Below are 53,931 nucleotides of genomic sequence, written 5' to 3'. Positions count from 1 at the left end.
CGCCGGTGGGGAGGATCGGTGCCCCGCCTGCCTGTTGCCGATCACCGACGGCGGTTCCGTCGACGTGACCGCCGAGCTGCGCTCCGCCAAGACCCGCCTGGCCGAGCTCAACCGCTACCTGGAGGAGCTGCAGGACGAGTTGCCGCGGCTGCGGGACGTGGCGGTGCGTGCACAGGAGGCGGAGGCCCGCGCCGCCGCCGAGGTCGACGAGGCGACGGCGCACACGATCACGCCGTTCCTCGCGCAGCGCGACGCCCTCGCCCGGCGGCGCGAGGAGGCGGCCGCGACCCTGCAGCGGGCGCTGAGCGGGCTGCGGCTCGTGCAGAGCCTGGAGCGGCGCGCGGCCGGCATCCTGCACCAGATGGACCAGGTCGCCGCCTACCGCGAGGAACTCGCCGCCGCGGGCCCGCAGGCGCGCCGCGCGGACCGCACCGCCGTGGTGCGCCGCGTCAGCGCACGGTACAGCGAAATCCTGCGGGAGTGGCGATACCCGAAGCTCGCCGACGCCTACCTCGCCGAGGATCTGACCCCGTACATGCGGGGCGAGCCCTACACGGCCGCGTCCTCCGGCGGGCGGACCCTGATCGCGCTCGCGTGGCAGCTCGCCCTGTTCGAGATCGCGTGGGAGTCCCGCTCGTCGCACCCGGGGTTCCTGATGCTGGACAGCCCGCAGAAGAACCTCGGCGTCGCCGGCGATCTCGCGGACAGCCTCACCATCGAACGCATCTACCGGCACCTGGAGCAGTGGCTCGCCGGTCGGGGCGTCGGCGCGCAGATCGTCGTGGCCGACAACGCTCCCCCACCGGCGGCCGCGGACGACGTGGTGGTGCGGTTTTCCCGGCGGCCGGAACAGCCGCCGTACGGCCTCATCGACGACGAGACCAGCTGAGCCGGCCTTTCGCTGGAAAGGCCGGCTCAGCCTTGTTCAGCGCAGGCCGGCCCGGCGGGCGACGGCGATCAGCTTCTCCGGGTCGTCGGAGATGATGCCGTCGACGCCGAGCGCGATGACCCGGTCCATCGTCGCCTCATCGTCCACTGTGTACGGCACGACCTTGAGCCCGTCCCGGCGGTGCAGCACGTCGACGGTCGGGCCGTGGAAGTACGACGGGTCCTGGCGCAGGTACCAGTCGTCGGAGACCACGGTGCCCTGGGCCGGGTCGTGCACCTGCCAGTTCGCCGAGACGGTCGACGCGCCGACCGCCTTGACGAGCTTGCCGAGGTCGCGGAACTTCCACCAGTCCAGCGTGCCGGTCCACGGGCTCTTCACCTTCGGGTCGCCGTAGACCGCCTGCAGCGAGCACTCGTCGGCGAGCGCGGCGCACTCCTTCGGCCCGTACTGCCACACCAGCGCGACGGTCTCGATGCGCGGGTCGATGGCGCGGGACAGCTGGATGGTGCGCCAGTCGAACGACTGGATCGTGACCCGCTTCGCCAGCCCGGCCTTCTCCACGGCGGTGACGAGCCGGATGGTGAACACCCAGTACGGCTCGGTGTCGGCGACCGTCGGGCTGATCTTCGTCTCGATGTTCATGCGGATGTCGGTGCGGCCGCTGGACTTCACGAGCTTGAACAGCTCGTCCAGGGTCGGGATGCGCTCCCCCGGCGCCGAGGCGTTGCCGCAGTCGACGGTCTTCACCTGGGCGAGGGTCAGGTCCTTGATGTTGCGGCCCACGTAGGGGAACAGCGGGTCTCCGGGGCGCACCGGCGCGGTGTCGCGGCAGTGCGCGCCGTTGATCGCCCGGTCGTGGCTGACGACGAGCACGCCGTCCTTCGTCACGCCGGTGTCGAGCTCGAGGGTGGAGATGTCGGCGTTGCCGAGGGAGTTGCGGAACGCGGCGAGGGTGTTCTCCGGCCGGGTCGCCTTCCCGCCGCGGTGCGCCTGCACGTCGAACGGCGACGCGGTGCCGCGCGGCAGCCCGAAGCCCCGCTGCGCGGCGACGGCCCGCAGCCGGTCCGGGTAGTCGGTGATGAGCCCGTCGACGCCGTCGTCGATGAGCTTGTTCATCGTCGCCGGGTCGTCCACGGTCCACGGCACGACCTTGATGCCGTTGGCGTGCGCGTGCTGCACCATGGCCTTGGTGACGTACGGCTGGTAGCCGGCGTCGGTCACCTTGCCGTTCTGCGGGAACCCGTGCACCGGCGAGAACGCGACCACGCCGAGCGTCTTGACCGCCGCGATCGGGTCGCCGCCGAAGTCGTCGATGTCGAGGCCACCCAGCCACGGCGACGCCCCCGGCTGCCCGGTCTGCAGGAAGTCGCGGTTCGTCAGCGCGACCAGCCCGAGCCGCGGCTCGACCTCCCGCATCCGCTTGAGCGCACCCCAGTCGAAGCTCTGGATGGTGACCCTGCGCAGCAGCCCGGCGTCGCGGATCTCCTTCGCGGCGACCTGCACGAACTGCTCACGCGGCGCGGTCTCCTGCGGGGCGCCGGCCTCGACCTTCGTCTCCAGGTTGAACTTCACGTCCTCGTTGCCGTACCGCGCGACGAGGTCGAACACCTCGCGCAGCAGCGGCACCCGCGACCCGGGCGTCAGCAGCTGGCCGGGGAAGTCGGGCAGCCCCTTGCTGCCGCAGTCCAGCGTGCGGACCTGCTTGACGGTGAGGTCCTTGATGTACTTGCCGACGTACGGGAACTCCGGGTCCCCGGCCGTGACAGGCGCCGTGTCGGCGCACTTCGCGCCGCTGACCCGCCGGTCGTGGGTGACGACCGCCTGGCCGTCCTCGGTGATCTGGATGTCGAGTTCCAGAGTGGTGACACCGAGCCGCAGGGCGTTGCCGAACGAGCTCAGCGTGCTCTCGTTGCGCAGCCCCAGCCCGCCGCGGTGGGCCTGGATGTCGAAGGACGCGGGTTTGCGGTTGGCCTGCGCGGCCGCCGGCGTGGTGAGGAGGCCGGCTGCGACCGCGGCAGTGAGCGCGGCGACCGACCATCGAGACATGGACATGCCGGGCACGTTGCCAACCCGAGGCGGCGCGGACCGGGGCACGGGTTGGCGCGTTCGTGAACGCCGGGCGTACAGCCCGCGGCCGATCCTCACCGACAGAAACCGGACGCAACCGCATTGAGCTGCTGCGAGTCCCGGGCCCGGCTTCTGTAAAGATCACGACGACGCCTCGCGGTGCGTGCGCCGGGCTGGTCAATATCGGCCGCATGAGTTTCACGACGCCTCCCCCGCCGGTCCTCCCGCTGTCCCGCACCCGCAAGCGCGCGGCCTGGCTGACGGCCGCGGCGGCCGTTGCACTGTGCGCTGTGGCCGTCGTCGCGTGGTGGAACCCGTGGGGCTACGTCGTCCTCGACACCGGCCTCCTCGCCCCGGTGGCCGTCGCGGTCGTGCTGCCGGTCGCCGCCGGGGTGCTGGTGCTGTTGCTCGTGCGTACCAAGGCGGCAGCGGTCACCATCGCGGTCGTCTGCGGTGTCGCGGCGCTGATCGCCCTGTGCGGCGGCGCCGGTCTCGCGCTGTGGACCGACCCGGGCTGGAAACGGGCCACGCTCGCCACCTCGGCCGACGGCGCCTACCAGGTCGTCAGCCTCACCGACGACAGCCTCACCTGGCGCCGGGAGCTGCGCATCGCCCACCCCGACGGCGTCCTCACCCGCGAGTCCACCCGCCCCGTCGCCTGCGCGCAGGCGAGCTTCGGCGATACCCCGCGGCTGCGGATCACGTCCGCCCGCTTCGCCGCCGCGCACGAGGTCGAGCTGACCCTCGACAACGGCACCACCTGGCGCACCACGTTCGACCCGGACTCCCTACTCCCGGCGCAGACCTTCGCAATCGATTGCGCGTACACCGGCAGCCACGTCCACAATGCAACACCATGACCGAGCACTTCCTGCGCTTCGAACACGAGGTCCGCGACGGCCTGAACACCTACACCGCGCGGGCCGGCCGGTTCACGGCCTGGGGACAACACCCTCACCGTCCTGACCCCACCGCGACCTCCACAGTGGACCGTGTCGCGGCGCACCACACGACCGCGTACCGGCGCTATCTCGACGGCATACCCGCTATGCGAACCCTGGCCGACTTCCACGCCGCGGCCACCCAGCTTCTGGCGGACGGGCGCGGGCGGTGACGGACCTGGGCCGATATGGTCGGCCGGTGCGAGACAGGGACCTCACGGTGCGGTCGGCGACACCGGCTGACGTCGACATCCTCGTGCGGCTGCGCGTGGCCAATGCCGAGGCGCACCTCGCCCTGGAGCCGGAGATCTACCGCGTGCCGGAGCAGGAAGCGGTACGCCGCCACTTCACCGCGGTCTTGGCCGGGGACCCGGGAAGGCACGCGGTGCTGGTCGCAGAGGTGGCAGGCCAGGTCGTCGGTATGGTCGAGGTGATCCGCAACCCGGAACCGCCGGATCACCAGATCCTGCGGCCGGAGCCGTCCGCTCAGATCCACACCGTGGTGGCGGCCGAGGCGCGTGGCGGAGGCGTCGGTGCGGCACTGGTCGGTACCGCGGAGCGGTGGGCGGCGGACGCCGGGATCGCGTACCTGTCGGCCGGGATCCATCACCGCAACGCAGGTGCCGTCCGGTTCTACGGCCGCCGCGGCTACGCCGACTCGGGCCTTTCCATGGGCCGGCGGGTCACCGGATAGCCTCGGGTCATGGTCAACTTCGAGATCGCCTCGATCGGTACGGTCCACAACGACCGGACGGACGTCCAGAACAGCGACAACTGGGGCGCCGTGCGCAGCACGATCGTCGTCGACGAGCGCTTCGGCGACGCGTGCCTGCAGGGGCTGGAGGACTACTCCCACGTGGAGGTCCTCTACGTCTTCGACCAGTTCCCCGACGGCGGCGACTACCGCGAACCCCGCCCCTGGCGCGGCCGCCCCGACCTCCCGCCGATCGGCATCTTCGCCGGCCGCGGCCCCCGCCGCCCGAACCGCATCGGCGTCACAACCTGTGCCATCGAGTCCGTCCGCGGCCGCGAACTGACTGTGGTGGGCCTCGACGCGGTCTCCGGCACCCCGGTCATCGACCTGAAGCCGACGATGACGGAGTTCCTCCCGGTCGACCCCAAGCAACCGGAATGGGTCAGCCGCGTGATGTCGGACTACTTCCAGCCGTAAGCGGGACCTCGTCGGCGGCGATGCTGCCGAGCAGGGTGAGGGCCTGGGCGGACGGGGTGTCCGGGGCGGCGTGGTAGACGAGCAGTTGCTGGCCCGGGGCGCCGTTGACGGTGAACGACTCGTAAGACAGGGTCAGGTCGCCGACCATCGGGTGGTCGAACCGCTTGGTGCCGGCGGTCTTCGCGGCCACGTCGTGGCGGGCCCACAGGCGGCGGAAGTCGTCGCTCTTCAGGGACAGCTCGCCGACCAGGTCGGTGAGGCGGGGGTCGTCGAGGTCGGTGCCGGCGCTGGCGCGCAGGCTCGCCACGGTCTCGGCGGCGACGCGGGGCCAGTCGGCGTAGACGCGGCGGGCGTAGGGCTCCAGGAACGTCACCCGGACCATGTTCTGGCCCTTGACCGAGCAGTGGTTGAGGGCGGCCGCGAGCCGGTTGTTGGCCAGGACGTCGAGGTGGCGGCCGACCACCAGGGCGGGTGTGGCCGGCCACAGGTCCAGCAGGCGCAGCAGGCCGGGGCTGACCCGCTCCGGTTGGCGCGACCGGCGGCGGGGGCGGGCGGCGGGCCGGGCCAGTTCCCGCAGGTGTGCGACGCCTTCGTCATTCAGTGTGTACACCCTTGCCAAGGCCTCGATCACCTGGTCGGACGGGTGCTTGTCACGGCCCTGTTCCAGGCGGACGTAGTAGTCGGCGCTGACGCCGGCGAGCAGGGCGACCTCCTCGCGGCGCAGCCCCGGGGTCCGGCGGCGGCCGGGCTCGGGCAGGCCGAAGTCCTCCGGGCGGGCCACCTCCCGGCGGGCCCGCAGGAACTCGCCGAGGCGGTTGTCGCTCTGCATCCTCCCAGGTTAGGTCGCTGTGGAACGGTCTGCCTGGCCCTGGTACCCCTAGGAAAACACCGTCCTGGCAGCGGCCCTGGAAGGGCGCGACGGTGGAGGCATGACCAACACGAACGCTCTGGCCGGCCGCGTCGCGGTCGTCACCGGGGCCACCAGCGGCATCGGCGCGGCGACCGCGAAACGGCTGGCGGACGGCGGCGCGTCCGTCGCCCTCGTCGGGCGGCGCGAGGGGCGCCTCAAGGAACTCGCGGCCGGCATCGGCGGCAACGCCCTGCCGGTCGCCGCGGACGTCGGCGACCTGGACGCGATGCGGGGTGTGGCGGCGACCGTCCGGGCGGCATTCGGCCGGGTGGACCTCGTCGTCGCCAACGCCGGCGTCATGCTCGCCGCGCCGTTCGAGTCGGCGCAGACCACCGAGTGGGACCAGATGATCGGCACGAACGTGAACGGCCTGCTGTACACCGGCCGGGCCTTCATCGACGACCTGCTCGCCACCGCGGCCGAGGGGCGGCCCGCGGACCTGGTGCATGTCGGCTCGATCGGCGGGCACACCGTCTTTCCCAACTACGGCGTCTACACGGCCACCAAGGCCGCCGTCGCGCACCTCACCCGCAACCTGCGGGCCGAGCTCGGGCCGCGCGGGGTGCGGGTGAAGAACATCGAGCCCGGCTTCGTCCTCACCGAACTCGGCGACGGCATGCTCGACGCCGGCCAGCGGGAGACCCTCGCCCAGTGGCGGGACTCCCTCGAGGCGCTGACCCCGGACGACGTCGCGGACGCAATCGTTTACGCGGCCGCCGCGCCGACCCGGGTCAACCTGGCCGAGGTGATCATCGTGCCGACGCAGCAGGGCTGACTGGGTATCGTCGGTGGAATGGACAGGCCCTACGTCGCGGTGATCGGGGCCGGGCAGGCCACGCCGGAGCAGGAGCGGGTCGCCGAGCGGGTCGGCGTGCTGCTCGCCGAGGCGGGTGCCGTGCTCGTCTCCGGCGGCCGTGGCGGGGTGATGCTCGCGTCGTGCCGCGGGGCGTATGAGCGCGGCGGGGTGACCGTCGGGCTGCTGCCGGGCATGAACCGGGCCGAGGGCAACCCGTTCCTGACCGTCGCGCTGCCGACCGGCATGGGAGAGCTGCGCAACGGGCTCGTCGCCCGGACCGCGGACGGGCTCATCGCCGTCGGCGGTGGATGGGGGACGCTGAGCGAAATCGGATTCGCGATGCGCCTCGCCCGGCCGCTCGCCGCGGTCGGCAGCTGGACGGTCGCGGGTCCGGAGGCCGGGCCGTCCTACCCGACGGTCGAGACTGCCGAGGCGGCGGTTTCGTTGGTACTGCGGCAGCTCAGCTGACCGGTCCGAGCAGCTCGATGCCGTTGGCGGCGGCCACCTCCAGCACCGATGCCATGTCCGGATCGGCGAGGGCGGCGACGGCGCGGCTGAAGCCCTCCATCGGTGCGCCCGGCGCGTGCACGACGAACGCGACCGCGTCGGCCGCGGACTCGTTGCGCACCGTGTGCGGGGTGCCGCCGGCGAGCGGGACGACGTCGCCGGGGCCGGCCGTGATCCGGCGCGCCGGCCCGTCACCGTCGGCGAGATAGAAGGTGAACTCGCCCTCGGTGACGTGGTACACCTCGCCGGGCGCGTGCCGGTGCATGACCGGCGGTCCGCCGCCAGGCGCCATCCGGACCTCGACGGCGAAGAGGGCGCCGCCGGTCTGCGCGCAGGTCGAGCGGCGCATCTCCGCCGCCCTCGGCCCCGACCGCCTCCACGCGCTCATCGATGACTTGGAGACGCTGCGCCGCGACTTTTCTCATGATCCGGAAGACCTTGTGCACCCCTGACTACCCAAAGTCTTCCGGATCACGGAGGCGGGGAGGCAGAAAGGCTCAGTGGTGTCGGCGGATCATGCCGGCCGCGAGCGGGGCGCCGTCGAACGCGCCGGCGGCGAGGCGGGACGCCACGGTGCGGCGGACCATCGCGTCGGCGAGGGCCGGGAAGTGCCGTGCCACGGCCATTTCGAAGCGGCCGCGGCGGGTCGTGGCGACGTCGCGCGGTGGCTTGCGGGCCGTGGCCGCGCGCAGGATCGCGGCGACGACACCCTCGACGGGTTCGAGCCGGGACACGCCCTGCAGGGACAGGCCGGCCGCCGCGGTCGTGTCGTGGATCGGGGAGGCGACCATGCTCGGGTACACGACGCTCACCCCCACGTGGCTGCCGACCTCGAGCCGCAGCGCGTCGGCGTACGCGACGAGGGCGCGCTTGCTGACGCCGTAGGCGGCGGCGAGGGGCAGCGGCAGGACCGCCATCCGGCTGGCGACAAACACGACCCGGCCGCGGGACGCCTCGAGGGCCGGCAGGGCCGCGGCGGTCGTCCGCCAGGCGGCCAGGAGGTTGACGTCCAGCTGCCGCGCGACGACCTCGTCCGGTGGCAGCTCGGCCGGGGCCGGGCCGCCGACGCCGGCGTTGTTGACGAGCAGGTCGAGGCCGCCGAGGTGGGCGACGGCCGCGGCGACGACGTCCGGGACGGCGGTGGCCGAGGTCAGGTCGCCCGCGAAAACGATGACGGGACCGTCGACGGCCACCAGGTCGATGCCGGCCACGGTCGCGCCCGCCGCGGCGAACTGCGCGCAGAGCAACCGGCCGAACGTGCCGTTCGCGCCGGTGACCAGCACCCGCCGGCCCTGCAGACTGTTCATGCTCGTTTCCGTCCAGCCGCCAGCTCGCGCGCGGCGAGGTCGAGGTACGCGTCGAAGTCGATCCGCATCGCCGGGCGCCGGTCGCCCCACCGGGCCTTCGCTGCGCGCAGCTCGGCGGCGCAGTCCTCGCGCTGGGCGGCCACGGGCGGCGGAACGTACGAGCCGGCGAGGTGCCCCGCGACCAGACGGGCCTGGGCCTCGACGACCGGCAGCGCGGCGCCCGTGGACTGCATCAGCCCGACGAACATGAGCCCGGGCGCGTCGAGGTGGAACACGTGCCGGTAGAGGGGCAGCCGGTCGGCACCCTCGCCGAGCAGCGCGGGGTCGAGGAAGGGCACGTCGACGCGGTACCCCGTGCACCAGACCACCAGGTCGACCGGGTCGGTGCGGCCGTCGTCGAACTCCACGTCGACGCCGTCGAAGCGGGTGATCGCCGGGCGCACCTCGATCTCGCCGTGGGTGATCCGGGGCAGGAGGGCGTCGGACAGCGTGGGATGGTCCTGCAGGAAGCCGTGGCTGGGTGCGGGCAGTCCGTATCGCTGCGGCGGGCCGACCGCGAGCCGCAGCATCGTCTGGCTGATGCGTTGCCGGGCCCGCCACGGCAGGCGCTTGGCCAAGGCACCGTTGAGCGTGTCGGAAGGCTTGCCGAACAGGTACTTCGGCACGATCCAGATGCCGCGGCGCACCGACAGCAGGGTGCGCGCGGCGACGTGGGAGGCGTCGACGGCGATGTCCATGGCCGAGTTGCCGCCGCCGACGACGAGCACCCGCCGGCCCTGCAACTGCTCGGGTCCGCGGTAGTCGTGGCTGTGCAGCTGCTCGGCGGTCAGCCCGCCGGGGTGCGGCGGGTCGGGCAGCCGGGGCACGGTGTTGTGCCCGCTGGCCACGACGACCGCCTCCACGGTCACCTCGACCGTCCCCCGTGGACCGTCGGCGGTCACCGTCCAGCCGCCGGCCGGGTTCTGGCGGACCCGCGTGACGACGTGCCGCGGCCGGATCAGCCCGGCGAGGTCGAACGTGCGGGCGTAGTCGGCCAGGTAGTCCGCGATCAGCGCGTGGCCCGGGTAGTCGGGCCAGTCCGCGGGCATCGGGAAGTCGGCGAACTCGGTGCGGGTGCGGCTGGTGTTGAGGTGCAGGGTGCGGTACGCCGAGGAGTGCGGCCCGCCGAACACCCACAGGCCGCCGGGCCGGTCGCCGGCGTCGAAGCACACGGCGGACACGCCGGCGTCGGCCAGGGCCTTGAGCGTGGCCAGCCCGGCCGGCCCGGCGCCGATCACCACCACCCGGTATTCCAACACGTGTTGGATTCTGGGTCACCGACCGCCGGGGCGTCAAGGCCCGTACATGCGCTCCAGCCAGCGGTGCACGAACGCCCGCAGCGCGAACCGGCTGTCGGCCGGGATCTCGCCGTGCAGCCCGGTCACCGCGTGCGCGTGCACGGCCCAGATGAGGCTGCGCACGGCGAGGTGCGGCTGTGGCTCGTGCAGCACCCCGGCCCGGTCCGCCGCCGCGAGGACCCGCTCGACCTGGTCATACAGCGGGGTTGAGAACTGCTCGTCGATGCCGGCGTGCCGCTGCGGCTCCAGCCAGCGACGCAGCCACAGGCCGGTGGTCTCGGGCCGCTCCTCCAGGAAGTCGACGAACGCGTCCACGACCCGGTGCAGCGCGGCGAGCAGGTCACCGCCGGGCTCGGCCGCGGCCGCGATCACCGGCTCCAGGGCGCGGCGTTCGGCCTCGAAGACGAGCGCGAAGCAGGACTGGTACAGCACGAGCTTGCCGCCCGCGTGGTGGTGCACGGTGGCCACGTCGACCCCCGCGGCGTCGGCGACCGCGCGGAGGCTCACCGCGTCGAAACCGTTGCGCGCGAACAGGTCCGTCGCCACCCGAAGGATAACGTCGCGGGTCGGTCCGGCGTCGCCGGCGCGGGGCCGGCCGGGCCGCCGTCGCGTGCTGTTCAGATCGTCCATCGTCGCCTATTATCCATCGCACGTTGGATTACGGGAGCGTGGTTGATGACGAACATCCGGCTGCCGCTGCGCGGCCTCATCCCGTTCGCGACCGGATCCGTCGGCATGGGCGTCTGGGTCACCGTGCCCGGCCTGCTCCTGCTGTACTTCCTCACCGACGTCCTCGCCGTCCCGCCGCTGCTCGCGGGGTTCGTGCTGCTCGCGCCGAAAGTCGTCGACGTGATCCTGCACCCGTGGGTCGGCCGCCTCTCCGACGCCGATCTGGCCCGGCGCGGGCACCGCCGGCGGCTCATGCTCGTCGGCTGCGCGCTCGCCGTCGCGTTCGCCGCGATGTTCGCCGTGCCCGCCGGCCTGCGCGGCGCCCCGGCGGGGCTGTGGGTCGCGGTCGCGTTCATCGCCGGGAACCTCCTGTTCGCCGCCTACCAGGTCCCCTACCTTGCCACCCCGGCCGACCTGAGCATCGACTACCACGAGCGGACCCGCCTGATGGGGTTCCGGATGGTCGTGCTCACGGTCGGAATCCTGCTCAGCGGGGTCGCCGCGCCGCTGATCGCCGGGCAGGACGACCCGACGGTCGGCGGGTACACCCGCATGGGCCTGCTGCTCGGCGCCGCCATGCTGGCCGCGATGCTGGTCGGCATCGCCGGGGTCCGCCGGCTCACCACCGCCGCCCCGCTGACCGCGGCACCGTCCGGCGGCAGCCGGCACGGGTTGCTGACGTCCCTGCGCGACCGGCAGTTCCGCCCCCTGGTCGCGGCCTACCTGGCCATGTCGACCACAACCCACCTGGTGCTGGCCGCTGTTCCGTATTTCGCGGAGTACGAGCTGGGCCGGCCGAAGCTCACCACGGTCCTCGTCGCAGCATTCGTGGCACCCGCGATCCTCGCCACACCGGTGTGGGTCGTCGTGGCCCGCCGCATCGGCAAGCAGCGCGGGCTGCTCCTCGCGCAGGCCGCGTTCGTGGCCGGGTCCCTCGTCCTGGCCCTCGGCGCCACGGCCGGGCTGCCGCTGATCGTCGCCGCGGTCGCCGTGCTCGGCATCGCGTTCGCCGCGATGCAACTGCTGCCGTTCTCGATGCTGCCCGACGTGATCGCCGCGTCCGGCCCCGACGGCACGACCCGCGCGGGCAGCTACACCGGCGTCTGGACCGCGACGGAGGCGACCGGCGGCGCGCTCGGCCCGTACGTCTACGCCGCCGCCCTCGCCGTCGGCGGCTTCGTGGCCAGCGAGGCCGGCGAGCACACCGCGCAGTCACCCGGCGCGCTCGCCGCGGTCCGGTATGGTTTCGCCCTGGTGCCGGCCGCGCTCATGACGGTGGCCGTTATCCTGCAGCGGCGGTACACCCTGGACCGCGACAACTGACGCTCGCGTGCAACCGATGGTTCGGCGATCGCGTCATGAACAGTGCGTCGGCACGGCGCGACCATGCACCGGAGGTGGCCGAGTGACCGGACTGTCCCGCAGACGCCTGCTCGGCGCCGGCCTGGCCGCGACGGGCACCGCGCTCGTCGCCGGCGGCTCTGCGGGCCCGCACCGGCAGCCGGCGACCCTCCCCCCGGCGACCACTCCCGTCGCCGGGCCACCCGCCGGCCCGACGCCGTCGCCGTCCGCCCCGCCGCCGCCCCTGCCGCAGCTGGACCGGCCGGTGTTCACCCTCCAGGAATACCGCCGGCTGGTCCCCGGCCCGCCGTTCCCCGCCAACGCGGTGGCCCTCACCATCGACGACGGCCCGCACCCCATGTGGACACCGAAGGTGCTGCGGCTGCTCGACCGGTACCACGTGCCCGCCCTGTTCTGCCTCATCGGCAACCAGATCCTCGGCCACGAGACGGTCGCCCGGGACATCGTCGCGGCGGGTCACCACGTCGCCAACCACACGTGGAGCCACCCGGCGAAGATCGCCGGGTACGTCCCGGGCCGCGTCCAGCAGGAGGTCGACCGGGCCCAGGACAAGATCTACGACACCACCGGGAAGCTGCCGACCATTTTCCGCTCCCCCGGCGGCGCCGTCTCCCCAGCCGTGTTCGCCGCCGCCGCGAAGGCCCGGATGGTGCCGATCAACTGGACGAACGACCCCCGCGACTGGACCCGCCCCGGCATCCGCTCCATCACCGACCGGATGCTCGCCGCCAACCCCGGCCAGATCCTGCTCTGCCACGACGGCGGCGGCGACCGCGCGCAGACCTGCGCCGCCCTGGCGACCGTCATCCCGGCGCTGCAGTCGCGCGGCTACCAGTTCGTCGCGCTGTAAGGGCTTTGTTCGTCTCGCTTCAAGGGCTTAAAGGTCGTAGCCGCCGGACACCTCGATGTTCTGCGCGGTGATCCAGCGCCCCTCCTCCCCGAGCAGCGTGGCGATCACCATGCCGATGTCGTCGGGCTCCCCGATCCGCCCCAGCGCGGTCTTGGCCGCGAGCATGGGGATGGCCTCCGGAAACGCCTCGAACGCCACCACCCCCGAGGCGTCGGAGATCCTGGTGCGCGTCGGGCCCGGCGAGACCGCGTTGACCCGGATGCCCCGCGGGGCCAGTTCCTTGGCCAGGACGCGGGTCAGCACGTTCAGGCCGCCCTTCATCGTGGCGTACGCCGAGTACCCGGCCTCGACCAGCCCGCTGGACAGCGCCGAGTTGCTGCTGACGTTGACGATGGCACCACCGTCGGCCAGCAACGGCAACAGCTGCTGGGTCAGGAAGTACGGACCCCGCAGCAGCACCCGCAGGAACTTGTCGAACAGCTCCTCGGTGGTGTCCTCGAACCTGGCCATCCCCCCGAACCCGGCGTTGTTCACGAGGTGGTCGAACGTGTCCCGTTGCCAGGTGTCGCGCAGCGCGGTGACCACCTGCCCGCGGAACGCCGGGAACGTCTCCGTCCGCCCGACGTCCAGCCGTAGCGCGACGGCGACGCGGCCCTCCTTCTCGACCGCGGCGGCCGTCTCCAGCGCACCCGCCTCGTTGCCGCTGTAGGTCAGGATCACGTCCGTCCCGCGCCTGGCCAGCTGAACGGCCGTGCTCTGCCCGATCCCGGAACTCGCTCCGACGACGATTGCCACGCTCATCGCTGCACCTGCCTGTTCGTTGCTCGGTTGGTATTTCCGTCTCCTCAATGAAAGCGGTCTGAGCTGCCGAAACAGTAGAACGATGCTCGCAATGACTTGCCTGATCCTCTCCTTGCCGGGACTCCTGTCCCTGTGGTGTCATCGACCCGTGGAGGAACTGCGCGCGCTGCTGGAGCGCCACGCCCGGCCCGACTGGACCACCGTCGTCGACGGCGTCCTCATCGGCCGGGCCGAACGGGCCCATGAACCGTCGGCGTCGATGTCGGGCGTCGTCCTCGCCCTCATCGCGCAGGGCGCGAAGACCCTCGCGCTGGGCGACCGGGTGTACGAGTACCGCGCCGGCCAGTACCTCGTCGCGTCCGTCGACCTGCCCGTGACCGGCCACTACACCGAGGCGAGCCGGGCCCGCCCGGCCCTCGGGTTCGGCCTGCGCCTGGACCCGTCGGCGATCGCCGAACTGCTCCTCCAGGCGCAACCCGGCGACGTCGCCCGCACCGACGGCGGCACCCCGTCCGCCCTCGCCGTCAGCGACGCACCGGCCGAGCTCGTCGACGCCGCCGTGCGGATGCTGCGCCTGCTCGACCGGCCGCGCGACATCCCGGTGCTCGCCCCGCTGATCAAGCGCGAGATCCTGTGGCGGCTCATCACCGGCGAGCAGGGTGCCGTGGTGCGCCAGCTCGGCCTGGCCGACAGCAGCCTCTCCCACGTCGCTCACGCGGTCCGCTGGATCCGCGACAACTACCGCTCGGCGTTCCGGGTCGAGGACGTGGCGAAGCTGGCCGGGATGAGCGTGTCGGCGTTCTACCGCAACTTCCAGGCGGTCACCGCGATGAGCCCGATCCAGTTCCAGAAGCAGATCCGGCTGCAGCAGGCCCGGCTGCTGCTGTCCACCCACCCCAACGACGTCACCACGGTCGGCCATCGCGTGGGGTACGACAGCCCGTCGCAGTTCAGCCGCGAGTACCGCCGCCAGTTCGGCGCGCCGCCGAGCCAGGACGCCGCCCGCCTCCGCGACACCACCCCGCCCGCCGCGCAGCTCGTGCCGTAGGACGCGCCTGCCTCTGTGCAACGTGGTGCTCCGCGGCGACAATGTGCCCGTGCAGATATACCGGGGAGTGGTCGCCTATCACCTGACCACGGTCGGTGAGGGCGTGGACGCGGTCGAGCACGCGCTGCTGGCGGCCGCGCTGACGTTCACCCGCACCGCCGTGACGGTCGTCTGGCCCGGCGGCCGCGGCGAGGGCGTCGAGTTCGTCTTCGTGCTGCCTGGGACGAACCAGCGCCCCGGCCTGGACCTCGTGCAGCAGCTCCGCTCCACGGGCATGTGGCTGCAGGTGCGCACCGTGGACGGCTCAACCCCGAGGTAACGGCAGTGCCGCGAAGCTCAGACTGCTTGTCAACCAGGGCATCGGCGCGGGGCGCCGGGTGTGGTCGCCGGCCCCGCGACGTCCACCTGCACCGCGGTGATGGTGATCGAAGTCAGGCACGGCCTGCGGGCAGCCGGTCGGCGTCTTCGATCACCGGGGAGATCCACCCCCGGCGCAGCACGAGCCGGCAAAGGATGCTGATCCAGTCCTCCGCAGTGCCGGTGAGCAGGCCCTAACGGGCCGGCCCGGGGTCGGCCCGGCGCGGTGTGCCCTACGGGCCGGCCTCAGGCCTGACGATGAGCGTGACGTCGCTGGCGGTGGCGATCACGAGCGTGCGCCCCGACGGCGAGAAGCCCGCCGCGCGCAGTTCCCCCGACCGCTCGTCGTTGCCGAGGTGCCACCACGTGGTCCCGTGGTCACCGCGGTTGAGGCCGCCGTCCGCGGACAGGATGACCCGATGGTGCGGCCAGTCGGGAGCGACCACGTCGACCATCCAGCCGTCCTCGGTGGTCGAGTGCAGGCCGCCGCCGAACAGCCCCGCGATCCTCACCCGGGTCCCCGCCAGCACGCCGATACCGGGACAGGCGAGATCCGGACCGCACGGCGTCGAGACCTCGGGGTCGGGCTCACGGTCACGCGCGATCCGCTCGCCCGTGCTCGCCTCGAGCAGGCCGAAGCCGTCCATCGACACGACCATCACCAGGTCCTCGCCGGTGTCGGGATGCACACCGAACCCGACGCCCTGCAGCCCGCCGACGATCACCGGTCGCGGCGGCAGCCATGGCGCCGGTGGCGCGGCGAGAGGGGCGGACCGATACCTCGCCCGCAACTGCTCCTGATACTCCGTCAGCACCGCATCGCCCAGTCCCCCGTGTCATCGCCGCGCGCCACTGCGCCCTCAACGGCACCGTCGTCGCGAACATCGCGCCGCCAGGCAACCTGTCCCAGATCGTGCACGCGCTCCGCCGGTCACACGTCGAGCAGCTCGACCGTCACCGACGCGACGTCGCCGAGCTCAAGCGACTCGGCCTTGCGCACCGGCCGCTTGAGCGGCAGCACGTAAGCGCCGCCCCCGCTGCCCGGGAAGATCGACGTCTTCCAGCTGGTGCCGCCGACCGTCACCCGCACGCGCAGCGACCCGAACCCGCGCCGCACTCCCCCGGCCACGTCCCGGATCTCCTCCGACTCGTCCTCCGGCAGCGTCACGAACACCCAGCTGTCGGCCCGCCTCGCGTCCCACGACCACAGCTCACCTTCAAACACGACGACCACCCGCACACCTTCGCACAGGGGTACGACAAAAACCGCGAGTGGTCCAGGTCACATCCGGCCCATGTCGAGCGGTCCCCGGCGGCGCCGACCAATCGGCGACACGATGAAGACGCACACGAACAAGCACAGGGAGCCGGCCATGCGCAAGATCATCTACTGGGTGCACACCTCGGTCGACGGGTTCATCGACGGGCCGAACGGCGAGTTCGACTGGCCCACCATGGGCCCGGAGCTGTCGGCGTACTCCGAAGGGCTCGACAAGCGCGTCGACACGTTGCTGTTCGGCCGGCCGGTGTGGGAGATGATGGTCGGGTTCTGGCCGACGGCCGAGCAGCTCACCGACGACCCGCACGTGACCGCCTTCGCGCCGTTCTGGCGGGCCACGCCGAAGATCGTGTTCTCCCGGACGTTTCAGGGCGACGACTGGACCAGCCGCGTCATCAGCGACAACCTCCGCGACGAGGTGACCGCACTGAAGGCCGAGGCGGGCGCGGACCTGCTGCTGACCGGCGGCGCCGCCCTCGCGGCCGCGCTGACCGGGTTCGGCCTCATCGACGAGTACCACGTGGCAGTGCACCCCGTCGTCCTCGGCGGCGGCCGGCGCCTCTTCGCCGCGCCCGATCGGCGCCTGAACCTGCAGACCGTCGGTTCACAGCTGGTCGACGGCAATGTCACCGTGACCCACTACGAGGTCAGAAGTCAGGCGTGACCCGCAGCTGCCCGAGTTCCGTGGGGACGTCGTCAGGCGCGGTCGACCAGCCCGGCAGGCCGCCCCACGCGATCGAGGTCCGCAGGTACTCCACAAGCGTGATCGGACCGGTCCGCCACGTGATACCGGTCAGGGGCGGGTCGGCGGCATCGCTGGGCAGGTCGATCTGGTACGACAGGCCGCTGATGTTCGCCTTGGTCAGGTCGTCGGGCGAGAACGTGAAGTGGAACGGCCCGGGATCGCCGTACGCGTCGCGGTGGTCGTCCCATTGTTGCCGCAGCCAGTCGGCGCCGGGAGTGACGAGCGGGTCGGGCAGCGGCGTGTCCTCGGGCTCCATCTCCTCGTAGGTGATGCCGAGCACGGGACAGTCGCCGGTGAACATCACCTGGCCGACCTCGCGCAGGCAGGCCGCCAGCGCCGCGGGCAGCCCGCCGATCTCGGTGTCGAGCCGCGACAGGTCGGCGAGGTCCTCCGCGGTCGGCGGCAGGTGCAGTGGCCGCGACGAGACGAGGCCGAGCTCCGGCAGCGCTGCGGCGAGCCGCCGCGCGTGGACGGCGACGCGGCGCATCGTCTCGTCCGCGACCGCCGCCACGTCGTCGGCGAGGCCGGCCGGGACCGACCCGAGGCCGCCGAGCTCGGCCCAGACCTCGCGGTGTTCGCCGGCCAGGAACCGCTGGTGGTAGGACGTCACGGATGGCACCGTACAACGTGGACGGTCGCACGATGCCACCCGGACCAGGTGAACAGATCTAGGGTGTGGGCGCCGCCTCGTCGGTGAAGCCGGCACGGACGTACACGGTCCAGCTCATGAGCGTGCCGGGCCCGGCCGGGGTCGCGGCGGAGCCGAGGAACCACGACTCCTGCGCGAGTGCCCGGCCGGTCCCCGGGTCGACGATCAGGCGCTGCTGGCCCCAGCCGCCGTCGCCGCGGCGGGTGAACGCGACCGCCATGCCCGACCGGCCCTGCCGGTCCTGGACCACGCCGAGGAAGTCGACGCCCTGGAGGTCGGCGAGCATCCGGTACGCGGCCGCCCGCACCGCCGCGCTCACCGGCAGCTCCGCGACCAGGTCACGGCCGGCGTAGAACAGGTCATCGTCGGCATGCTGCGGCAGCCGTGCGGTCAACCACGACTTCAGCGCGCCCGGCTCGGACGGCAGGCCCGCGAGGTCGGCGGCGGTCACCTGCCGGCCGGCGATCATCATCGGCAGCAACCCGCGAATGGCACGCACCTGGCGCGGCCCGACCGCGGTGGTCCGGACGATCGGCGGCGTGCCCTTCGGCCCGGTCTCGGTCCACTGCTGCGGCGAGCCGTCGGCCTTCCAGGCCGCCTCGTCGGCCGCAGTGACCGGGGCGGCGCCCAGGTTCTGGTACACCTCGACGTTCGGGTCGCCGGCCGCGCTCGCCAGCCACCGTTCGATGAGCAGGCGCGACGCGATCCCGTAGCGGCCGACCTCCTTGCGCTCCCCGTGCTCCTGGACCCGCACCCAGTACCGGCCGCTGGTCGCCGTGGCGCTCGCGTCGGTCTGCGCGGCGGCGACGAGCAGCAGCTCGCGGGCCGAGCCGGGCGTGGCGGCGGCACCGGGCGAGCCGGGCCCGGCGGGCGATCCCGGCGGGGCCGGCACGGGGTCGGTGCCGCCGCCGGTCAGCACCAACGCGACGGCGGTCGCGGCGGCAGCCATCGGCAACGCACCGGCCAAGATCAGGCGCCGCGGCACCGAGCGGCGGCGCGTAACCGATTGCGCGGTGTAGTTCGCCGGGTCGGGGCGGCCGTCCGGGTCGAGGCGTCCCGGCCGGGCGTCGGCCAGCAGCTGCATCACGTCTTCGGGTCGGGTGGTCATCAGCTGTACTCCTCGGTGAGGGCCGTCCTGGGCTTGCGATCGGTGCGGGGTGTCGCGGTCATGGCCTCCTGCAGCCGTTTCCTGGCCCGGTGCAAACGGACGAAGAACGTGGCCGTCGAGCAGCCGACGACCCGCGCGGCGTCCCGGGCGGACAGCCCGTGCCAGGCAGTGAGGGTCAGCAGCTCCCGGTCGTCCTCGCTGAGACGGCCCAGCGCGTGCAGGACGGCGGCCCGGTCGGTGACGTGCTCGGCCACGTCGTCCTCCGCCTCGCGGATCCAGGTCCGCAGTTCGGCGGCGATGGCACCCTGCCGGACCTCGTCCCGAAATCGTTCACGGGCCACGTTTCGGGCCACGCCCAGCAGCCACGGCAGCGGGGTCGCCGGTATCTCGCGCACCCGGCGCCAGGCGACGAGGAAGGTGTCGGCCACCACGTCGTCGGCGTGCTCACGGCCGGCCCGGGTCACCGCGTACCCGTACACCTGCCGATGATGCGCGTCATAGATCGAGGTGAACCGTTCGGCGTCGGTCACAGGCTTCAGCTCCTCGGAAGGGAAGGTACGCCGTCACGAGTAGTGCGAGCCGGGGCCGGATTCTTACCGCCGATCCTGGTCTTCGGTCAACGGCTCCGATATTGATGGACGATGGCCGTTACGCGACCGGATGCGAGCTTCGACGTCGGGCGCTGGTGCGAACGTCATCTCGGCTCTTCCGTTGACGATGCGCTGTTCACGTCCGGTCACCTGTCCCGGGTGTACGGCGTGCGGCTGGCTGACGGCCGATCGGTGGTCGTCAAGGTCCGGCCTGCCCTGCCCCGCCTGGCCGCCTGCACCGCCGTGCAGCGCGCGCTGTGGCGCGCCGGCTTCCCCGCACCCGAGCCACTCACCGGCCCGACGGCCGAGAACGGCGCCACGGCCGAAAACAGCCCAACGGCCCAGAACGGCCCAACGGCCGAAAACAGCCTGACAGCCCAGAACGGCCCGACGCCCCAGAACGGACTGGCGGCCCAGAACGGACTGGCGGCCCAGAACGGACTGGCGGCCCAGAACGGACTGGCGGCCCAGAACGGACTGGCGGTGAGTGCCGAGGTGTACGTGCCGGGAGGGTCGACGGCCCCCGGCTCCGACCCGGCCGGCCGGTTCGCCGGGCTGCTGGCCCGCCTGGTCGCGCTGGCCCCACGGCCGGAAGCGGTCGGCACCCTCGCGCCGGACCTGCCCTGGACGGCGTGGGACCACCCGCTGCCCGGCCCCTGGCCCGCCGCCGACGACCGGGACGACGACCTCAACGCACCCGAGCACGCCACGCCCTGGCTCGACGAGACCGGGATGCGGGTGCGGCGCCGGTTGGAGCGCTTCGTGCGTACCCCCGCCGGACGCCGCCAACGCATCGGCCATGGTGACTGGGAGGCGCAGAATCTGCGCTGGGACGGGGACCGGCCGCTCGCGGTCCACGACTGGGACAGCGTCATCGTGGCCCCGGAGGCCGTGCTGGTCGGGCTGGCCGCCGCGGTGTGGCCGTGCGGGATGGTGCCCAGGGCGGCGACCGTCGCCGAGTCGGCCGCGTTCCTGGCCGCCTACCAGCGCGCCTCCGGTCGCGTCTGGTCCGCCGACGAGATCGCCGCCGGTTGGGCCGCGGGGCTGTGGGTGTATGCGTTCAACGCCAAGAAGGCCCACCTCGACGGCGGCCGGTGGCTGGAGCCGGACGAGGCCGAACAGCGGCTGGAGCTGGCGGGCGCCTGAAGTTATTCCTTGACAGGAATATTCTCTTGGAAGCATACTTCCTGGCATGGACGTACTCCTCACCGCCCTGGCGGACCCGGCCCGGTGGCGGCTCGTCGCGCTGCTGGCCGAGCGCCCCCGCTCGGTCGGTGTCCTCGCTCAGCTCACCGGGGCGCGCCAGCCGCAGACGACGAAGCACCTGCAGACCCTCGAGCGCGCCGAGGTCGTCACCGCCGAGCGGATCGGCCAGCGCCGCATCTACGCGCTGCGGCCCGGCCCGCTGCGGGACCTCGCGGTGGAACTGGTCCGGCTCGCCGACGCCGCCGAGCGGTCCGGCGGCCCGAACGAGTCGTTCGAGCGGCACGGGCGCACCGTCCAGGCTGAGCGGCTCGCCGCCGACGGGGAGGGGTGGGCCGACGGCCGGTCGTTCACGTTCCGGCGGGACCTGACCGGCAGCCCGGAGTTCGTCTGGCGGTATCTGACCGAGCCCGACCTGCTCGCCCACTGGTGGACACCGGACGACCTGCGGGTCTCCGAACTCGTTTTCGAGGCGCGCCCCGGCGGGCGGGTCGTCCTGGAATACCGCGACGCCGAGGACGCCGACGGCTCCGACCTGGTCGTCGGGCGCGCGGAGGGCGTCGTCGACGACGTGCGTCCCGGCGAACGCCTCCGGTACCGCAACTCGCCGTTGCTGCCCGGCGGCGCGGCCGCCTTCACCTCCCACGTGGACCTGCACCTGCGGCCCAGCGGCGCGGGCACGGAGCTCGACGCCCTGTACCGCATCACCGACAGCACGATCGACTCCGCGGACTTCATCGCGGGGATCGAGCTCGGCTTCGGCCAGAGCCTCGACAAACTCGTCGCGGCCGTGACCGCGTACCCAATGAGCACCGAGATCAGGAGCGCGAAATGACCGAGCAGACCGGCCGCAGGGTCGTCACCAACATGAGCCTCTCCCTCGACGGCCGCTACGCGGCGCCGGAGAACCCCGTGGACATGCGCTGGGTGATGCCATACGCCATCACCGACGTCGCCCGGGACCATCTGACGAGCCTGTGGCGGCCGGCGACGACGGCGCTGCTCGGGCGGGTCAACGCCGAGGGGTTCCTCGGGTTCTGGCCGACCGTCATCGACATGGAGGGCGCCGACCCGCGGGACCAGGCGTTCGCGCAGTGGCTCGTCGACACCGACAAGGTGGTCCTGTCCTCCACCCTCGGTGCGGCACCGTGGGAGCGCACGACGGTCGTCGACAAGCCGACCGCCGAGGTGGTCGCGGACCTCAAGGCGACCGACGGCGGCGACATCCTCGTGCTGTCCAGCGCGAGCGTCATCAAGGCGCTCCTCGCCGCCGACCAGGTGGACCGGCTGGCGCTGAACATCTTCCCGGTGTTCCTCGGCGGCGGGCCGCGCCTCTTCGACGACGGCCTGCCCACCGGGCAGTGGACCCTCACCAGCCAGACCGCCGGCGAGCACGGCACCCTGGCGCTCGTCTACGACCGGATTCGATAAGCCTCACTGGGCCTCACGCCACCGCGGCGCGGACGCCGAGAGCGACGAGGACCGCCCCGGCGACCCGTTGCACCACCGGGGACGCCGTCGGGCGGGCCCGGCCGATCAGCACGGTCCAGCCGAGCAGCCAGACGGTGATCAGCGCGGCCTGCGCGGTGGCGAGGACGAAGATCTGCGGGACGATCGCCGCGTGCGGGTCGACGAACTGCGGCACCAGGGTCAGGAAGATGGCCGCGGCCTTCGGGTTGAGCACGTTGCCGAGCAACGCCTGCAGATACGCCGGCTGCGGCGAGCCGGCCGACTCCAAAGCAGAAGCTGAGGCAGAAGCCGAAGCTGAGGTCGAAGCCGAAGCCGAAGCCGAAGCAGAGGCAGAGGCGGAGGCGGAGGCGGAGGCCGAAGCCACGGGCGGGCGCGATCGCCAGGTCCAGACGCCGAGCCCGATCAGATAGGCGGCGCCGCCGAGCCGGACCGCGGTGAACAGCTCACTGGAGCGCATCACCAGCGCGGACAGGCCGGCGGCGGCGAGGGTGGCATGGACGTACAGGCCGGTGACGGTGCCGAGGATGACCGGCACCGCCCGCCGCGCGCCGTCGCGGGCGACCCGGTGGCTGAGCAGGGTCAGACTGGCGCCGGGCAGAACGATCAGCGGCAGGATCGCCACCACGAAACCGATTACGCCGGGTGCGGGCATCAGCGCACGACGCGGTAGTGCGTGACGAGGTTCCAGGCGTCGTCGAGGATGTGGTACGCCAGCCCGGGCGGCGCGTCGAGGTCCGCCAGCTGGTCGCTCTCCCACGGCAGCCGCAGGGTCCAGGTGACCCCGGGCGCCACCAGCAGCGGCCGGCCGCGGAAGGTCGACGCCGCGGCCGTGTGTGCGTGCCCGGCGAGCACCGCGATCACGTTCGGGTGCGCGTCGAGGAGCGCCGCGAGCCCGTGCACCTCCTGCAACGGCATCGAGTCCGGCAGCGGGTGGTGCAGCGGCACCGGCTGGTGGTGGAACGCGATCAGCGCCGGGGTGTCGCCCAGCTCGGCGAGGGTGCCGGCGAGCCACTCCAGGGTGTCCTCGGCGAGCAGCCCCTCGTCGCGGCCGGGGATGGTCGAGTCGCACATCAGGACCGCGAGGCCGCCGACACGGTGGAGCCGGTTGACCGGGCCGCCGTCGGCCGGCTCGCCGAGCAGCGCCTTGCGGTAGGCGGCGCGCACGTCGTGGTTGCCGGGGCACGGCAGGACCGGGAACGGCGCGGCCAGGAGCCGGGCGGCGGCCTCGTACTCGGATTCCTCGCCGTGGTCGGCGATGTCGCCGGTGACGAGCAGCGCGTCGACGGGCCGGGGCAGCCCACGCAGGTGGTCCATGACCCGGCCGGCCCGCTCGAGGCTGCGGTCGGTGCCGTCGAGGTGCAGGTCGCTGATGTGCGCAAGCAGGAGCACGAGGATCTCCTAATGGGATCGAGTGAAGATGGCAATAGGCACGCTAGCCGGACCACCAAATGCAATCAAGGGGAGATTCCATTAGCATGGTCGGCGTGAGCCACTGGGATCTCTCACTCGCCCTGGTCGGCACGATCCGGCACGACGGCGACGGCGGCGTGGCCGACGACCTCGACACCGTCGAGGGCCTGGCCGGCTGGCTGTCCGCGACGGCGGGCATCGGTGCCGAGCCGCCGGCCGCGACCGAGGAGCTGCGCCGGCGCGTGACGACGCTGCGCGCGGCGGTCCGCTCCCTGTTCGCCCGGGCCGTGTCCCCGCTGGAGCCGAGCAAGGCCGACGCCCGCAACCTCATCGACGTCGGGACGGCCCTCGCGCAGCTGAACGCGGCCGCCGCCGGGCTGGGACCGCCGGCGCTGGACTGGCCGGCCGGCGGGGCGCCGCGGCTGACCTACCCGATGACCGCGACCGACGCGGACGGCCGCCTGCTGGCCACCTTCGCCGGGGCGGCGACCGGGTTCCTCGCCGGCCCCGACGTCACCCGGTTACGCGCCTGCCCGGCACCGCGCTGCGTGCGGTACTTCCTCCAGGACGACCCGCGGCAGGCCTGGTGCAAGCCGTCGTGCGGCAACCGCGCCCGCGTTGCCCGCCACTACCAGCGGCAGCGCAGCACCTGAGTCAGTCCCACCAGAGCGTCACCACGCGGGCGCCGGCCGGGACCTCGATCGGCCGCAGCAGCGGCCCTCCGTTCCACCACTCGTAGCCGGGCTCGTCCGGGGACAGCGACGCCACCCACGAGGCGACCGCTTCCGCCGGCGCGGTCGCCACCACGTAGACGTGGTCACTGAAGGGCCACTCGTCCGGAAACGTGAGCTCAGGCGGAGCGGGCGCGCAGTGCGTCCAGCATCAGCGCCACGGCCCCGTCCGCGTCGGCGGTGCCGAGGTCGGCGCCGTTCCAGTCCTCGACCCGGTAGCCGCCGTCCACGACGACGACCGAGATGTTGTCGGCGCTGGGCGGGTAGCCGACGGTCCGGTGGAACAGCATCCCGCGGGTGGTCTGATACGGCATCAGCGAACGGATCCGTGGTTCCCGGCCCGCCGCCACGAGCAACGGCAGCAGCAGCTGCGGCCCCGCCTCCAGGTAGCGCCGCCATGCGTGCTCGACGATCGAGCCGCGGCCGTGGGTCGCGGCGGCCTCACCGTGGCACAACGCCGGCACCACGGCGGCGAGCTCCTCGACCCCTGTCCCGGAGAGAGCCCCGGTCCCGGCGAGAGCCCCGGTCCCGGCGAGAGCCCGCGTCCCGAAGAGCCACGCGTGCAGGCCGGCGACCACGGTGGCCAGCTCGGTCGTGGACGCGTGCGCGACGAGGGTCGCGCCGTGCCGGAACTCCATCCGGAACGCCCAATCCCCCGGGTCGAGCAGCACCGTCGCCAGGAGCTGGCCGTTGAAGACCCTGGCGCCGCTGTCCCTCCAGCCCGGTGCCGGGTCCGTCCCCGGCCGCAGCGGCACCCCCGCCGCGGCACAGGCGGCCTGCAGCGCCGCGGCGAGAGATCCCGCCGGTGCCACATCGGGATACCGGCCGGGATCCACCTCGAACATGGCCACAAGTCTATCGACTGAGGCATTCGACACAGTTTGCTGCTTTCCGGACATGGGTACCAGTGCCTCCGCAATGAATGGGAGGCACGCATGCTGTCGCATGACGAACGTGAGTACCGCGAGTTCGAGCACGACGAGGATCTGCTGATCGTGGAGGAGGAGCACGTCAGCGGCCCGTACCGCGACGGGCGCCCGATCCTCTAGGCGGCCACCCGGTCCTTCTCGAGGACCGACGGCCCGGTGGTCCGGCCGAGAGCGCTGGGCCACCACATGCGTTCACCGACGTCGAGGTTCAACGCGGTGACGAGCACGGATCGCACGATGATCGTGTCGAGCAACACACCGAACGCCACCGCGAAACCGATCTCGGCGAACGCGGTGAGGGGCAGCGTGGCAAGGACCGCGAACGTGCCCGCGAGGACCAGGCCGGCCGAGGTGATGACGCCCCCGGTGGCCGACAACCCGACCAGGGCGGCGCGCCGGGTGCCGTGTTTGACCGCCTCCTCCCGTACCCGGGTCATGAGGAAGATGTTGTAGTCGATCCCGAGCGCGACCAGGAACACGAAGACGAACAGCGGCAGCGACGAGTCGGCGCCCCCGAAGCCGAAGACGTGGCGGAAGACCAGCGCGCTGACGCCGAGCGCGGCGCCGAAGGACAGCACGACGGTCGCGATGAGGATGACCGGCGCGAGCACCGAGCGCAGCAGCAGGATGAGGATCAGCAGCACGACCGCGAGCACGATGGGGATGATCAGGTTGCGGTCGCGCTTCGCCGCGCGCTGCACGTCCAGGTTGATCGCGGTGGTCCCGCCGACCTTCGCGGCCGCGCCGGGCACCGCGTGCACGGCGGCGCGGACCCGGTCGACGGTGTCGTAGGCCGCCTGGCTGTCGGCCTGGTCGACGAGGTCGCCGGTCACATACGCGTAGTTGCCCTGGACGGCCGGCTCGCTGACCGACGCCGGGTCGATGCCGGCCACGCCGGCGAACGCGGCCCTGGTCGCGGCGGCGGCACCGGCCGTGCTGATGACGACGACGGGGCTGCCCGCGGCGCCGGCGCCGTGCCGGGCGAGGACCTCCTCACCGACGATCGAGTCCTGGGTGTTGCGGAACGATTCCTTGTTGGTGAGGCCGGTCGCGTCGAGCTGCACGACGCCGATGGTGGCGACGGCGAGGACGAGCGCGGTGGCGACCCACACGCTGCGGGGGCGCTTGGCGATGCGGTCACCGACGCGGGCCCAGAGGCCGGTCGCGGTCGGCTCCGCCGAGCCGACCTTCGGCCGCAGCGGCCAGAAGATCCACCGGCCGCAGATGGTGAGCAGCACCGGCAGCAGGGTCAGCATGACGGCGAGACCGACCGCGATGCCGATCGCGGCGACCGGGCCGAGGCCCTTGGTCGAGTTGGTCTCGGCGAAGAACAGGCAGAGCATGCCGAGCACGACCGTGGCGGCGCTGGCGATGATCGCGGGCCCGGAGCGGTGCAGCGCCTCGGCCATCGCCTCGTGCCGGTCCTCGTGCCGGCGCAGCTCCTCCCGGTAGCGGGCGATGAGCAGCAGCGCGTAGTCGGTGCCGGCGCCGAAGACGAGCACCGTGAGGATGCCGGCACTCTGCGCGTTGACGACCAGGTCGGCGTGCTTGGCGAGCAGGTAGATCACGGCCTGGGCGGCGATGAGCGCGACCCCCGAGGAGATCACCGGCAGGAGCCACAGCAGAGGGCTACGGTACGTGATGAGCAGGATCACCACGACCACGGCGACCGTGCCGAGCAGGAGGCTGCTGTCGATGCCCTCGAACGCGGCGCTGGAGTCCGCGGCGGTGCCGGCGGGGCCGGTGATGTGCACGGTGAGCCCGTTGGCACCCTGCGCAGCGGTGTCCCGCAGCTGGTCGGCGAGCGCGCCGGCCTTGGCCCAGCCGTCGGCGCCGAGGTTGAGCGGGACGATGACCTGGGCGGCCTGGCCGTCCTTCGTCGGGATCGGGCCGGTGACGGTGCCGTCGAGCTCGGCGAGCTTCCCGAACGCGGCGGCGTCGGCCTGCATCTTGGTGCCGTCGGCAGCGGTGAGGCCGGAGGCCCGCTCGTACACGACGATCGCCGGGATCGTGTCGGGCGAGGCGAAGCTCGACTGCACGTCGATGACCTGCACGGACTCGGCGCCGCCGGGCAGCCACGACTTGGTGTCGTTGCGCTCGACGTCGGTCAGCTTGCCGGCGAGAGGGCCGGCGAGAGCCGCGACGGCCAGCCAGAAGATCACGAAGACGTACTTGATCCGGCGGCCCGAAATGGCCCCGGCGACAGACTTCCCCATGGGTCGATGCTTGCATAGGTAGGCGCGCTACGCATTGTGACCCAGGACACGCTGCGTGATGCCCCGAGGTGGGGGGTTCTCCAGAGAGCGCTCTCCCGCGTATCGTTCTGGGCGGACCAGTGTGAAAGGAACTCCGTGCCAGCGTCTCTGCCCTACCTCGACCCATCCCTCGCCGTCGCCGAGCGCGTCGCCGACCTGCTCGCCCGCATGACGCTGCCCGAGAAGGTCGGGCAGATGTTGCAGCTCAACGCGCGCGACGGCGTCCGCCACCTCGTCGAGGACATGCACGCCGGCTCGATCCTGCACGCCTCACCGGAGCGGGTCCTGGAGGCCACCGCGCTGGTGGAGCGGACCCGCCTGCGGATCCCGCTGCTGGTCGCCGAGGACTGCATCCACGGCCACTCCTTCTGGAGCGGCGCGACGATCTTCCCGACCCAGCTCGGCATGGCCGCCTCCTGGGACCCGGAGCTCGTGGAGCGGGTCGCCCGGGTCACCGCCGTCGAGGTCGCCGCCACCGGCATCCACTGGACCTTCTCCCCCGTCCTGTGCATCGCCCGCGACCTGCGCTGGGGCCGGGTCAGCGAGACCTTCGGCGAGGACCCGTTCCTCATCGGCGAGCTCGCCTCCGCGATGGTCCGCGGCTACCAGGGCGACGGCCTGGCCGACCCGACCGCGATCCTGGCCACCGCGAAGCACTTCGCCGGCTACTCCGAGACGCAGGGCGGCCGCGACGCCAGCGAGGCCGACATCTCCCGGCGCAAGCTGCGCGCCTGGTTCCTGCCGCCGTTCGAGCGGGTCGCCCGCGAGGGCTGCCGCACGTTCATGCTCGGCTACCAGTCGATGGACGGCGTGCCGATCACCGTCAACAGCTGGCTGCTCGACGAGGTGCTGCGCGGCGAGTGGGGCTACACCGGCACCCTCGTCACCGACTGGGACAACGTCGGGCGGATGGTCTGGGAGCAGCGGGTCCACGTCGACTACGCCTCCGCGTCCGCGGCCGCCGTCAAGGCCGGCAACGACATGGTGATGACCACCCCGGGCTTCTTCGAGGGCGCCCAGGACGCGGTCGCCAAGGGCATGCTCGACGAGGCCGACATCGACCAGGCCGTGCGCCGGGTGCTGACGCTCAAGTTCGAGCTCGGCCTGTTCGAGCAGCCCCGCCACCCGGACCCGGACCGCCAGTCCGCGGTGATCGGCTCCGGCCCGCACGCCGCGGTCAACCTCGAGATCGCCCGGCGCAGCCTGGTGCTGCTGCGCAACGACGGCACGCTGCCCATGTCCGGTTCCGCGAAGACGGTCGCCGTCGTCGGGCCCAACGCCGACGACCAGCACGCCCAGCTCGGCGACTGGGCCGGCGCGTCCGGCCAGACCGAGTGGCTGCCCGACGGGCACCCCCGCGAGCTGACCGAGACCGTGCTGGACGGCCTGCGCCTGGTGGCCCCCGACGGCTGGACCGTCACGACCGCCCGCGGCGCCGACATCCTCACCGTCGGGCCGGACCCGGAGGGCGAGTTCTTCCCCGACGGCCAGCCCCGCCCGCACGTCGTGCACCCCAGCGCCCCCGACCCGGCGATGATCGCGTCCGCGGTCGCGCTGGCGGAGGAGGCCGACTACGTGGTCGCGGTGGTCGGCGACCACATCGAGCTCGTCGGCGAGGGCAAGTCCACCGCCACCCTGGAGCTCATCGGCGGCCAGATCGCCCTGCTCGACGCGCTCGCCGCGACCGGCAAGCCCCTCGTGGTCGTCCTGATCAGCTCCAAGCCCCTCGTCCTGCCGCCGTCGGCGCTCAACGCGGCCGCGATCATCTACGCGGCCAACCCGGGCATGCGCGGCGGCCGGGCGATCGCGGAGCTGCTGCTCGGCGTCATCGAGCCGACCGGCCGACTGCCGATCTCCTTCGCCCAGCACTCCGGCCAGCAGCCCACGTACTACAACCAGGTCCGCGGCCAGCACGGCAGCCGCTACGCCGACCTGACCCAGCGCCCGACGTTCGCGTTCGGGCAGGGCCTGAGCTACACCACCGTCGCCTACGACGACCTGCACATCGAGCAGCCCGAGGTGACCGCCGCGGACACGCTGCGGGCCACCGTCACCCTGCACAACACCGGCAGCCGGCCGGCCCTGGAGACGGTGCAGATCTACGTCAGCGACACCGTCACCTCGGCCACCTGGGCCGACAAGGAGCTCAAGGCCTACACGCAGGTGTTCCTGGCCCCCGGCGAGCGGCGCACGGTAACCGTCGAAGTGCCCGTCGCCGAGTGCACGTTCGTCAATGCGGCGGGGGTACGGGTGGTCGAGCCGGGCGCATTCGAACTCCTCGTCGGCTCCTCCTCGCGCGACGAGGACCTGCTGCGCGCCGACTTCAACGTCAGCCAGCCGGTCCACCCGTCCGTCTGACGGCAGCGGTGGTGAGCCGGTCCCGGCCGGACGTGCTGGACGCGACGGAGCTGAGCGCCGACCCGCGGTTCGTCGAGGCGGCGCAGCGCATCCTGGCGGACCTCGTCCGGGGCGGCGCGGCGCTCGGCTGGGTCGAGCCGCCGTCGCTGCCCGAGGTCGCGGACCTCCTCGGTCACGTCGCCGCGGCGGCGCGGGCCGGGGACGGTGCGCTGCGGGTGGCGTACGCCGGCGACCGGCTCGTCGGGCTCGGCTACTGGCTGCGGTACGCCCGGCCCACCCACCGGCCGCACGCCGACCTGGAGAAGCTCGCGGTGGCCGCCGACGCCCACGGGCAGGGCGTCGGCCGGGCGTTGACGGCGGCGCTGATCGCCGACGCCCGGCAGGCCAGGATCGAGGTCCTCACCCTGGACGCCCGTGGCGACAACAGCAACGCGCTGCACCTCTACCGGTCGCTGGGCTTCACCGAATACGGCCGGCTGCCGGACTTCGTCGCCGTCGGCCCCCGCCGCTACGACAAGGTCCTGCTGATGCTGGACCTGCGCCCGCGGAGCGGGTCTTAGGGCCAGGTCAGCAGCAGGGCGGTCGCGTCGTCCTGCAGCTGGTCCTGCTGGTGGGTGAGCAGGGTCCGCACGAGCCGGCGCATCGTCTCGGCCGGCCGGAGCTGATCCGCGAGGGCCTTCGTGACGCACTCGACGAGCCGGTCGATGCCGAACTGCTCGCCGTCCCCGGTGCGGGCCTCCACCACGCCGTCGGTGTAGAGCAGCAGGGCGTCGCCCGGCTCGAGGCGCTCCTCGGCGACGGCCGGCATCGGGTCGCCGAGGTAGCCCAGGCCGAGCGGCAGGGCGGTCGGCGCCAGCAGGGTGCGCACCAGCCGCCCGTCGCGCAGCAGCAGCTCCTCCGGGTGCCCGGCGCTGATCTTGCGGTAGGTGCCGGTGTCGATGTCGAGCTCACCGAGGATCGCGGTGACGTAGCCGTCCGGATACTGGGCGTGCACCCACTTGTCCACCGACCGGCACGAGTCGACGAGGTCCAGCCCGCAGCGGCGGGCGTTGCGGTACGCGCTGATCGCGAGGGACGTCAGCGCGCTCGCCGCGATCCCGTGCCCGACCGCGTCGAAGACCGCCACGTGCAGCACGGACCCGTTGATGGCGTAGTCGAACGCGTCGCCGCCGACGTCGTAGCAGGGCTCCAGGATCGCCGCGACCGCCGCGTCGGGCGTCGCGAACGTCAGCGGCGGCAACTGGTTCCAGATGATCTCGGCGGCGAGCTGCATCGGCAGGCGCCGCCGGGTGCGCTCCAGGGTGTCGCCGTAGGTGCGACGGGTCGCCACGATCCCGGCGAACGCGCCCGCCAGCGCCCGCAGGTCGCGCACCAGCGCCGCGTCGTCGCCGAGCGGGGCGGCCAGTCGCGCCGCGAGCACGCCGAGCCGGTCGGCGCCGTTGACGACCGGCACCCAGATCCGCTCGGGCGCGCCGCCCCGCACCGGCTCGCCGCTGGTGTAGGCGCGCCCGGCGAGGGTGCCGTCGATGCGCACCGGCTCGCCCGGCTCGCCGCCCGTGACGGCCAGCGGCAGCAGCTCGACCTGCCCGTAGTCGACCAGGAACAGCTCGACGTCCACGGCCCCGAGCCCCGCCGCGGCCTGGGACGCCACCGCCGGCAGGTCCTCGGGCCGGGCCTGGTGCAGCGCGTCGACCAGGTCGTGGACCGCCTGCATCGCACCAGTCACACTGCCACCCCGGTCAGGCCGTCGCCTCGGTTGCTGTCCTCACGTCCCCACGATGGTGCTGCACCATCCCCGAAACACCAAACGCGGCCGCGATCACCAGCACGGTCGTGACGACGCCGGTCTCCCCGGTGGTGTACGTGAACGCCACCGGCGCCGCCACCACCGCGCCCCGCATGACGGCCTCGTTGACGGAGTTGAACGCCTGGTGCATGAGCACGACCGACCAGACGCTGCCGCTGCGGTCGCGCAGCCACGCGTAGACGGCGCCGGCCGCGGTCAGCGTCACCAGGAACACCGGGATGATGACGAACGGGCTACCCGGGATGCCGGCGAGATACCCGGTGAGCAGGAACAGCGGCAGGTGCCACACGCCGTGCAGGAACCCGACGACCAGCGCACCGCCGCGCGGCCAGATCTCACGGACCAGCGGCAGCAGGTACCCGCGCCAGCCGATCTCCTCGCCGAGGCCGAGCACGACGGTGATCACCAGGCCGGCGACGGCGTCCGCCGGTGACATCGCGCCGAGATCGAAGCTCGCCAACCCGGCCGCGGCGGCGACCAGATAGCCAACCGCCAGGATCGCGGTCGGCAGCAGGAACGCCACCGGCCAGGTGCGCAGGCCCAGCCGGTGCAGGCCGAGACTTCGCCAGGCCTCCCTGCGCCGTCCGTCGGGCGTGACGACGAGCAGCATCACCAGCACCGCGACCAGCGGCGAGAACATGCCGAGCAGCGCCGCGCCGTCCTGACTGGGCACGACCAGCGCGAGGACGGTCGACATCGACAGTGCGATGAGGTAGTAGCCGGCCGCCTTCTGCGGCGCGGTGAGGTCGGGAAACATTGCGTGGTCTCCTTTTTCGGTGGGGTACGACCACGATCGGTCAGTGGCACGCGCCGGCGCGTCTGGCCGCGGACCCGTCCTGTCTCTGCCTGCAGGCAGAGGCGCCCTCGGCCGCGGGGAGGACGATCGGCGCCCGACCGGCGCGTACGGTCATGTCCGTGACCCTGCGACCGTCGGCGACGTGGCGCGACGCACTGCTCGCCGTCGCCGCCGCCGGCGCCGCCTGCCTGGCCCTGCTCGGCACCGACCTGCACGCGATCGACCCGGCGCTGCGCGACCCGGGCCTGTTCGCCGTGGCCGTGACCGCCGGCGCCGGCCTGTCCGGGTTCTGGTGGCACACCCATCCGGCCCGCTGGTTCGCCGCGACAACCGTCGCCGCGGTCGCCGTCGCCGCCGCCGGGCACTACGTCGGCCTGCTCCCGTGGTTGGTGACGGCGGCGCTGTGCGCGGTCGCGGCCCGGCACCCGCGCCGCCGGAGTCTGGCCGCGCTGGCGACCGCCGTCGCCGGGTACACCGCGATCACGGTCGCCGGTATCCCCGACAACGCCGGCGACGCCTTCCTGTCCACGGTCGCGCTGCTGCTCGCGGCATGGGCCCTCGGCGACGGTGTCCGGCTGCGCCGCGCCAGGGTCGCCGCCGACCTGCACGCCGCCCGCAGCGACGCCGCCGCCGCCCGGCAGGAGGCCGCCCGGGCCACCACCGAGGAGCGGCTGCGCATCGCCCGGGAGCTGCACGACGTGGTCGCGCACAGCATGTCGCTGATCGCGGTCCACGCCGGCGTCGGCGCGCACCTCATCCGCACGAGACCCGACCAGGCCGAGCGCACCCTCGAGGTGATCGCCGACACCAGCCGGGAGGCCCTGGCGCAGACCCGATCGCTGCTCGGCCTGCTCCGCGACGACCCGCACGAGGGCGAGGACACGGCCGTGCCGCTGCCGGGCGCCGGCGGCCTGGCCGGGCTGGTCGACGCCGTGCGCGGCAGCGGGCTCGACGTCACCCTGCACGTCCACGGCGAGCCGCCGGCCGGGTCGCCCGCGGTGGAGCTGGCCGCGTACCGCATCGTGCAGGAATCGCTGACCAACGTGGTGAAACACGCGCACGCGACCACCGCAACCGTCCGCGTCGAGCACACCTGCGACGCGACCCGCATCGAGGTGTTTGACAACGGCACCGCGAGCGGCGGCGGCAGCAGCGACCTGGTCCGGCCCGGTCACGGGCTGCGCGGGCTCACCGAACGGGCGGCACTGCTCGGCGGCCGGCTCACCGCCGGCCCAGGACCGGACGGCGGCTTCCGCGTCCACGCCACCCTGCCGCTGCCCGCCGGGACGGTGCTGCCGTGATCCGGGTCGCGGTCGTCGACGACCAGGCGCTCGTGCGCACCGGGTTCGTCATGCTCCTGGACGCCACCGACGGCGTCGAGGTCGTCGGCGAGGCGGCCGACGGCGTCGAAGCCGTCGACGTGGTCCGCCGCACCCGGCCCGACGTGGTCCTGATGGACATCAGGATGCCGAGGATGGACGGCATCGAGGCGACCCGCCGCATCTGCGCCGACCCCGGCTGTCACGGCGCCCGGGTGCTCATGCTGACCACGTTCGACCAGGACGACCTGGTGTTCTCGGCGCTGCACGCCGGCGCCAGCGGCTTCCTGCTCAAGGAGACCCGCCCGCAGGACCTGCTCCAGGCGATCGAGGTCGTCGCCCGCGGCGATGCGCTCCTCGCGCCCGGCGTGACCCGCCGGCTCATCGCCCGCTTCACCGAGCTGACCCCCGCGGCCGCACCGCCAGCCGTGCCCGACCTCACCGGCCGCGAGCGTGACGTCCTCGCCGCGGTCGCCACCGGCCGGTCCAACCGGGAGATCGGCGAGGACCTGCACATGGGGTACGGCACCGTGAAGACCCACGTGAGCCATCTGCTGACCAAGCTCGGCTGCCGAGACCGGGCCCAGCTGGTCGTCTTCGCCTACGAACACCGCATCACCGTCCCCGGCGAGCGCCGCTGACCCACGGTGGGTTCACAGGTCCAGCACGAGGTCGCTGCGGGGGCGGGCGCAACAGATGAGGACGGTGCCCTCGGCGGGTGGGTCCAGGGGCTCCGGGACCGATTCCACGGCGCCGGACAGCAGGCCGGTCTCGCAGGTGTGGCAGACGCCGGTCCGGCAGGACCAGCGGACCGGGACGCGGCAGGTCTCGGCGAGGTTCAGGACAGTGCCGTCGGTGTCGGTCCAGCCGGCGGTGACACCGCTGCGGGCGAAGGTGATGGTGGGACCCGGGCCGGGGCGGGACCGGGGCGGGGCGGCGGCCGCTGGGCGTACACCTGGCGTCACTGCCGCCACGGTGGTGAAGTCCTCCCGGTGGATCTCCGTGACGCCGGCCGTGGCCAGGGCGGCGGTCACGTCCTGCATGAACCCCGCCGGTCCGCAGACGTAGGCGACGGCTGACGGCGGCAGGTCGAGCCCGCTCAGGACGCCGGCGTCGAGGCGGCCGGCGAGGTCGTAATCGATGTCGGGGCGGTCCTGCGGGCGGGGGTGGCTGAAGCAGATCACGCGCCGGCCGGGGCGCAGGGCCCGGACCTCCGCGGCGAACGCGTGGCCGGCACCGTCGCGGGCGCCGTGCAGCCACCAGACGTCGCGGCCGGTCGGGTGGTCGGCGAGGTCGTGCAGCATCGCCAGCAGCGGGGTGGCGCCGATCCCGGCCGACACCAGCAGCACCGGACGGTCCGACCGGTCGAGGGTGAAGGTGCCGCGGGGCGCGGCCACGTCGAGGGTCGTGCCGGCCCGGACCTGGTCGCGGAGGTACCCGCTGCCCGCGCCGCCGGGTTCGTGTTTGACGCTGATGCGATACGCCGGCCCGCCCGGTGACCCTGACAGCGAGTAGCTGCGCACCAGCCCCGGGCCCAGCCGCAACGTCAGGAACTGCCCCGCGGCGGGCACCGGCAGCGGGATCCCGTCGGGCGCGGCGAGCCGCAGCGACACCACGTCGGCGGTCTCCGGCTCGACCGCGGTGACCACGAGCGGGCGGAACCCGGGCCACGCCGGCGGCGCCGCCACGGCCGCCAGCCCCGGGTTGCCGGCGTGTTCGGGCTGGTCGAGCAGGGCCCGCAGGGACGCCTTCCAGCCGGGACTGAGCGCATCGATCCGCAGCGCCCGCGCGGCGGTGCTCCGGTCGTGCCCGGGAAGGTAGAGCAGCGCGTCGATCTCGGCGATGGTGACCCGCTGCGGCCCGTCGGCCACGTGAACGATTTCGTCGCCGGCGCGCACCTCGCCCTCGGCGATGACCCGCAGGTAGAAGCCGGGGCGGTGGTGCGCGACCAGCAGCGCCGGGATGCGCGGCTCGCCGAGGCGCAGGCCGACGCGGTAGCAGGTGACCCGCGGCTGGGTCACCTCGACGACCGCGCCGCCGACGCGGAACCGGTCGCCGACGCAGACCTCGTCGTCGGGCAGGCCGTCGACCGTGAAGTTCTCCCCGAAGTGGCCCGGGGCCAGGTCGTCGCGGCCCAGGAACTCGCGCCAGTGCCGGTAGGAGTCGAGCTGGTAGACCAGGACGGCGCGCTGTTCGCCGCCGTGGCCGGCGAGGTCGCCCTGGCCGTCGCCGTCGAGGTTGAGCCGGCGCAGCAGGACCGGCCCGTCGACCGGCGCCTTCCAGACGCCGGTGTGCACGGTGCGCCCCTGCCACGCGACGTCCTTCGGCAGGCCCACGTTCACCGACACCAGCGTCGCCACAGAACCGACGCTATCGCCGCCGCCCGCCGTGACCACACCTGCGACGGATGACGGCCGCCGGTGACCTTCTGCGCGCATTCAGCAAACTTTCGCTGAGTCGTGCAAAAGCTATGGACTTGCTGATCGAAACTGCCTAGTCTTCCGGCGGGTGGTCCAGTCGTCGGCGTCGATAGGCCTGCCCGAGCTTCAGCGTCCCCCGACCGCCATCCGGGGACGTTTCTCCGTCCCCCCAGGAGGAAGCATGGGCATCAGGCCTTTGCGCTCGTTCACCATCGCCGCCACCGCCGCCGCCACCGTTGCCGCCATTGGCATCTGGGCCCCGCCCGCCAGCGCGATCCCCGCTCAGGAGCCCGGGGTGACGCTGCGCGTCTACGACGTGCAGACCGCGCTCAGCGCGATCTGCACCCTCAAGACGGGTCAGACCCCGAACGTCGACAAGCTGATGCCGACGATCAACTGGACCACGCCCGCCGACTTCGGCTACGACAACCTGTTCGTCTCCCAGGTCATCGGCAACGTCAACATCGCCACCGCCGGCAGCTACACGTTCCGGCTCAGCAGCGACGACGGGTCCCGCCTCGCGATCGACGGCGCCACCGTCATCAACCACGACGGCCTGCACGGCGCGACGCCGCCGAAGGAGGGCACCGTCACCCTCACCACCGGCTACCACGCGCTGCGCATCGACCACTTCGAGCGCGACGGCGGGCAGCAGATCACGCTGGAGTGGAAGACGCCCGGCTCGTCGGCGTTCGTGCTCGTGCCCAACTCGGTGCTCAGCACCGACGCCGGCGTCGTCCGCGTGACCGCGCCCGGGAAGAAGGAGTGCGAGGGCGCCGGCGACTCCCCCGGCGACGGCCTGCCGCTGACCTCGGTGCACCCCGGTTTCACGCTGACGAACCTGCGCCCCAACGCGGCGTTCCAGCCGAAGGTCACCGGCATGGACTGGCTGCCCGACGGCCGCCTGGTCATCTGCACCTGGGGCGGCAACGACCAGTCCGGCACGTCGCAGGCCGGCGAGGTCTGGATCCTCGGCAACACCGGCGGGGCCACCTCCCCCGGCAACGTGACGACCAAGCGCATCGGCAGCAACCTCAAGGAGCCGATGGGCCTGAAGGTCGTCAACGGCGTCGTCTACGTGTCGGAGAAGGCGCGGCTCACCCGGCTCGTGGACACCACCGGCGACGAGGTCGCCGACCAGTACCAGACCGTCGCCACCTGGCCGTTCAGCGGCGCGTTCCACGAGTTCGCGATGGGCCTGCTGTACCGCGACGGCTACTTCTACCTGAGCCTCTCGGTCCCGATCGACTACGGCGGCGCCAGCACCGTCCCGCAGCCCGTAGCCAACCGCGGCACCTCCGTCAAGGTCAACGCGACGACCGGCGCCGTGGAGTACGTCGCCGGCGGCCTGCGCACCCCGCACGGCATCGGCTGGGGCCCGGAGAACGGCCTGTTCGTCACCGACAACCAGGGCGGCTGGGTGCCCGCGTCGAAGCTGGTGCAGATCAAGCCCGGCCGCTTCTTCAACCACTACAACACCCCCGCCGGGCCGTTCGACTACAACGCCGTCACGCCGCCGGTGCTGTACATGCCGCAGAACGAGATCGCCAACTCCCCGAGCACCCCGATCGTCATGCCCACCGGCATCTACGCCGGACAGCTGATCATCGGTGACGTCACGTACGGCGGCCTGCAGCGCGCGTACCTGGAGAAGGTCAACGGCGAGTACCAGGGCGCTCTGTTCCGGATGACCCAGGGTCTCGAGGCCGGGGTGTCTGAGGTGAACATCGGTCCGGACGGCGCGATCTACGTCGGCGGGATCGGCGCCGGCGGCAACTGGGGTCAGGCCGGCAAGCTGAACTACGGCCTGCAGAAGCTGACCCCGAACAGCACGGCCACGTTCGACATCCTCGCGATGCGGGCCACCGCGGCCGGGTTCGAGCTGGAGTACACCCAGCCGCTGTCCGCCGCGACCGCGACGGACCTGGCCTCGAAGTACACGTTCAAGCAGTGGCGGTACGAGGCGACGTCCGCCTACGGCGGCCCGAAGGTCGACGAGGAGAACCTGACCGTCACCGCCGCGACCCTGTCCTCGGACGGCAAGAAGGTCTCGCTGACCGTCGCCGGGCGCAAGCCGGGCCGGGTCGTCTACGTGCGGTCGCCGAAGCCGTTCAGCTCGTCCAGCGGGCAGTCGCTGTGGAGCACCGAGGCCTGGTACACGCTGAACGCCATCCCCGGCGGCGCCACCGTCGCGAACCTGGCGCTCAACGCACCCGCCACCGCGGACAGCTCCTGCACCACGGCGGAGGCGCCGGCGAAGGCCGTCAACGGCACCGTCTCCGGCGGCAACAGCGACAAGTGGTGCTCCAACAGCGCGAACAAGTGGCTGCAGGTCGACCTCGGCTCGAGCAAGGCCGTGGGCCAGATCGTGGTCCGGCACGCCGGTGCGGGCCGCGAGGCCGTGGCCAACACCAGCAACTTCACGCTGCAGACCAGCCCCGACGGCACCACCTGGACGACCCGGGCGACCGTCACCGGCAACACCGCCAACATCACCACGCACAACCTCAGCGGGGTGACCGCCCGCTACGTGCGGTTCGCCACCACCGACACGCCCTATGCCCGGGTCTACGAGCTGGAGGTGTACCAGCAGTCGGGTCCGACGTCCGGCCCGATCACCGGGATCGCCGGCAAGTGCCTCGACATCGACAACGCGGGCACCGCCGACGGCACGAAGATCCAGCTGTGGACCTGCAACGGCACCGCCGCGCAGCGCTGGTCCCGGGTGGGCAGCACCTACCAGGCCAACGGCAAGTGCCTCGACGTCGACAACGCCGGCACCGCCAACGGCACCAAGGTGCAGCTGTGGACCTGCAACGGCACCGGCTCGCAGGTGTGGCAGCCGCAGGCGAACGGTTCGATCCTGAACCCGCAGTCCGGCAAGGTCCTCGACGCCCTCGGCGGCGCCTCCGCCGACGGCACCCAGATCCACATCTGGGACTACGCGAACGTGGCCAGCCAGAAGTGGGTGGTCCCGGCCTGACGGCCGAAGGGGCCCGGTACGCCTGTACCGGGCCCCGGCGCGGGGACTAGTCTGGTCCGGACATTCCCCCATCGCAGTCCAAGGACGGACATGACGGTCAACGAGGAGCTCGACACGACTGTCGCGCATTCCGCGCGACTCTGGAACTACCTGCTGGGCGGCAAGGACAACTTCGCCGTCGACCGGGAAGCGGCCGAGCAGGTCCTCGCCTACATGCCCGAGCTGGTCCAGTCGGCGCGGTTCAACCGGCAGTTCCTCGGCCGGGCCGTGCGGCACCTCGCCGGCGAGGCCGGTATCCGGCAGTTCCTCGACATCGGCACCGGCCTGCCCACCGCGGACAACACGCACGAGGTCGCGCAGTCCGTCGCCCCGTCGGCCCGGATCGTCTACGTCGACAACGACCCGATGGTCCTGGTCCACGCCCGGGCCCTGCTGACCAGCAACCCCGAGGGCGCCACCGACTACCTCGACGCCACCGTCCGCGACCCGGAGGCGATCCTCGCCGAGGCGGCCCGCACCCTGGACTTCACCCAGCCGGTCGCGATCATGCTGCTCGGCATCATCAACTTCGTGGTCGACGACGAGGAGGCCGCGGCCATCGTCCGGACCCTGGTCGACGCCGTCCCGTCCGGCAGCTACCTCGTCATGTCGCACCCGACCCGCGAGGTCAACGCCGCCGCGGTCGACCGGGCCGTGCAGATGTGGAACAGCAGCGGCGCCGCCCCCATGGCGGTCCGGGACCCGCAGCAGATCGCCGCGTACTTCACCGGCCTGGAGCTCCTGGAGCCCGGCGTCGTCACCTGCTCCCAGTGGCGCCCCGACGGCAACGACACCACCCCGGCGTCGGAGTTCGCCGGCGTGGCCCGCAAACCGTAATCCGTCCCCCGAGAAGGTGTCGGCTACCCGCCTGTGACGAGCGGCGGCACGACCGGAAACCTACGCTCCCGCCAATGAGACGTGTGCGGAGTCACGCCGGCGCCTGGTTGCCGGTCATGGTTGTCGGCGTGCTGCTGCTCACCGGCTGTGGCTCCTCCTCGGACGGCACCCCGGCCGGGGGCGCCACCTCGGCCGCCGCGGACGCCACCACCGAGGCGCCCGCCGAAGAGGAGCCCGTCTCGCTGCCGCCGGGCGCCCAGCCGGGCCTGGACGACTACGACGGCGACGGGCAGAAGGACCCCACCTGCTCGACCCAGGACTTCGGCGCCGGGCTCGTGCTGCGCATCCCGTGCCAGATCGGCAACGCGCACGACCCCGAGAACGACACCCGCCTGGTGAAGGACTCCCTGTATCGCCTGCCCGGCCCCGACATCGACCTCACCGGCGTCTCCGGCTCGGTCCTGGAGGCCCGCGACCCCAACGGCGTCCACGTCTACATCGTGACCTTCAACAGCGACGCCCTCTTCGGCACCGGCAGCGCCGACATCGGCAGCACCGACACCCTCGACAACACCATCAAGGTCATCAACAAGCTGTACCCGAACGGCGCCATCCAGGTCCGCGGCCACACCGACGCGACCGGCTCGGCCGCCGGCAACCAGACGCTGTCACAGCGCCGGGCGGAGACCGTCCGGGCCTACCTGACCGGACACGGCGTCAGCGCCTCCGCCGTCACCGCCGTCGGCCTGGGCAGCACCCAGCCCCTCGTCGAGGAGAAGAACACCGACGGCTCCGTCAGCGTCGCCGGCCGCGCCTTCAACCGCCGCGTCGAACTGGTCATCCGCCTGCCGAAGTAACGGCTCAGAACGAAATCGCGGTGCGGGCCAGGACGTAGGCGGGCAGGCCTTCCTTGAACTCGTCCTCGTCCGCCCCGCGCCACACCACCAGGACACCGCCGGTGGCGAACGCGCGGCCGGGGCCGTTCATGTTCGCGGCGAGCGCGGCCTCCACGCCGCTCTTGCCGCCGATGGTGATCTCCCGTTCGCCGGTCGTCTTCCCGCCGAACAGCGGCGTGATCATCAGCACCGCGAGCGCCTGCTGCGCGTCGGTGCCCTCGTAGGTGAACACGCGGATAAAGCCGATCACGCCGGCCGGCTTGGCGTCGATCTCGCACCGCAGCGTCAGCCCGCCGGTCGACCAGCGGTAGAAGGCGGCGTCCTTCGGGGTCCATTTCGCCGCGATCGGCAGCGTCGCGGGGATGGCGCACTCGGTGCCGGGACCGATCTTGCCGGCGGCCGCGGCGGGGGCCGGGTCGACAAACGCAGGATCGGCGGCGGCACCGGCCGACGCCGAGGGAGCGGCGCCCGATGCGGACACGGACACGGCCGGGACCGGCGTGCCGGAGGCCTGTGCCCTCGGGGTGGCGGGGTCGTCCGCGCAGGCGCCGAGCAGGGCGAGGGAGGCCGCAACCGCGAAGAGGGGGATCATTCGCACGGCCGAGATCTTCGCACAACCCACCGGCCGCCGATGACCCCGCGCGGGTAAGGGGATGTGCTCCAGTTCGTTGGTGGAGTCGCCGTCGGGCCGGGCAGCACCCACCCGCTCGTGGAGGAGAAGAACACGGACGGCTCGGCAAGCGTGGCCGGCCGCCCCTTCAACCGTTTGTCGTGTCCGACACCCGACCAGACCTACGGGATGCGCTCCAGTTCGTTGGTGTAGTCGCCGTCCGGGCCGTACTGGATGAGCTTCTGCGCGTCACAGAGGTACCGCTCGGGTTGGGTGCTGAGCGGTCCCTTGCCGCTGTTGTTGCGCTTGCCGTTGCGGTTGAGGACCCAGCTGATCTCGCCGGACAGTCCACTGAGGACGACGGTGCCGTCGAGGATGCGGTAGTTGCCCTGGGCGACGCCGCGGAACGTCTCGTCCCAGTTCGCGCCGTCGAAGGTGGCCCGGTACGGGGCGGAGGCGTTGGCGTCGTACACCGTGTGCCCCTCGCCGTCGAACGTCTGCAGGACCCCCGCGCCGCCGCTGAACTGCTTCCGCGTCGAGCCGAAGTTGACGTGGACCTCGCTGCTGGTCTGCCGCCACCTGCCGACCAGGCACGGATCGAGCCCCGCCGCGACGCTCACCGCCGGTGACGGGGAGACCGACGGCGAGGGCGACGCCGAGGCGGACGGCGTGGGCAGGATCGCCGGGAGGGCGTCCGCCCGCGGGTCGGGGCGCAGCGACCAGGCCAGGGCTCCGCCGCCGGCGAGGACCGCCAGGGCGACGACCGCGGCGAGAATCACGAGCCCACGCCTGCCCCGCCACGACGGCTGCGGCTGCGCCTGCGGCAACGGCTGCGGCGTGGACGTAGCCGAAGCGGACGGGGCGGACGGGGTGGCCGGAGCGGGCGGGGCGGACGGGGTGGCCGGAGCGGGCGGGGCAGTCGCCGGGGACGGAGACTGGGGCGAGGCGGAGACCGGCGCCGCCGCGCCCGAGGTCGGCTGGTCGAAGCCGCGCAGGCTGCCCTCCGCCACCGCCAGCTCCGGCTGGTCCACGACCACCGGCGCGACGCCGAGGGCCGACTCCAGCGCCGCCGCCACGGCCGGCATCCGGCTCGACCCGCCCGCCAGGAACACCGCCGCCAGCGACGACATCGGCTGCCCCGCGACCGCGAGGACCTCCACGCAGGTGCTGACCGTCCGCTGCAGCACCGGCGCCGCCAGCCGGTCCAGCGTGGCCCGGTCGACGGGCACCTCCACGTTGAACAGCGGCAGGTGCACCAGCGTCGACGGCAGCCGCGACAGCATCTCCTTCGCCGTGCGCACGTTGTCCCACACCTGCTGGGCCACCCTGCGGTCGAGGGCGTCGGCCGGGTTGGTCAGGCGCGGCCAGTACCCCTGCGGATCCGGCACCTGATCCCGCAGCCGCGCGAAGAGCGCCGCGTCGACGTCGAGACCGCCGGCGTCGTCGAGGCCGAGCGTCGCGAGCAGCTCGAACCCGTCCTCCGTGCGCCGCACCACCGACGCGTCGAACGTCCCGGCGCCGAAGTCGTAGACCAGCGCGGTCCCGCCGACCGGCACCCGGTGCCCGGCCACGTCCGCGAAGTAGTGTGCCGCCGCGACCGGCTCGGCGACGAGCCGCGTCCCGGGCGGCGCCGCGTCGAGCAGCACCTGCCGCCGCCGTTGCCCCCACGCCGCCGGGCAGGTGACGACGACGTCGGTCAGCGCCCCGCCCGACATCCCCGCGGCCTCGACGACCGCCCGGTCGAGCACCGCCTTGAACAGCCGCCCGACCGGCACCTCGGCGTCGCCGAGCAGCACGGCCGCCTCGTCGACCCGGCGTTTCGGATTCGGCTCCAGCAGCCCGGGGCTGGCCATCCCCAGGTGCACCGCGTCCCGCCCGACGACCAGCCCGCCGTCCGCGTCCAGACAGACCGCCGAGGGCATCAGCGGCGAACCGTCGAACAGCAACGGCCGCGGCTCCCGCCCGTCGGCGGCGAGGACCGCCACCGTCGTCGAAGTCCCGAAGTCGATCCCCAACCGCGTCACACCCGATACGGTACTGACCGCCCACCCCGAGCCACCGCCGCGGATGTCTGCACATTTCCTGCAACCGCCGCAGCCGTTCGCCGGCCCGGGATTCGCTTAGAGTGACCACCATGAATGGCCGTCGCACCGTGTCGTTCGCCGGGGAAGGCTCCGGGGCCGGGGAGCTGTCCTGGGGGCAGCTCGACGTCTGGCTGAAGATGCGCCGGCTGGGCCGGACGTTCGCGATGGGTGGGGCGCGGCCGCTGCCACCGGGCAGCACCGTCGACGACGTCGCCGGGGAGCTCGCGTACCTGATGGGGCGCTACCAGTCGATGCGGACCCGGTTCGAACCCACCGCCGGCGACGGCCCGCCGCGGCAGGTCGTGCACGAGCGCGGCACGATCGACCTCGAGATCGTCGCCGCCGACCCGGAGGACGTCGCCCGGCGGTTCCGCACGACCCCCTTCGACTACGCCGACGAGTGGCCGGTGCGGATGGCCGCCGTCGTCGACGGTGACCGGTGCACCCACGCCGTCCTCGTCATGTCGCACCTGGTCTTCGACGGCGCCGGCGCGGTCGTGATGATGGCGGAGACCGCCGAGCGCACCACCGCCCCGGTGCGCGGCATCGCACCGCTCGAACAGGCCCGGCAGCAGGCCCTGCCGGCGGCGCAGCGGCACAACGCGGCCGCGCTGCGGCACTGGGAGACCCGGCTGCGCCAGATCCCGGTGCCGGCGATGCCGCCGTCGCGGGACGTGCGCAGCCCCCGCTACCACCACGGCGTGTTCCGCTCCACCGCGTTGCCGGCGGCGCTGTCGGCCGCGGCGCTGGAACACGGCACGGACACCGGCGCGGTGCTCCTCGCCGCGTTCGCGACGGCGTTCGCGGCGGTGACCGGCGTCGCCGTGCTGCCGTTGCGGCTGATGGCGAGCAACCGGTTCCGCGCCGAGCTGGACGGCAGCGTCTGCCCGGTGTCCCAGAACGGGCTGTGTGTGCTGGACACGACCGGCGAGTTCGGCGACGTCGTGCGGCGGGCCCGGGGCGCGGCGATGGCCGCGTACAAGCACGCCTACTACGACCGGCGTGACCTCGAGGCCCGCGTCGCCGCCGTCGTCGCCGACCGCGGTCCCGGCGTCGACCTGGACGTCAACTTCAACGACCGCCGGTTCGGCGGCTCGCTGCGGCCCGTCCCGCGACCGGCCGGACCGGACAGCGAGTTCGCCTGGGTCAGCGCGCACGACGACCCGCAGTCGGCGTTCTTCCTCAGCGCCGACGGCTCCGACGAGGTGATGGAGCTGACGCTGTTCGTCGACAGCCACTTCCTCGCCCCCGACGACGCCGCCGCGATCCTGTGGGCGATGGAGACGGTCGCGGCCCGTAGGCTCGCACGTCATGACCGAGGCGTATGAGCTGGCGACCGCTGCCCTGCGCGGGGACCCGGCGCGGCGACCGGACATCGACCGGCTGTCGCTGGCGGAACGGCTGATGGTGCGGGCGTTCTCGCTCAGGCGGGAGGAGCACTTCCACGCGATGGGGCTGTTCCACGAGGCGCTGGCGCGGGATCCGTACCATCCCGGCGGCCGCTACGATCTCGCCTGCGTCCTCGCGGGTGCCGGCGACCGCCTCGGCGCCGGGGTGGCGTTGCTGGCCGCGATCCGTGACGGCGGCGGCGAACGGCTCGCCGCGCGGGCCGCCATCGACCCCGATCTGGCGGGCCTCGACCTGCCGGCCGGCGAGCTGGCCCGGGCGGTGCACGGCGGGTCGCACTGCCTGTCGGTGTTCCAGGTCCGGCCGGAGCACGATGGCAGCATCCGCTTCCGGGTGCGGCCGGAGCTGCGTGAGCAGGCCTACGAGGAGAGCCTCGGGCTGAGCGTCAGCGACGTCCTCGGCGCGCTGCGGGGCCGCCCCGATCCCCTGGATCCGCGCAGCTACCGGGATTCCGCCAGGCCCGTCGAGGAGTTCGAGCTGTGCATGTACGCCGACCGCAGCTACTTCCGCGGCTGGGACCTGCACTGCGCGCTGCGGCGGCTGGCGCCGTTCGTCGAGGACGCGCAGGGATTCGTGTGGGACTGGAACGTCGGCGGGTACCTCGACGAGATCGCGGTCGTCGACGGCGAGCTGACGATCCTGCGCCAGTACACCGGATACAGCGATCCCGGCAGCCGTGAGGACCTGCTGCGGGAGCGGGTGCGCCGCTCCCCCGGCGACCGCCTGCTGGCCGAGGCGGTCGCCGCCGAGTTCGGCTGACGGCGCTCAGAACTGGGTGTGGGTCATGGTGTACCAGGTCGGGACGAACGTCGTCAGCACCATCAGCACCAGCACCAGCACCGACGTGAGGGCGCGCCGGTTGGTGAGCGGCTCGGGTGCGACGGGCCGCAGGTTCCATCGACCGGCGGCGAGGAACGCGGCGACCGCCCCGAGGACCACGGTGGCGGGCACCAGGGCGTACTCGCCGCGCACGACGTGGAACCCGGCGGCGAGGAGCATGGTGAGCGCGAGTCCGGCGCCGGCCAGCGGCGTGAGCTTCGGCGTGACCCGGGTGAGTGCCGGCAGGATGAGGCCGATCCCGCCGAGCACCTCCACGACGCCGATGAAGACGATGAGGGGCTGGGGCACCGCGGCGTACCAGGCCACGGCCCGGGGCGCTTCGGCGTAGAGGGTCGCGTCGTAGAGCAGGACCTTGCCGAAGCCGCTACCGGCGAAGAAGAAGCCCCACATGATCTGCAGTGTCCAGAGGACACCGTTGAGGGTGAACCAGGACTTGCGGGTGGTGCTGACGGCCTGGGCGTTCATGGCGTGTCTCCTGTGTGTCGTCCGGGGTGTTGCTGACAGGAGGTATCCGACCATCGCGGGGTCGGGGTCCGCGCCGTGCGTGGGACACCGTGGGACACCGGAAACGCGGCCGACCAGCGCGGACATGACCGTGTGCCGTGGCCGCGCGCTGGGACGTCAGCCGCCGGGGGCGGTGGCGGCGATGACCAGGCGGCCCGCGTGGTCGGTGAGCGCCACGTACGCGTCGTCGGTGAGCCGGTCGTCGGTGATGACGACGTCCGCCTCGTCGAGGCCGGCGACGGTCGCGATGCCGGTGACCCCCCACCGGCTGTGGTCGGCGAGGACGACGAGCCGGCGGGCGGAGGCGACCAGCCGCCGGTCGACGCCCGCGGCGGCGAGGCTGCCGGCGGTGAAGCCGGTCCGGACGGTCATGCCGTGAGCGTCGAGGAACAGCGCGTCGACGTTGAGCCGCCCGGCGGCGGCCTCCGCGACCGGGCCGACCAGCGCACCGGACGCCTCCCGGACCCCGCCGAGCAGGATCACGGTGTGCCGGGACGCACCCGCGTGCAGGAGGCCGGCGACCCGCAGGTGCAGCCGTTCACGCTGCCGCTGTCGGTGGTGGTCCCGGCCGGGTTCGACGAGGCGCGGCTGGCCGACAGTCTCCAGTGGACGGTGCGGGCGCAGACCGTGCTCGGGCCGGTGGAGTTCCGCGGCCGGGGCAACCACGCGAGGGTGACGGTGACCGACGGCGGGCAGGCGACCCCGCCGACGGTCTGGACCATGCAGGCGGCCCTGATCGTCGGCGGGGAGACCCACCTGAGCAACGAGGTGACCCTGCAGGTCTACGCCACGACTGTCTGATGTGGACGAGCACTATCCGATGGTGACGACGTGCGCCCAGTCCGGCGGCTGCTCCGGCACGTAGTCCTCGTCGTCCTCGTCCCAGGAGCCGGCGCGGGGAAAGAGGCCGACGACCGTGCGGCACTGCGGGCGGGCCGACGGCCACGGTGTCTGCCCGTCGGTCAGGACCACGACGACGTCGGGCCGGGGCGTGGTGCGCAGCGCCCGCTCGAACCCGGCGCGCAGATCCGTGCCGCCGCCACCGATCAGCGGGATGCCTTCGGCCCGGCACAGTGGGTACGCCACCCCGGCCGCCGCGTCGCACGACATCACCCGCACCAGGTCCCGGCGGCCGCCGACGGCCCGGCCGATCGCGGCGACCTCGAGCAGCGCGCCGCCCAGCTCGGCGTCGCTCACCGACCCTGACGTGTCGATGATGACGCAGACCTGCGGCGGGCGGCGGCGCAGGCTCGGCAGCACCACGCCGGGCAGGCCCGCCGAGCGCCGCGCCGGCCGCCCGTATGTGTAGTCGTCCGCCCCGGCGGCCCCCGCCGCCGAACGGACGGCGGCGCCCAGCAGGTCCCGCCACGCCTGCGGCGGGTGGAACGCCTCCTCCGCCCAGCGCCGCCAGCCTTTCGGGACGTCGCCGGGGCGGGCGTTGATGCCCTGGGCGACCCGGAAACGGACCGCGTCCAGCTCGTGGCCGCTCAGCCCGTGGGCGCCGTCCTCACCGAGGTCCCAGGGCCGTTCGAGGCCGTCGGCGCCGCTGCCGCAGTCCAGCCAGACCAGGCCCGACGTGCCCGGGCCGAGGCGGAACTGGCGCAGGTAGTCCTCCATCAGCTGCCCGTCGTCCAGCCCCAGATCCTGGGCGGAGATCGCACCCTCGGGGCGGGCCAGGCCGTCGCCGTACACGTCGTCGTTGATCTCGAAGTCGGCGGCGATGTTCATCCGCAGCCGCTCCCCCGGCCCGGTCAGGTCCCGGTCCAGCGCCACCCGGTCGCCGCGGCCGTGGTGGTCGCGCAGCAGGTGCGAGACCTCGTGGACCCACACGCCGGCGAGCTCCTCGACCGGGGTCCGGGCCACGAACGCCGGCGACGCGTAGCACCGCCAGTGCCGGTCGACGGCCATCGTCGGCACCCGCCGCGACTCGACCGCGTGCAGCGCGAACAGGGCCGTCGCGAGGTACGGCCGGGCCCGGGCGGCCTGCAGCCGGGCCGCGAACAGCTTGTCGAAGTCGAGCCCCGGCACTGCCGCCTCCGGTGCTGCGGTTTCCGGTGCTGCGGTTTCCGGTGCCATGGGCAGCTTGTCGAAGTCGCGACCCGGCGCCGCCGTCTGCGGTGCCATCAGCCCGTCACCGCCACCGCGAACAGCGAGACCCGGCGCCGCCGTCTGCGGTGCCATCAGCCCGTCACCGCCACCGCGAACAGCGAGACCCGGCGCCGCCGTCTGCGGTGCCATCAGCCCGTCACCGCCACCGCGAACAGCAAGTCCCGGCGCCGCCGTCTGCGGCGCCATCAGCCCGTCACCACCGCCGCGAGCAGCTTCGTCGAGGTCGAGTCCCGACGCTGCCGTCTGCGGCGCCATCCGCCCGTCACCGCCGCCGCGAACAGCTTTGTCGAGGTCGAGTCCCGGCGCTGCCGTCTGCGATGCCATCAGCCGGTCACCGCCGCCGCGACCCGCGCCGCCGCCCGGTCGGCGCGCTGGGACAGGGCCACCGCACCGGCCAGCCGCTCGATCACGTCGGGCACGTCCCAGTCGGCGCGGCGCAACGCCGACAGGGTGCTCGCGGGGACCACCACCAGGTCCGGCGCGCCGGTGTCCAGCGCGCGGGCCAGGATCGCCCACGCCGCATCCCACCGGGCCTTCTCCGGGCGCTTGCGGACCGCCTCGACGACGCCGTCCAGGACCGCCTGGCGCAGGTCGCCGCGGTCCGGCAGGCTCGCCGCCGCCGGGTCCGCGAGGAGCGACTCGGGATCCGGCAGGTCCATCCGGTCCAGGCCGGCCAGCAGTTCCAGGCCCGGCCCGTCGCCGACCGTGCCGCGCACCAGCATGGACAGCACGTCGCGGGACGTGCCGGCGGCGGTGGCGAACGCGGTCAGCCGCAGCGCCATGTCCCAGCTGCGCGGCGACGGCCACGGACCGCCGCGGCGCGCCTCGCTGCCCGGCAGCTGGTGCACCAGCCGGGGACGGGCGGCGAGCAGCCCGCACACGGCGCGGCGGGCGAACGCGACCGCCGCACCCAGCCGCTGCGGGTCCAGCCGCGGCAGCGAAGCGCGGGGCCAGGTCCCGCCGAGGCCACGGACCACGACGTCGTGGTCGTGCGCCCACTGGAGGTGGACGAACCGGTTGGCGAGCGGCGCGCTGAGCTCCCAGCCGTCCGCCGCGGACGACCGGGGGTTCGCGGCCGCCACGATCCGCACGCCCGGCGGCAGCCGCAACGCGCCGACCCGCCGCTCCAGGACCAGCCGTAGCAGCGCCGCCTGGACCGCCGGCGGCGCGGTGGACAGCTCGTCGAGGAACAGCAGGCCGCGACCGGCACGGACCAGGCGCACGGCCCAGTCCGGCGGGGCCATCGGCACGCCCTGCACCGCCGGGTCGTCGCCGACGACGGGCAGCCCGGAGAAGTCCGACGGCTCGTGGACGCTGGCGATGACGGTGGTGAGCGGCAGGTCGAGCGCCTCGGCGAGCTGGGTCAGGGCGGCGGTCTTGCCGATGCCGGGCTCGCCCCACAGCAGGACCGGCAGGTCGGCGGCGACCGCGAGGGTCAGCGCCTCCAGCTGTGGGTCGGTGCGCGGTTCGGTGTCGGTGTCGTGCAGCAGGGCGAGGAGGTCGGCGGCGACGTCGAGCTGGTCGGCGAACGTGGGCATGAGGCATCACCTTTTGAGGAGTCGAGGCAACGGGAAACGTCAGCGGGACGACGTGCGGTGCCGGCGCGACCGGGAGCCGCGGCGGCCGTCGTGGTATTTCGGTCGTGGACCACCGGCCAGTCCGGCACGGTAGAGCCCGTGCGCGACCTGGCGTTGCGCCGCGGTCTCCAGCTCGTCGCGCAGCGCGCCGTGGCGCAGCACCGCGTCCGGGCCGAGCAGCGCCTCGACGACGGCGAGGGCACCGGCGGCGTCGCCGTGGTCGAGGAGGGCCCGCACGTCGGGGAGGCACTCCGGCCGGCGGTGCGCCTCGTCGATCGCCTGCAGGCACGGTAGCGGGGTGCCACCGAGCGCCGCGAGCAGCTCCTCGCGGCGGACCTCGGCCGGATCGTGGTCCAGTGCGACGAGCACGCCGGCCACCAGGCCGATGCGGTGCCGTTCGCCCCGGCACGCGACCACCCGCGGCGCACCCGGCTGGCTCGGCCGTGACGCACCCGGCCGGGCCGGGTCCAGCCGTGCCACGTCCGGAGGCACCGCGCCTGTCGGTGGCGTATCCGGTACCAACGCTGCAGTGACAAGCGGATGCAGCCGGTCCGCGTCGAGCAGTCCGGCCCGCAGCAGTTCCACGTCGGGCAGGACCCAGGTCGCGGCGTCGGGCAGCACCGGCCCGCGCACCGGCGCGCCGCTGACGACGCCATGAGGGTCGACGGCCACACGATGGCGGGCGCCGAGCCGCACGGTCACCGCGCCCCCGGGCAGCCCCTCGGCGTGCAGCAGGAGCGCGGCCTCCGCGGCCCACCGGTCCACGGCATATCCGGATCCCGGTGGCGCGCCGGACAGCGTGCCACCACGACCGGCCCTGGACCGCAGTTCGCCGGAGCGGCGCGCGTCCCAGAGATGCCGGTGCAGGTCGAGCCGGAACCGCTGATCGGGATGCGGATGCGGATGCGGTACGCCGCCCCGCGCCGAGCCGTCCCAGAGCGCGAGGCTGATCCTCTGGCCGGCGTCCGCCCAGGCCGGCGGCGTGCGGGCGACGAGGTGCACGCCATCGGGGTCGTAGCGGGCCAGGGACACGGTCAGTCCTGGCCGCAGCAGCCCGTCCGGAGCGATCCGCGGCATGTGCCAGCGCAACAGGTCCGGTGCCAGGTGCCGCAGGTCGGCGCGGATCCGTGCGGACAGCGTCGCGCCGCCGGCCCGGGCCACGGCCCGCAGGTCGAGATCGACGTCGACCCGTGCCGCGGCGCACGCCCCGGCCCAGTCACCGGCATGCCGGCGGGCGGTCGCTGACTCGATCATGGAGCGCGGCACGGCGAACTCGCGCACGCGCAGCCAGAGGGTGCGGCGGGATTCCCCATTCGCGTCGAGTGAATGCATCAGCACTCACTTCGAGCGGACGGGACCCCCAATCTGTGACATGAGGTAGTCATCGGCGGGAGCATAGCACCATCGGCGGGTCAGGGCCGGTGCCCGTGAGCGGCACGCAGGTGCGCGAGGACGGCCAGGACGCGACGGTGTCCGTCCTCGGTCTCGGCCAGGCCGAGTTTGATCAGCAGGTGCCGCACGTGGCCCTCGACGGTCCGCTCGCTGACCACGAGCCGGCGGGCGATCGCCGGGTTGTTGAGCCCCTGCGCCATCAGCTGGACCGGCTGGCGGCGCTGGGCCCCGCTCGCCGTCGGCGCCTACGTCTTGGCCGCGCTCATGCCGGTCATGATCGGCTCGGGTGGCCCGCCGGCGCCGGCCGCCCTGTGGACCATCGCCGGCTGGGACGCCCTGTGGTCCCTCGTCGCCGTGGCGGCACTGATCCGTCCGTCCACTGTGGATGCCTGGCCTCGGACCCCGGTCAGTTCCGGCGTCGATTAACATTCGGCGATGGACGAGCTGCTGCGCGCCGCCGGTCTGGCGGACGCGTCGACGCGCTGGCACGAGGTCGACGGCGAGCGGTTCGTCGTCGTGCGGCTCGACGGCGGGTTCGAGCAGGCGCGGCAACGGATCCGCGCCCTGTCCACGGCGCACTATCCGGTGCTGACGGACACCACGCACCTGGACCGGGACTTCTTCCGCGTCGACGGACACCCCAGCACGCCCGCCGACGTGCTCCGCCGCGCGGAGACCGTCGACCTGGACGCCCACGTCGCGCAGTGGCGAGCACGGCAGGAGAGCCTCGGCACGGGCGACGAGGGGTACTTCCTCGACGGCTACGACGTGACCACCTTCGGCACGCCGGAGTGCCTGGCGATCCTGCCCCGGCCGGAGCCGTGGGCCGCGTTCGCCTATGTCGACGCGTACGGTGGCCTCGGCCTCCCGCCGGAGCTCATGGTCGCGGCGGCCCGCCGGTGGCACGAACGGCACGGCGCCGAGCCGACGGTGATCGGTCTCGCCACCGGGTTCACGGTGGACCGCCCGCCGATGAACCTGGTGGACGCCGAACGGCTCGCCGCCGAGCACGTCAGCCTGGCCGGGATGACCGCGAGGACAGCCGTCCGCGCGTACGCGAGGGCCCTGACCGAACTGGACCACTGGACCCTCTACGAACGCCCCTGAAGGAAACCCGCCACGGAGACCAGCACCGGATGGTCCCCGGCGACCCGCGGCGCGAGGATCCGGTGCGCTTCCGCCGCAAGGGCCTGGGCGTGCCCGCGGTCGGCGGCCAGCGCGGCCAGGTTGTTGAGCGTCAACGCGACCTCGGGATGTTCGGGGCCGAACGTGCGACGCTTGCCGTCCAGGACGCGGCGGTACAGCTCCTCGGCACCCGCCGGGTCGCCGGAGCCGGCCAGGACCGCGGCCAGGTTGTGCTGGTTGGTGAGCACGTCCACGTGATCCGGTCCGTGCCGGTCGGTGAAGTACGCGATCGCCCTGCGCAGCAACGGCTCCGCCTCCGCGTGGTTGCCGCGGGCCTGCAGCAGCGCCGCGAGGTGCGCCTCGTCGGCGACCACCGCCGGGTGGTCCGCCGGGAACGCGGCGCGGTGCAGGGCAAGGGAACGGCGGGCGTACGCCTCACCCTCGACCAGATCGCCGCGGCTGTGCGCGAGCCCGGCCAGGTTGTGCCAGACCGGCGCGAGCACCGGATCGTCGGGCCCGTACGCCGTTTCCAGCACGGCCCGGACCGTGGCGTAGCGGTCCCGCGCGTCGTCGAGCCGGCCGGCAAACTTGTACAGCACCCCGAGCTCGTTGTGCAGCGGCACCATCTCCAGGTCGGTGCGGTGCGGCGCGGCGTCGTCGCAGGCGCTGCGGTACACCGCCTCGGCCTCGGGGTAGCGGCCCTGCCGCCGCAGGTTGCCGCCGAGGCCGACGGCCGCCTGGACGCGCAGCCGCAGCAGCACGTCCGGCTGCGACGGCAACGCGTTCATGATGCCGGCGGCCCGGCGGTGGTGGGCCTCGGCCGACCGGTGTTCGCCGAGCTCGTCCAAGGCGCTGCCCAGCAGGGTCAGCACGTTGGCCACGTCGGGACTGCCGGCACCGGCGTGCGCCTCGAGCACCTCGAGCGCACGCCGGCACAGGTCGACGACCCGCGGGTAGCGGTGACCGTCCCAGGCCGCCAGGGCCAGGTCGTGCAGGGCGACCGCCGCACCGGCGGGATCCACGGTCTGCTCCGCCACCCGGGTCACCGGTCAGACCAGCCGGACGACGGCCTGGCTGTGGTTCCAGCTCAGTCCCCGCAGGGAACCCACGGCCTGGCTGTGGTTGCTCGTCAGACCCCGGGCCGCGGTGACGGTCTGGCTGTGGTTGGTGGCGAGGCCGTCGGCCCGCACCTGGGTGCGGACGGTCGGGGCGGCGGCGGTCGAACGGTCCATCGAAGGTCTCCTTGATGTCGATTTCGTGAGGCCCGCCGGGTGCTTCCCGACCGGGCTCCAAGAGCGTGCCCGGCGCCGCTTGGCCCGAACTTGGGACCGACTTGGAGCCCGGCCCCAAGCGTCCGGCAAGACGCCGGACCCACACTCTGCCGACACCACCTGACGGTCAGGAGCAGACGATGCACAACACCCGGCTTCCGGCGGCGCTGAGACTG

Annotated in this window: 59 protein-coding genes (2 of these 59 running past the window's edge); 29 read left to right on the top strand and 30 right to left on the bottom strand. The window is 73.1% G+C overall.

Annotated features, from left to right (window positions below; all coding sequences use genetic code 11):
- Positions 1-889: the 3' portion of a DNA recombination protein RecN gene (locus ACFPIJ_RS08600; protein WP_380114130.1), read on the top strand. It extends 1,052 nt beyond the left edge of the window; the window shows 889 of its 1,941 coding nt (coding positions 1,053-1,941); the start codon falls outside the window, past its left edge; its stop codon occupies positions 887-889.
- A gap of 36 nt (positions 890-925) precedes the next feature.
- On the opposite strand, the gene ACFPIJ_RS08595 is transcribed toward ACFPIJ_RS08600, so the two are convergent.
- Entirely contained in the window at positions 926-2,941 is a 2,016-nt protein-coding gene (locus ACFPIJ_RS08595) for a glycerophosphodiester phosphodiesterase family protein (RefSeq protein WP_380114129.1), read from the bottom strand.
- Between the two features lie 206 nt (positions 2,942-3,147).
- Between ACFPIJ_RS08595 and ACFPIJ_RS08590 the strand changes: the two genes are divergently transcribed.
- From ACFPIJ_RS08590 to ACFPIJ_RS08575, 4 genes are read left to right on the top strand one after another with little or no spacing between them, the layout of a single operon-like run.
- A complete protein-coding gene (locus ACFPIJ_RS08590; RefSeq protein ID WP_380114128.1) occupies positions 3,148-3,816 on the top strand; it encodes a hypothetical protein in 669 nt (222 codons plus the stop codon).
- Positions 3,813-4,070, top strand: coding sequence for a hypothetical protein (locus ACFPIJ_RS08585; RefSeq protein ID WP_380114127.1), 258 nt, complete (start codon positions 3,813-3,815; stop codon positions 4,068-4,070). The genes ACFPIJ_RS08590 and ACFPIJ_RS08585 overlap by 4 nt, the downstream gene beginning before the upstream one ends.
- A 26-nt stretch (positions 4,071-4,096) precedes the next feature.
- Entirely contained in the window at positions 4,097-4,591 is a 495-nt protein-coding gene (locus ACFPIJ_RS08580) for a GNAT family N-acetyltransferase (protein ID WP_380114126.1), read from the top strand.
- 9 nt (positions 4,592-4,600) lie between these two features.
- Positions 4,601-5,068, top strand: a complete 468-nt coding sequence (locus tag ACFPIJ_RS08575) for an SAM-dependent methyltransferase (protein WP_380114125.1) — start codon at positions 4,601-4,603, stop codon at positions 5,066-5,068.
- On the opposite strand, the gene ACFPIJ_RS08570 is transcribed toward ACFPIJ_RS08575, so the two are convergent.
- A complete protein-coding gene (locus ACFPIJ_RS08570) occupies positions 5,034-5,897 on the bottom strand; it encodes a helix-turn-helix transcriptional regulator (protein WP_380114124.1) in 864 nt (287 codons plus the stop codon). The two genes, ACFPIJ_RS08575 and ACFPIJ_RS08570, sit on opposite strands and share 35 nt — an antisense overlap.
- A 100-nt stretch (positions 5,898-5,997) precedes the next feature.
- Between ACFPIJ_RS08570 and ACFPIJ_RS08565 the strand changes: the two genes are divergently transcribed.
- Positions 5,998-6,753 carry an SDR family oxidoreductase gene (locus ACFPIJ_RS08565; RefSeq protein WP_380114123.1) on the top strand — a complete coding sequence of 252 codons (756 nt, stop codon included), beginning with the start codon at positions 5,998-6,000 and terminating at the stop codon, positions 6,751-6,753.
- An 18-nt stretch (positions 6,754-6,771) separates the two neighbouring features.
- Positions 6,772-7,242 (top strand): TIGR00725 family protein, encoded by a 471-nt coding sequence (locus ACFPIJ_RS08560; RefSeq protein ID WP_380114122.1) that lies wholly within the window; start codon positions 6,772-6,774, stop codon positions 7,240-7,242.
- On the opposite strand, the gene ACFPIJ_RS08555 is transcribed toward ACFPIJ_RS08560, so the two are convergent.
- The 4 genes from ACFPIJ_RS08555 to ACFPIJ_RS08540 form a co-directional block, all read right to left on the bottom strand.
- Positions 7,235-7,630, bottom strand: coding sequence for a cupin domain-containing protein (locus ACFPIJ_RS08555; RefSeq protein ID WP_380114121.1), 396 nt, complete (start codon positions 7,628-7,630; stop codon positions 7,235-7,237). The genes ACFPIJ_RS08560 and ACFPIJ_RS08555 overlap by 8 nt on opposite strands.
- 148 nt (positions 7,631-7,778) lie before the next feature.
- Positions 7,779-8,588 carry an SDR family NAD(P)-dependent oxidoreductase gene (locus ACFPIJ_RS08550; RefSeq protein WP_380114120.1) on the bottom strand — a complete coding sequence of 270 codons (810 nt, stop codon included), beginning with the start codon at positions 8,586-8,588 and terminating at the stop codon, positions 7,779-7,781.
- Positions 8,585-9,886 carry a flavin-containing monooxygenase gene (locus tag ACFPIJ_RS08545; protein ID WP_380114119.1) on the bottom strand — a complete coding sequence of 434 codons (1,302 nt, stop codon included), beginning with the start codon at positions 9,884-9,886 and terminating at the stop codon, positions 8,585-8,587. Before ACFPIJ_RS08545 ends, ACFPIJ_RS08550 begins: the two co-directional genes overlap by 4 nt.
- Positions 9,887-9,919: 33 nt before the next feature.
- The gene (locus ACFPIJ_RS08540; RefSeq protein WP_380114118.1) at positions 9,920-10,555 is read right to left on the bottom strand and encodes a TetR/AcrR family transcriptional regulator; all 636 of its coding nucleotides are present in this window, start codon (positions 10,553-10,555) and stop codon (positions 9,920-9,922) included.
- Positions 10,556-10,600: 45 nt separating this feature from the next.
- Here ACFPIJ_RS08540 and ACFPIJ_RS08535 point away from each other — a divergent pair, with 45 nt between their 5' ends.
- Together ACFPIJ_RS08535 and ACFPIJ_RS08530 are read left to right on the top strand one after the other, a co-directional pair.
- The gene (locus ACFPIJ_RS08535; protein WP_380114117.1) at positions 10,601-11,917 is read left to right on the top strand and encodes an MFS transporter; all 1,317 of its coding nucleotides are present in this window, start codon (positions 10,601-10,603) and stop codon (positions 11,915-11,917) included.
- An 82-nt stretch (positions 11,918-11,999) separates the two neighbouring features.
- A complete protein-coding gene (locus ACFPIJ_RS08530; protein WP_380114116.1) occupies positions 12,000-12,806 on the top strand; it encodes a polysaccharide deacetylase family protein in 807 nt (268 codons plus the stop codon).
- A 27-nt stretch (positions 12,807-12,833) separates the two neighbouring features.
- Here ACFPIJ_RS08530 and ACFPIJ_RS08525 read toward each other — a convergent pair whose 3' ends face one another.
- Positions 12,834-13,607, bottom strand: a complete 774-nt coding sequence (locus tag ACFPIJ_RS08525; RefSeq protein WP_380114115.1) for an SDR family NAD(P)-dependent oxidoreductase — start codon at positions 13,605-13,607, stop codon at positions 12,834-12,836.
- A 148-nt stretch (positions 13,608-13,755) separates the two neighbouring features.
- Here ACFPIJ_RS08525 and ACFPIJ_RS08520 point away from each other — a divergent pair, with 148 nt between their 5' ends.
- Positions 13,756-14,655 carry an AraC family transcriptional regulator gene (locus ACFPIJ_RS08520; protein ID WP_380114114.1) on the top strand — a complete coding sequence of 300 codons (900 nt, stop codon included), beginning with the start codon at positions 13,756-13,758 and terminating at the stop codon, positions 14,653-14,655.
- Positions 14,656-14,704: 49 nt separating this feature from the next.
- Positions 14,705-14,974 (top strand): hypothetical protein, encoded by a 270-nt coding sequence (locus ACFPIJ_RS08515; protein WP_380114113.1) that lies wholly within the window; start codon positions 14,705-14,707, stop codon positions 14,972-14,974.
- A 271-nt stretch (positions 14,975-15,245) separates the two neighbouring features.
- Here the strand turns inward: ACFPIJ_RS08515 and ACFPIJ_RS08510 are convergent, their stop codons facing one another.
- Together ACFPIJ_RS08510 and ACFPIJ_RS08505 are read right to left on the bottom strand one after the other, a co-directional pair.
- On the bottom strand, positions 15,246-15,827 hold the full coding sequence (locus ACFPIJ_RS08510; RefSeq protein ID WP_380114112.1) for a hypothetical protein: 582 nt from the start codon (positions 15,825-15,827) through the stop codon (positions 15,246-15,248).
- 116 nt (positions 15,828-15,943) lie between these two features.
- Positions 15,944-16,246 carry a DUF1905 domain-containing protein gene (locus tag ACFPIJ_RS08505; protein ID WP_380114111.1) on the bottom strand — a complete coding sequence of 101 codons (303 nt, stop codon included), beginning with the start codon at positions 16,244-16,246 and terminating at the stop codon, positions 15,944-15,946.
- 139 nt (positions 16,247-16,385) lie between these two features.
- On the opposite strand from ACFPIJ_RS08505, the gene ACFPIJ_RS08500 reads away from it, so the two are divergent.
- Complete coding sequence (locus tag ACFPIJ_RS08500) at positions 16,386-16,955, top strand: dihydrofolate reductase family protein (protein WP_380114110.1); 570 nt, start codon at positions 16,386-16,388, stop codon at positions 16,953-16,955.
- Here the strand turns inward: ACFPIJ_RS08500 and ACFPIJ_RS08495 are convergent.
- The 3 genes from ACFPIJ_RS08495 to ACFPIJ_RS08485 are packed head-to-tail and all read right to left on the bottom strand — an operon-like array spanning position 16,939 to position 19,323.
- The gene (locus ACFPIJ_RS08495; protein WP_380114109.1) at positions 16,939-17,646 is read right to left on the bottom strand and encodes a hypothetical protein; all 708 of its coding nucleotides are present in this window, start codon (positions 17,644-17,646) and stop codon (positions 16,939-16,941) included. The two genes, ACFPIJ_RS08500 and ACFPIJ_RS08495, sit on opposite strands and share 17 nt — an antisense overlap.
- A 58-nt stretch (positions 17,647-17,704) precedes the next feature.
- The gene (locus tag ACFPIJ_RS08490; protein ID WP_380114108.1) at positions 17,705-18,793 is read right to left on the bottom strand and encodes a CU044_5270 family protein; all 1,089 of its coding nucleotides are present in this window, start codon (positions 18,791-18,793) and stop codon (positions 17,705-17,707) included.
- Entirely contained in the window at positions 18,793-19,323 is a 531-nt protein-coding gene (locus tag ACFPIJ_RS08485; RefSeq protein WP_380114107.1) for an RNA polymerase sigma factor, read from the bottom strand. The genes ACFPIJ_RS08490 and ACFPIJ_RS08485 overlap by 1 nt, the downstream gene beginning before the upstream one ends.
- A gap of 111 nt (positions 19,324-19,434) precedes the next feature.
- On the opposite strand from ACFPIJ_RS08485, the gene ACFPIJ_RS08480 reads away from it, so the two are divergent.
- The 3 genes from ACFPIJ_RS08480 to ACFPIJ_RS08470 are packed head-to-tail and all read left to right on the top strand — an operon-like array spanning position 19,435 to position 22,017.
- The gene (locus ACFPIJ_RS08480; protein ID WP_380114106.1) at positions 19,435-20,529 is read left to right on the top strand and encodes an aminoglycoside phosphotransferase/kinase family protein; all 1,095 of its coding nucleotides are present in this window, start codon (positions 19,435-19,437) and stop codon (positions 20,527-20,529) included.
- A gap of 46 nt (positions 20,530-20,575) precedes the next feature.
- Positions 20,576-21,421, top strand: a complete 846-nt coding sequence (locus ACFPIJ_RS08475) for a metalloregulator ArsR/SmtB family transcription factor (RefSeq protein ID WP_380114105.1) — start codon at positions 20,576-20,578, stop codon at positions 21,419-21,421.
- Complete coding sequence (locus tag ACFPIJ_RS08470; protein ID WP_380114104.1) at positions 21,418-22,017, top strand: dihydrofolate reductase family protein; 600 nt, start codon at positions 21,418-21,420, stop codon at positions 22,015-22,017. The genes ACFPIJ_RS08475 and ACFPIJ_RS08470 overlap by 4 nt, the downstream gene beginning before the upstream one ends.
- A gap of 13 nt (positions 22,018-22,030) precedes the next feature.
- Here the strand turns inward: ACFPIJ_RS08470 and ACFPIJ_RS08465 are convergent, their stop codons facing one another.
- Positions 22,031-22,708: a LysE family translocator gene (locus ACFPIJ_RS08465; RefSeq protein WP_380114103.1), complete on the bottom strand. Its 678-nt coding sequence runs from the start codon at positions 22,706-22,708 to the stop codon at positions 22,031-22,033.
- Positions 22,708-23,445, bottom strand: coding sequence for a phosphodiesterase (locus ACFPIJ_RS08460; RefSeq protein ID WP_380114102.1), 738 nt, complete (start codon positions 23,443-23,445; stop codon positions 22,708-22,710). The genes ACFPIJ_RS08465 and ACFPIJ_RS08460 overlap by 1 nt, the downstream gene beginning before the upstream one ends.
- Before the next feature lie 95 nt (positions 23,446-23,540).
- Between ACFPIJ_RS08460 and ACFPIJ_RS08455 the strand changes: the two genes are divergently transcribed.
- Positions 23,541-24,119, top strand: coding sequence for a CGNR zinc finger domain-containing protein (locus ACFPIJ_RS08455; RefSeq protein WP_380114101.1), 579 nt, complete (start codon positions 23,541-23,543; stop codon positions 24,117-24,119).
- Position 24,120: 1 nt separating this feature from the next.
- Here the strand turns inward: ACFPIJ_RS08455 and ACFPIJ_RS08450 are convergent, their stop codons facing one another.
- From ACFPIJ_RS08450 to ACFPIJ_RS08440, 3 genes are all read right to left on the bottom strand, one after another.
- Positions 24,121-24,273 carry a hypothetical protein gene (locus ACFPIJ_RS08450; RefSeq protein WP_380114100.1) on the bottom strand — a complete coding sequence of 51 codons (153 nt, stop codon included), beginning with the start codon at positions 24,271-24,273 and terminating at the stop codon, positions 24,121-24,123.
- A gap of 43 nt (positions 24,274-24,316) precedes the next feature.
- Positions 24,317-25,042 (bottom strand): DUF6193 family natural product biosynthesis protein, encoded by a 726-nt coding sequence (locus ACFPIJ_RS08445; protein WP_380114099.1) that lies wholly within the window; start codon positions 25,040-25,042, stop codon positions 24,317-24,319.
- A 200-nt stretch (positions 25,043-25,242) separates the two neighbouring features.
- Positions 25,243-27,342, bottom strand: coding sequence for an MMPL family transporter (locus ACFPIJ_RS08440; RefSeq protein ID WP_380114098.1), 2,100 nt, complete (start codon positions 27,340-27,342; stop codon positions 25,243-25,245).
- 135 nt (positions 27,343-27,477) lie between these two features.
- Between ACFPIJ_RS08440 and ACFPIJ_RS08435 the strand changes: the two genes are divergently transcribed.
- Both ACFPIJ_RS08435 and ACFPIJ_RS08430 read left to right on the top strand, forming a co-directional pair.
- On the top strand, positions 27,478-29,739 hold the full coding sequence (locus ACFPIJ_RS08435; protein WP_380114097.1) for an exo-beta-d-1,3/1,6-glucosidase: 2,262 nt from the start codon (positions 27,478-27,480) through the stop codon (positions 29,737-29,739).
- Between the two features lie 11 nt (positions 29,740-29,750).
- The gene (locus tag ACFPIJ_RS08430) at positions 29,751-30,299 is read left to right on the top strand and encodes a GNAT family N-acetyltransferase (RefSeq protein WP_380114096.1); all 549 of its coding nucleotides are present in this window, start codon (positions 29,751-29,753) and stop codon (positions 30,297-30,299) included.
- Here the strand turns inward: ACFPIJ_RS08430 and ACFPIJ_RS08425 are convergent.
- Both ACFPIJ_RS08425 and ACFPIJ_RS08420 read right to left on the bottom strand, forming a co-directional pair.
- Positions 30,296-31,465, bottom strand: coding sequence for a PP2C family protein-serine/threonine phosphatase (locus tag ACFPIJ_RS08425; RefSeq protein ID WP_380114095.1), 1,170 nt, complete (start codon positions 31,463-31,465; stop codon positions 30,296-30,298). The genes ACFPIJ_RS08430 and ACFPIJ_RS08425 overlap by 4 nt on opposite strands.
- Before the next feature lie 13 nt (positions 31,466-31,478).
- Positions 31,479-32,303, bottom strand: a complete 825-nt coding sequence (locus tag ACFPIJ_RS08420) for a CPBP family glutamic-type intramembrane protease (protein WP_380114094.1) — start codon at positions 32,301-32,303, stop codon at positions 31,479-31,481.
- Positions 32,304-32,461: 158 nt separating this feature from the next.
- Here ACFPIJ_RS08420 and ACFPIJ_RS08415 point away from each other — a divergent pair, with 158 nt between their 5' ends.
- Together ACFPIJ_RS08415 and ACFPIJ_RS08410 are read left to right on the top strand one after the other, a co-directional pair.
- A complete protein-coding gene (locus ACFPIJ_RS08415; RefSeq protein ID WP_380114093.1) occupies positions 32,462-33,643 on the top strand; it encodes a sensor histidine kinase in 1,182 nt (393 codons plus the stop codon).
- A 50-nt stretch (positions 33,644-33,693) separates the two neighbouring features.
- A complete protein-coding gene (locus ACFPIJ_RS08410) occupies positions 33,694-34,302 on the top strand; it encodes a response regulator (protein ID WP_380114187.1) in 609 nt (202 codons plus the stop codon).
- A 12-nt stretch (positions 34,303-34,314) separates the two neighbouring features.
- On the opposite strand, the gene ACFPIJ_RS08405 is transcribed toward ACFPIJ_RS08410, so the two are convergent.
- Entirely contained in the window at positions 34,315-36,021 is a 1,707-nt protein-coding gene (locus ACFPIJ_RS08405) for an MOSC domain-containing protein (RefSeq protein WP_380114092.1), read from the bottom strand.
- 241 nt (positions 36,022-36,262) lie between these two features.
- Between ACFPIJ_RS08405 and ACFPIJ_RS08400 the strand changes: the two genes are divergently transcribed.
- From ACFPIJ_RS08400 to ACFPIJ_RS08390, 3 genes are all read left to right on the top strand, one after another.
- Positions 36,263-39,064 (top strand): ricin-type beta-trefoil lectin domain protein, encoded by a 2,802-nt coding sequence (locus tag ACFPIJ_RS08400; protein WP_380114091.1) that lies wholly within the window; start codon positions 36,263-36,265, stop codon positions 39,062-39,064.
- A 90-nt stretch (positions 39,065-39,154) separates the two neighbouring features.
- Entirely contained in the window at positions 39,155-39,940 is a 786-nt protein-coding gene (locus ACFPIJ_RS08395; RefSeq protein WP_380114090.1) for an SAM-dependent methyltransferase, read from the top strand.
- Between the two features lie 74 nt (positions 39,941-40,014).
- Complete coding sequence (locus ACFPIJ_RS08390) at positions 40,015-40,797, top strand: OmpA family protein (RefSeq protein ID WP_380114089.1); 783 nt, start codon at positions 40,015-40,017, stop codon at positions 40,795-40,797.
- Between the two features lie 4 nt (positions 40,798-40,801).
- Here ACFPIJ_RS08390 and ACFPIJ_RS08385 read toward each other — a convergent pair whose 3' ends face one another.
- Positions 40,802-41,428 (bottom strand): lipoprotein, encoded by a 627-nt coding sequence (locus ACFPIJ_RS08385; RefSeq protein ID WP_380114186.1) that lies wholly within the window; start codon positions 41,426-41,428, stop codon positions 40,802-40,804.
- Between the two features lie 200 nt (positions 41,429-41,628).
- Positions 41,629-43,470 (bottom strand): Hsp70 family protein, encoded by a 1,842-nt coding sequence (locus tag ACFPIJ_RS08380; protein WP_380114088.1) that lies wholly within the window; start codon positions 43,468-43,470, stop codon positions 41,629-41,631.
- Between the two features lie 110 nt (positions 43,471-43,580).
- Here ACFPIJ_RS08380 and ACFPIJ_RS08375 point away from each other — a divergent pair, with 110 nt between their 5' ends.
- Together ACFPIJ_RS08375 and ACFPIJ_RS08370 are read left to right on the top strand one after the other, a co-directional pair.
- Positions 43,581-44,858, top strand: coding sequence for a condensation domain-containing protein (locus ACFPIJ_RS08375; protein ID WP_380114087.1), 1,278 nt, complete (start codon positions 43,581-43,583; stop codon positions 44,856-44,858).
- Positions 44,842-45,696, top strand: coding sequence for a hypothetical protein (locus ACFPIJ_RS08370; protein WP_380114086.1), 855 nt, complete (start codon positions 44,842-44,844; stop codon positions 45,694-45,696). The genes ACFPIJ_RS08375 and ACFPIJ_RS08370 overlap by 17 nt, the downstream gene beginning before the upstream one ends.
- A 6-nt stretch (positions 45,697-45,702) precedes the next feature.
- Here ACFPIJ_RS08370 and ACFPIJ_RS08365 read toward each other — a convergent pair whose 3' ends face one another.
- Together ACFPIJ_RS08365 and ACFPIJ_RS08360 are read right to left on the bottom strand one after the other, a co-directional pair.
- The gene (locus ACFPIJ_RS08365) at positions 45,703-46,242 is read right to left on the bottom strand and encodes a DoxX family protein (RefSeq protein WP_380114085.1); all 540 of its coding nucleotides are present in this window, start codon (positions 46,240-46,242) and stop codon (positions 45,703-45,705) included.
- Between the two features lie 156 nt (positions 46,243-46,398).
- Positions 46,399-46,764, bottom strand: coding sequence for a DeoR/GlpR family DNA-binding transcription regulator (locus ACFPIJ_RS08360; RefSeq protein ID WP_380114084.1), 366 nt, complete (start codon positions 46,762-46,764; stop codon positions 46,399-46,401).
- A gap of 3 nt (positions 46,765-46,767) precedes the next feature.
- Between ACFPIJ_RS08360 and ACFPIJ_RS08355 the strand changes: the two genes are divergently transcribed.
- A complete protein-coding gene (locus ACFPIJ_RS08355) occupies positions 46,768-47,082 on the top strand; it encodes a hypothetical protein (RefSeq protein WP_380114083.1) in 315 nt (104 codons plus the stop codon).
- A 12-nt stretch (positions 47,083-47,094) separates the two neighbouring features.
- Here the strand turns inward: ACFPIJ_RS08355 and ACFPIJ_RS08350 are convergent, their stop codons facing one another.
- The 4 genes from ACFPIJ_RS08350 to ACFPIJ_RS08335 form a co-directional block, all read right to left on the bottom strand.
- Positions 47,095-48,357 (bottom strand): vWA domain-containing protein, encoded by a 1,263-nt coding sequence (locus ACFPIJ_RS08350; RefSeq protein WP_380114185.1) that lies wholly within the window; start codon positions 48,355-48,357, stop codon positions 47,095-47,097.
- 356 nt (positions 48,358-48,713) lie between these two features.
- The gene (locus tag ACFPIJ_RS08345; RefSeq protein WP_380114082.1) at positions 48,714-49,928 is read right to left on the bottom strand and encodes an AAA family ATPase; all 1,215 of its coding nucleotides are present in this window, start codon (positions 49,926-49,928) and stop codon (positions 48,714-48,716) included.
- Positions 49,929-49,967: 39 nt separating this feature from the next.
- On the bottom strand, positions 49,968-51,299 hold the full coding sequence (locus ACFPIJ_RS08340) for a hypothetical protein (protein WP_380114081.1): 1,332 nt from the start codon (positions 51,297-51,299) through the stop codon (positions 49,968-49,970).
- An 80-nt stretch (positions 51,300-51,379) separates the two neighbouring features.
- Positions 51,380-51,559 (bottom strand): LuxR C-terminal-related transcriptional regulator, encoded by a 180-nt coding sequence (locus ACFPIJ_RS08335; RefSeq protein ID WP_380114080.1) that lies wholly within the window; start codon positions 51,557-51,559, stop codon positions 51,380-51,382.
- Here ACFPIJ_RS08335 and ACFPIJ_RS08330 point away from each other — a divergent pair.
- Together ACFPIJ_RS08330 and ACFPIJ_RS08325 are read left to right on the top strand one after the other, a co-directional pair.
- Positions 51,543-51,785: a hypothetical protein gene (locus ACFPIJ_RS08330; RefSeq protein WP_380114079.1), complete on the top strand. Its 243-nt coding sequence runs from the start codon at positions 51,543-51,545 to the stop codon at positions 51,783-51,785. The two genes, ACFPIJ_RS08335 and ACFPIJ_RS08330, sit on opposite strands and share 17 nt — an antisense overlap.
- 9 nt (positions 51,786-51,794) lie before the next feature.
- The gene (locus ACFPIJ_RS08325) at positions 51,795-52,466 is read left to right on the top strand and encodes a DUF4253 domain-containing protein (RefSeq protein WP_380114078.1); all 672 of its coding nucleotides are present in this window, start codon (positions 51,795-51,797) and stop codon (positions 52,464-52,466) included.
- Here the strand turns inward: ACFPIJ_RS08325 and ACFPIJ_RS08320 are convergent.
- Together ACFPIJ_RS08320 and ACFPIJ_RS08315 are read right to left on the bottom strand one after the other, a co-directional pair.
- Entirely contained in the window at positions 52,451-53,530 is a 1,080-nt protein-coding gene (locus tag ACFPIJ_RS08320) for a tetratricopeptide repeat protein (protein ID WP_380114077.1), read from the bottom strand. The two genes, ACFPIJ_RS08325 and ACFPIJ_RS08320, sit on opposite strands and share 16 nt — an antisense overlap.
- 3 nt (positions 53,531-53,533) lie before the next feature.
- Positions 53,534-53,716: a hypothetical protein gene (locus ACFPIJ_RS08315; RefSeq protein WP_380114076.1), complete on the bottom strand. Its 183-nt coding sequence runs from the start codon at positions 53,714-53,716 to the stop codon at positions 53,534-53,536.
- Positions 53,717-53,895: 179 nt separating this feature from the next.
- Between ACFPIJ_RS08315 and ACFPIJ_RS08310 the strand changes: the two genes are divergently transcribed.
- Positions 53,896-53,931, top strand: the beginning of a protein-coding gene (locus ACFPIJ_RS08310; RefSeq protein ID WP_380114075.1) for an MFS transporter. It continues 1,167 nt past the right edge of the window; 36 of the gene's 1,203 nt are visible here — the first part of the coding sequence; the start codon lies at positions 53,896-53,898; its stop codon lies off the right edge, out of view.

This window comes from Dactylosporangium cerinum, assembly GCF_042653625.1.
Classification (GTDB): Bacteria; Actinomycetota; Actinomycetes; order Mycobacteriales; family Micromonosporaceae; genus Dactylosporangium; species Dactylosporangium cerinum.
This window is presented reverse-complemented; position numbering and strand designations above follow the sequence as displayed.

What these genes read in the sequence shown, in the direction of transcription:
- ACFPIJ_RS08595 (WP_380114129.1), bottom strand. Translation starts at nt 2,941, where the DNA reads ATGTCCATGTCTCGATGGTCGGTCGCCGCGCTCACTGCCGCGGTCGCA.
- ACFPIJ_RS08590 (WP_380114128.1), top strand. Translation starts at nt 3,148, where the DNA reads ATGAGTTTCACGACGCCTCCCCCGCCGGTCCTCCCGCTGTCCCGCACC.
- ACFPIJ_RS08585 (WP_380114127.1), top strand. Translation starts at nt 3,813, where the DNA reads ATGACCGAGCACTTCCTGCGCTTCGAACACGAGGTCCGCGACGGCCTG.
- ACFPIJ_RS08575 (WP_380114125.1), top strand. Translation starts at nt 4,601, where the DNA reads ATGGTCAACTTCGAGATCGCCTCGATCGGTACGGTCCACAACGACCGG.
- ACFPIJ_RS08570 (WP_380114124.1), bottom strand. Translation starts at nt 5,897, where the DNA reads ATGCAGAGCGACAACCGCCTCGGCGAGTTCCTGCGGGCCCGCCGGGAG.
- ACFPIJ_RS08565 (WP_380114123.1), top strand. Translation starts at nt 5,998, where the DNA reads ATGACCAACACGAACGCTCTGGCCGGCCGCGTCGCGGTCGTCACCGGG.
- ACFPIJ_RS08560 (WP_380114122.1), top strand. Translation starts at nt 6,772, where the DNA reads ATGGACAGGCCCTACGTCGCGGTGATCGGGGCCGGGCAGGCCACGCCG.
- ACFPIJ_RS08555 (WP_380114121.1), bottom strand. Translation starts at nt 7,630, where the DNA reads ATGCGCCGCTCGACCTGCGCGCAGACCGGCGGCGCCCTCTTCGCCGTC.
- ACFPIJ_RS08550 (WP_380114120.1), bottom strand. Translation starts at nt 8,588, where the DNA reads ATGAACAGTCTGCAGGGCCGGCGGGTGCTGGTCACCGGCGCGAACGGC.
- ACFPIJ_RS08540 (WP_380114118.1), bottom strand. Translation starts at nt 10,555, where the DNA reads ATGGACGATCTGAACAGCACGCGACGGCGGCCCGGCCGGCCCCGCGCC.
- ACFPIJ_RS08535 (WP_380114117.1), top strand. Translation starts at nt 10,601, where the DNA reads ATGACGAACATCCGGCTGCCGCTGCGCGGCCTCATCCCGTTCGCGACC.
- ACFPIJ_RS08525 (WP_380114115.1), bottom strand. Translation starts at nt 13,607, where the DNA reads ATGAGCGTGGCAATCGTCGTCGGAGCGAGTTCCGGGATCGGGCAGAGC.
- ACFPIJ_RS08500 (WP_380114110.1), top strand. Translation starts at nt 16,386, where the DNA reads ATGCGCAAGATCATCTACTGGGTGCACACCTCGGTCGACGGGTTCATC.
- ACFPIJ_RS08490 (WP_380114108.1), bottom strand. Translation starts at nt 18,793, where the DNA reads ATGACCACCCGACCCGAAGACGTGATGCAGCTGCTGGCCGACGCCCGG.
- ACFPIJ_RS08480 (WP_380114106.1), top strand. Translation starts at nt 19,435, where the DNA reads ATGGCCGTTACGCGACCGGATGCGAGCTTCGACGTCGGGCGCTGGTGC.
- ACFPIJ_RS08475 (WP_380114105.1), top strand. Translation starts at nt 20,576, where the DNA reads ATGGACGTACTCCTCACCGCCCTGGCGGACCCGGCCCGGTGGCGGCTC.
- ACFPIJ_RS08470 (WP_380114104.1), top strand. Translation starts at nt 21,418, where the DNA reads ATGACCGAGCAGACCGGCCGCAGGGTCGTCACCAACATGAGCCTCTCC.
- ACFPIJ_RS08465 (WP_380114103.1), bottom strand. Translation starts at nt 22,708, where the DNA reads ATGCCCGCACCCGGCGTAATCGGTTTCGTGGTGGCGATCCTGCCGCTG.
- ACFPIJ_RS08445 (WP_380114099.1), bottom strand. Translation starts at nt 25,042, where the DNA reads ATGTTCGAGGTGGATCCCGGCCGGTATCCCGATGTGGCACCGGCGGGA.
- ACFPIJ_RS08440 (WP_380114098.1), bottom strand. Translation starts at nt 27,342, where the DNA reads ATGGGGAAGTCTGTCGCCGGGGCCATTTCGGGCCGCCGGATCAAGTAC.
- ACFPIJ_RS08420 (WP_380114094.1), bottom strand. Translation starts at nt 32,303, where the DNA reads ATGTTTCCCGACCTCACCGCGCCGCAGAAGGCGGCCGGCTACTACCTC.
- ACFPIJ_RS08410 (WP_380114187.1), top strand. Translation starts at nt 33,694, where the DNA reads ATGCTCCTGGACGCCACCGACGGCGTCGAGGTCGTCGGCGAGGCGGCC.
- ACFPIJ_RS08400 (WP_380114091.1), top strand. Translation starts at nt 36,263, where the DNA reads ATGGGCATCAGGCCTTTGCGCTCGTTCACCATCGCCGCCACCGCCGCC.
- ACFPIJ_RS08395 (WP_380114090.1), top strand. Translation starts at nt 39,155, where the DNA reads ATGACGGTCAACGAGGAGCTCGACACGACTGTCGCGCATTCCGCGCGA.
- ACFPIJ_RS08390 (WP_380114089.1), top strand. Translation starts at nt 40,015, where the DNA reads ATGAGACGTGTGCGGAGTCACGCCGGCGCCTGGTTGCCGGTCATGGTT.
- ACFPIJ_RS08385 (WP_380114186.1), bottom strand. Translation starts at nt 41,428, where the DNA reads ATGATCCCCCTCTTCGCGGTTGCGGCCTCCCTCGCCCTGCTCGGCGCC.
- ACFPIJ_RS08375 (WP_380114087.1), top strand. Translation starts at nt 43,581, where the DNA reads ATGAATGGCCGTCGCACCGTGTCGTTCGCCGGGGAAGGCTCCGGGGCC.
- ACFPIJ_RS08370 (WP_380114086.1), top strand. Translation starts at nt 44,842, where the DNA reads ATGACCGAGGCGTATGAGCTGGCGACCGCTGCCCTGCGCGGGGACCCG.
- ACFPIJ_RS08365 (WP_380114085.1), bottom strand. Translation starts at nt 46,242, where the DNA reads ATGAACGCCCAGGCCGTCAGCACCACCCGCAAGTCCTGGTTCACCCTC.
- ACFPIJ_RS08350 (WP_380114185.1), bottom strand. Translation starts at nt 48,357, where the DNA reads ATGGCACCGGAAACCGCAGCACCGGAAACCGCAGCACCGGAGGCGGCA.
- ACFPIJ_RS08345 (WP_380114082.1), bottom strand. Translation starts at nt 49,928, where the DNA reads ATGCCCACGTTCGCCGACCAGCTCGACGTCGCCGCCGACCTCCTCGCC.
- ACFPIJ_RS08340 (WP_380114081.1), bottom strand. Translation starts at nt 51,299, where the DNA reads ATGCATTCACTCGACGCGAATGGGGAATCCCGCCGCACCCTCTGGCTG.
- ACFPIJ_RS08335 (WP_380114080.1), bottom strand. Translation starts at nt 51,559, where the DNA reads ATGGCGCAGGGGCTCAACAACCCGGCGATCGCCCGCCGGCTCGTGGTC.
- ACFPIJ_RS08325 (WP_380114078.1), top strand. Translation starts at nt 51,795, where the DNA reads ATGGACGAGCTGCTGCGCGCCGCCGGTCTGGCGGACGCGTCGACGCGC.
- ACFPIJ_RS08315 (WP_380114076.1), bottom strand. Translation starts at nt 53,716, where the DNA reads ATGGACCGTTCGACCGCCGCCGCCCCGACCGTCCGCACCCAGGTGCGG.